The sequence below is a fragment of the Rhodovulum tesquicola genome (genome assembly GCF_024128855.1).
Classification (GTDB): domain Bacteria; phylum Pseudomonadota; class Alphaproteobacteria; order Rhodobacterales; family Rhodobacteraceae; genus Rhodovulum; species Rhodovulum tesquicola.
Genome location: NZ_JAMYDV010000015.1, coordinates 1 through 56,964, shown reverse-complemented (window position 1 = coordinate 56,964; position 56,964 = coordinate 1). Strand labels below are relative to the sequence as shown.

The following is a 56,964-nucleotide window of genomic DNA, read 5'->3' as shown; positions in this document are numbered from 1 at the left end:
ACCCGGAACCATACGCGAAAAGGCCCCGGCATCGCTGCCGGGGCCTGTCATCCGTGGCCATTGATCGCGGCTCAAGGCCGCGGGATCACTCGACCTTGCCGATGGACCAGAACAGCGTCTCGCCCGAGGCGTCCTGCACCCCGTCATTGTCGGTCACGGCCCAGCCGATCCCGGCGGCGTCGATGGCGAAACCCTCGACCTTGTCCTGCACATAGCCGTTCAGCACCAGAAGGTCGGGGATCAGGTCGCGCACCAGTTCCTTGCTCACCACCGGCAGCGTGCCGCCCAGCTCGGCGGGTTCAAGCTGCGCGACGGGCACGCGGTACAGCCGCTTGACCGCCTCGTCCGTGCCGATGCGGTTGTCGCGTTCGATGACATAGGCCCAGTCGCCATGGATGGTGATCTCGCTCAGCCCCATCCAGGCCCCGTCCGCCGGGCTGTCCAGCGGGTAATGCACCGCGCCCCAGGTCTTCTCCTGGGTGTCATAGGCCACGAGCTTGGCAAAGCCCTTGGGGTCGTCCTTCCACTCGCGCTGCACGGCAAGCCAGAGCGTATCGCCCAGAACCGACACGCCCTCGAAGCCGAACCGGATCTCGTGGTTCAGAAGCTCGGGGGGCAGCCCGATTTCCTGCCGGATCTCGCCACGGCCATCCACGCGCAGGATCGCATGCGGCGTCAGCCGGTCGGTCCGGCCCTCGCTGGCCAGCCAGAACCCGCCATCCCCCGTCAGCGCGATCCCCTCAAGGTCAAGCTTCTGCGCCGGGAAGCCATTGCGCGTCACCACCGTCTTGGCGGTGATGCGGGCGGGGGTCTGGCTGGCGTCGATGGTGTAGATGCCCGCCTGGTTCGCATAGACGCTGTCCGACACCGCATAAAGGATGCCCGGCCGTTCGGCATCCGCGACAAGACCCGACAGCGCGCCCCAGCCGATCAGCGTCTCCGCGCCGGCCGCGGTGATCGTCGGATAGGCCGCCGGCGCTTCCTGCCATTCATAGATCATCACATGGCTGCCCGCGCTGCCATCCTCGCGCCCGTCGAACTCGTTCGCGGTGACCAGCAGGTTGCGCTGCGGGATGGCCACGATCCCCTCCGGGCTGATCCCCGAGGGCAGGAGTTGATGCAGCCGCGGCGCGGCGGGGTCGGTGATGTCGTAGACGCCCACGACCGAGGACCGCTCGGACGCCACGAACACCATCGGGATGCCGCCGAAACTGCCGGTCTCCATCCCCTCGGGCTCCACGCCCTTGGAATGGCTGCGATGCTCGGGATAATGGCCGATCTCGATGATCGCATGTTCGAAGGACGCGCCCGCATCCCAGACCGGCGTCCCGTCGCGGCGGAAGATCGACCAGCCGCGCGTGCCACCGTTCCAGTCGCCCTCGTTGGCAAAGGCGACGTGATCGGCATCGATCCACTTCACCGCGTCGGGTTCGCGCGGGATCGGGCCCTTGGTGCCGGTGAACTCCAGCGCGCCGTTGCGGCGGGTGTCGATCCCCTCGACGGTCACCTCGCCCGCGCTGAAATGCGCGCTCACCGTGCCGTCAACGCCGATGATGACGATGTGATTGTTCTCCTGCAACGTCACGACGATTTCGCCCGCCGCGTTCACATCCACGAATTCGGGTTCGGGATCCTCGGGCGCGATGTCGGCAAGCCCGGTGACGTCGATCACCTGCTTCGCCGCGCAATCCGCCACCCCGTCCCGCACCGGCAGCTTGACGACAAAGCCCGCGGGCATCTGCGGCAGGCCGCCATCGCCCAGGTCCTCGTCGCGCTCGTTCTCGATGGCGACGGCAAGGAAGCTGCCATCGGGCGCCTTGGCCACCGCGTCGGGCTGGCCGCCAAGGTCGCATTCGGCGGTGATCTCGCGGGTCGCCGGGTCGATGGTGACCAGCTTGCCCGAGGGATTGGCAAAGCTTTCCGACGTGTTGACGCCCGCGAACACGCGGTCGCCGATGAACACGGCCGTCGTCGGCTCGCCGCCCATCTCGATATTGCCCATCGCCCGGGGCGCGCGCGGGTCGGTGATATCGACCAGGCCGATCACGCCCAGCGGGCTGTCGCTATAGACAAGCGTCATCCCGTCCTCCGAGGCCGAGACGATCTCGGCCGAGGACTCGCGCGCCATGTCCTCGCCCGCTTCCATGTTGGCGGTCACGGGAAAGCTGGTGATCCGGTTGAAATTGCTCTCGGCAAGGGCGCCGGAGGCGACGAGGGCGAAGAACGAGGTCAAGAGGACAGGGCGCAGGTGCATGGGATTCCCGACAGCTGTGATTGCGCCTGCGACATGGCAGGCGTCGGTGACAGTTGTGTGACGATCGGGCCGAACCTCCGACCGCCTGGCGATGTCGAAAGCCCCGGCCTGTGACATTCTGTCAGGCCCCGGCCCTTTGTCACATCCCTGTTGGACAGTTGCGTTAGCGCCACCCTGTTGGAACTGGAAAGGTTCCATGAGCCACATTCCCAGCCAGACAGGACATCCCCAAATGACCAAGCTCTCCCTTCTTTGCGGCACCGCCGCGCTGGCGCTGACCGCCGGCGCCGCGCTGGCCGCCGATATCGTCTCGGTCGAGTTCACCGACACGCCCGCGCCGCAGGAAACCGCCGAGATGCTGACGACCCACAGCAAATCCTCGGCCATCGTGCGCTACAGCGACGGCACCACCAGGGAATTCCCGCTGTCCTATGTGTCGATGTTCAAGACCACGGACAAGCTGGGCGATCACGCCGCCGCGCAACTGTTCGACGCCAAGGGCGAGCCGCTGATGGACATGAATGGCGATCCGGTCATCGCCGAGACGCCGGATGCCAACAGCCTGCTGAACGTGGACGGCAACCTGTTCATGGTGACCCATTACGAATACGACTGGATCCTCGCCAATGGCGGCGAGGCGCGCCGCGCCGAGGGCTGGTATTCGCGCATGCCGATGTCGATGTCGGTGACGTCGGTCGAACAGGGCGAAGACGGCATGCTGAAGGCGAGTTCGGTCAAGCCGATCGACTTCTCGGGCGTCGATGGCCTGTGGATCCCCTGCGCCGGCGGCCCGACGCCGTGGAACACCCATCTCGGCTCGGAAGAGGATTACGACCTCTACTTCCAGGCCGTCTCGGGCGAGAAGAACCTGAAAAAGACCACCGAGGGTCTGCGCGCGCTCAGCGAGATGTATCTGGGCGGCGCCGAGGCCAACCCCTATCACTACGGCTACATCCCCGAGGTGACCGTCAAGGCCGATGGCTCGACCGAGGTGGTCAAGCACTACTCGATGGGCCGCGCCACCTGGGAACTCGCCCGCGTGATGCCCGACAGCCGCACCGCCTATTTCGGCGATGACGGCGACCATGTCGCGCTGTTCATGTATGTCGCCGACACCGCCGAGGACCTGTCCGCCGGTGCCCTCTACGCCGCGCGCTGGAACCAGGTTTCGGGCGAGGGTGGCGGCTCCGCCACGCTGGACTGGGTCAAGCTGGGCCACGCCACCGATGCCGAGGTCAAGGCGATCATCGACAGCGGCGTGACCTTCGACGACATCTTCGAGTCGACCACCGCCGAGGCGACCCCGGACTGGACCGCGCAGGGCTACAGGATGATCCGCGCCGGCCATTCGGGCGACGAGATCCTGCGCCTGAAGGACGGCATGGAGAAGGCCGCGGCCTTCCTCGAATCCCGCCGTTACGCGGGCTATCTGGGCGCCACGACCGAGTTCAACAAGATGGAAGGCGTCGACGCCGACCCGAAGAAGAAGAACCTCTACGTCGCCATGTCCTATAGCGAAAAGGGCATGCAGACCGAAGAGGGCGCCCCCCAGGACCACATCCAGGTCGAGAAGATCGTGGCCGGTGCGACCTACGAGGTCGCGATGGATGGCGGCCGCGTCGATACCGATGGCGAGGCGATCAATTCGGACTGGGTCGGCACCGCGATGCGGGTTCCCTCCGCGCTGCTGGGCGAGGATATCCCGGTTGACGCGCTGGGCAACGTGGCCCATCCCGACAAGGTCGCCAACCCCGACAACCTGTTCTTCTCGCCCGCGATGCGCACGCTCTTCATCGGCGAGGACTCGGGGACGCATGTCAACAACTTCGTCTGGGCCTACAATGTCGATACCGGCAAGCTGACCCGCATCCTCAGCCAGGCGTCCGGCGCCGAGGCCACCGGCCTGCAGGTCGTCGACAACCTGAATGGCCACGCCTATGTCATGGCCAACAACCAGCACCAGGGCGAGTGGATCTCCTCGATGCCCGAGGATGTCGTCGCCCGGCTCGAGGCCGCCGCGATCGAGATGTACGGCACCAACGCCCACGGCACGCCGAACTACAAGCTCGAAGCCCATGTCGGCTATCTGGGCGGCATGCCCGGTCTCTGATCCGACCCGTTGATATCGGGGCCGGGCCTGTTCATCGGGCCCGGCCCCTGCCGTTCGCACGACCTTTCCCGACTGGCACAAGGGGCTGATCCATGCACCGCTTCCCGCTTCGCACCGCTTCGCTGGCCGGGGCCAGCCTGATCGCGCTGACCGGCGCCGCCGCCGCGGAAGACTATGCCGCGCCGCTGATCGGCAGCTACATCTCGCGCGCGCAGATGCCGAACCCCTATGCCCACATTCCCGCCCAGTGCTATATCGAGACTGCGGGCGGCACCCAGAACCCCTGCCAGGTCTGCCATACCGACGGGCTGGCCAATCGCCGCTTCGGCAACAACGCGCCGCAGGGCGGGGCCTCGCCCTTCATCGGCGATCTGACGGCCGAATACGCCTTTGCCGCGCTGCGCCATCCGTTCCAGCCCAATGGCTCGATCAATCCCTGGGAAAACACGCTGTTCCCCGAGAAACTGCGCGCCGCAGTGGCCGCGGCGGGCCATGACCCCGCCGCCTGGGACATGGAAACCTGGATCCGCCAGGACAACTGGTCCGCCGCCGTCGCCCGCCGCCCCGGCGATGCGCGGGCCTGGGACAGCGGCGCCCGCGACGACCCGTTCCGCCTGTTCCCCGCGCTCGCGCCCGCCGACCTGCCCGCCGATGAGGACGGGTTCGTGCGCAGCGACCGCGAAGAGGGCGCCTTCTTCAATGACGGGCGCGGCTGGATCACCGGTTGGCGGTCTGTCAATTTCGTGCCCCACGGCATCTTCACGCCGCTGACCGGGTCGGTCTCGGGCATCTATATCCGCCTGCCCGAACGGTTCATGAAGGATGACGCGGGCAATTTCGACCTCGCCACCTATGCCGCCAATCTGGACCTTGTCGCCGCGGCGGTGTCCGACCACCTGCCCGCCGACGCGCCCGCCACCTATCGCGGCGCCGCCACCGACATCCCCGTCCAGCCCGGCCTTTATCCGCAGGGGACCGAGTTCGCCCACCCGCTGCACTATGTCGACACCGCCGCCGATGGCAGCGATGGCGCGCCGGGCCGCTTCCCCGGGGCCCGCGCCGACCGGGTCAAGGAAATCCGCTACATGTACAAGGTCCGGCGCTTCGACCCCGAATATGCCGGGCCCGAGATCAAGGAGGAAAGCGCCCCCGCCTATGCCAACCGCAAGGAGGGCTGGATCGACAATGGCGCGGGCTGGATCCTCGCAGGCTGGATCGAGGATGCCGACGGCAGCCTGCGCGTCCAGACGGCCTCGGAACTGGTGCAATGCGTGGGCTGCCATTCCGGCCATGAACCGCAGCGCGAAACCGGCGGGCATGCGACCTTTCAATCCGGCGTGGGCGTGACCATCGACAGCACCTGGGCGCTGCCCCGCCGCCTGCCCGGCGCTTCGGGTTGGGGCGAGAATACCGCGATGGGCTATCGCGCGCCCGAGGCCGAGGGCAGCATCGGCCGGTCCTCCTGGCCCGACCCGATCAACCGGGCGATGCAGACCGGCGAATTCGCCCATTTCCTGGAACATGTCGTGGGGGTCAGCCTCTATGGCGACATGCCCGCCAGCGTCGAGGCGTTCCTTGCCGCGACGATCCGCACCGATAACGGCTATTCCGCCGACTGGCCGGCCTTGGTGACGGACACGGCTGAAAGCTATGTCGGCGCGCAGCGCCTGCGCGCCGCGCTGCTGAAGGAACTGACCGCCAAGGGCGATCATCTGGACGCGGACGGCAATCTGGCGGGGGAACTGCTCTACCCGCCGCACTCCGCCGCGCTGGCGGCCGCGCGCGGCTACCGCATGGTCGTGGCCACCCAGCGCTACGATTTCGGCAAGGACGTGTTTCCCGAAACCCCCGTGACCTTCCGCTACTTCCGCGAGGATGCGACCGCTTTCGCGCATCAGGACGGCACGCCCTACACCGTGGGGGAAATCGTCATCGACCGCCCCATCGACGAGGACCGCACCAGCCTGACCTGGGGCGTGGGCATCGCCCCGACCGAGATCACGGACTCGCCCGATTACCAGCCCATCCTGGACTACCTTTCCGCCAACGAGTGACCCGCCGCGGCGCCGATGCCGAAGGTCCGCGGCAAACGGAAGGCGCCCGAAACCCCGTCATCAGGCTGGCCACCGACCCGGATTCGCGGCAACAAGACGACAATTCCCGTTTGCCCCGGAGCACGCTTTGGGGTCATGTCCCGCCATGCGCTGCCCGGCGAAACCGTCCGCAGGCACATGGCAAAAGGAACAGGACGCGGTGTTCGAAGTCATCACCATCAGCTTCGCCTTTTTCTTCGGACTGCTCGTGCGGCAGGTCGGCCTGCCGCCGCTGGTGGGCTTCCTTGCCGCGGGCTTTGCCATCAACATCTTCGGACCGACGCTCGGCCTGCCCGAATATACCGGCGAAACCCTGCATCATGTCGCGCATCTCGGCGTGCTGATGCTGCTCTTTACCGTCGGGCTCAAGCTCAAGCTCGAACAGATCGCCCAGCCGCAGGTGGTGGGCGGCGCGCTGCTGCATTTCGCCATCTCCGTCGCCGTCTTCGTGCCGGGGATCATGCTGTTCACGCCGCTCGACTGGAACACCGCGCTGCTGCTGGCGATCGCGCTGTCGTTCTCCTCGACCGTGCTGGCCGCCAAGCTTCTGGAAACCAAGCGTGAACTGGGCGCCTTTCACGGCCGCACCGCCATCGGCATCCTGATCGTGCAGGACATCATCGCGCTGGCTGTGCTGGCCATCTGGTCGGGCCAGACGCCCAATATCTGGGCGCTGCTGGTCTTTGCCGTGCCGCTGCTGCGTCCGGTGCTGCACTGGCTGCTGGATTTCGCGGGGCATGACGAACTGCTGGTGCTGATGGGGATGCTTCTGTCGCTGGTGATCGGCGGCATGGGGTTCGAGGCGATGGGCCTGTCCTCCGAGATCGGCGCGCTGGTGATGGGGGTGCTTCTGTCCACCCATTCCCGCGCCAAGGAACTGGGCGAGGCGCTCTGGTCGCTCAAGGAGATCTTCCTTGTCGGCTTCTTCCTCCAGATCGGCCTGACCGGCCTGCCGGACTGGGGCGCGATGATGTTCGCGCTGGTGGCGGGCGTCGCGCTCGCGCTCAAGGGGGTGCTGTTCTTCGCGCTCATGATCGCGTTCAAGCTTACACCACGCAGCGCCTTCCTGACCGCGCTCAGCCTGACCGCCTATTCCGAATTCGGGCTGATCGTGGCGGCGGGCGTGCTGCCCGAATATCTGGTGCCGCTGGCCATCGCGGTGTCGATCTCCTTCGTGATCGCGGCCCCGCTCAACCGTTTCGCGCATCCGCTCTACGAGCGGTGCGAACATCGGCTGCGCATCTATCAGCGAAACACCATCCACCCCGACGAACAGCCCAAGAAGATGGGCGATGCCGATGTGCTGATCTTCGGCATGGGCCGCACCGGCAGCGCCGCCTACCGCGTCATGGCCGACCAGGGCTTCCGGCCGCTGGGTCTCGATTCCGACACCTACAAGGCCAAGGCCCACCAGGAGGCCGGGCGCAACGTGTTATTCGCCGATGCCGAGGACAGCAATTTCTGGCGCAGTTGCGACCTGGGACAGATCCGGGCCGCCATCCTCGCGATGGACGATCTCGAGGCCAAGCTGATCGCCGCCCGCTCGCTGCGCGCGCGCGGCTTCACCGGGCCGATCGTGTCGCACGCCCTGCATGAATCGCACCAGGAACAGATCCGCGATGCCGGCGCGGATTATACCCATCTGACCATGAACCAGGCCGGGATCAGCCTTGCCGAACAGACCCTGAACGCGATGAACAGGGGCTGAGGGCACAAGGACCCGTGCCGCCCGTGCCCGGGATGACCGGCAGCGCCTTCGCGGAAGCCGGGCACCACATCACATAATGTCTGTTATCGGTCCTTCTGTTCCGGGCCGGAAGGAGCAAGGGCGGGATGGACAAGCGGACCCGGCACGGGTGCGGATCCGGCGCGTGGAGGGGCAGAACCTCCCCCCCGGGCGCGCGGCGGAAACTCATGCGGCATAATAGTCGCGATACCACGCGATGAACCGCGCGACGCCCTCGCGAAAGCCGGTTTCGGGGCGGTAGCCGGTCAGCCGCTGCAAAAGCCCCGCATCCGCCCAGGTCGCCGGGACATCGCCGGTCTGCATGCCCATGTAGTTGCGGATCGCCCTTGCGCCCAGTTCCTGCTCGATCGCCTCGATGAAATCCAGCAGGCGCACGCTTGTCGAATTGCCGATATTGACCACGCGGAACGGCGCCACGGGGCTGAGGCTGTCGCCCTCGACCGCCGTTTCGGGCCCGCCGGGCACCGCGTCGATCAACAGCCGGATCGCCCGCACAAGGTCGCTGACATAGGTGAAGTCGCGCCACATCTCGCCATTGTTGTAGATGTCGATGGGCTTGCCCTCGGCGATGCCCTTCGCGAACCTGATCGGCGCCATGTCGGGCCGCCCCCATGGCCCGTAGACGGTGAAGAAGCGGAACATCGTGATGGGGATGCCGTGGATATGCGCCCAGGAATGGCCCATCGCCTCGGTCGCCTTCTTGGTGGCGGCATAGATCGTCAGCGGGGTGTCGGCCTTCTGGCTCTCGGCAAAGGGCATCTCGGTGTTGGCGCCATAGACCGACGAGGTCGAGGCCATCAGCAGATGGGCGACCCCGGCCCGCCTTGCGGCTTCCATCACGTTGAAGGTGCCGACGATATTGGCGTCGATATAGGCCCGCGGGTTTTCGAGGCTGTAGCGCACGCCCGCCTGCGCGGCCAGATGCACGATGACATCCGGCGCGGCGCTCTCCACCGCGGCTGCCAGCGCCGCCTCGTCCTCCAGCATCGCCTCGGTCGCCCGGAACCCCGCGTGCTGGCAAAGGATGGCATGGCGCCGTTCCTTGAGCCGGAGGTCGTAATAGGAGGTCATGCCGTCATAGCCCGCGACCTGCCATCCCTCCTGCAACAGCAGTTCCGCAAGGTGAAACCCGATGAACCCCGCCGTGCCGGTGATGAAGGCGCGTCTGGTCACGATGCGACTCGTTCGGAACCGGCCCCGAGCGGGGCGCCGGGCCTGATGGATGTCGTGCTCGCCATGGATCTTCCCTTCGCCGCAGGATCAGCGCGACCCTGCCCCAGTGACGCAGCCGAGGCAATTCCGTTTCCGGTGGACGGGCTGCGGCCGGATGCCGAGGACGCCGGGACGCGCCCCGAAGAACGCCCGGCGCGGCAAGCCCGCCATCGTCGCGTTGTCGGCCAAAGCCCGGCATTCCGCCCCTTTGCCGGTTTCGTGGACGGGCAGACCGCAGAGGTCATCGCCTCGATTGACAGAAATCCGATTCGGGTGAAACGTCGGACCCTGTCATGCGGCAACAGCCCGCATGACGGAAACCGGACAATTGATGGGCAGTGCGCTGCTGTCCGCGCAGTTGAGGGTGGCGGATGGGTTCCTGGTGGTTCTGGGTCCTGATCGGGACAGTCTTCATCCTTGGCGGCCTGTTCGCCCTGTTCAACCCGCTTGCCGCGACCCTGACCGCCGAACAGATCGCCGCCTGGCTCTTTGTCCTAGGCGGCATCGCGCAACTGCTTGGGGCCGTGCGGACCGCGGGCTGGACCGCGCGTATCCTGAACGTCGTTCTCGCGCTCGCCTATCTCTGGCTCGGGGTTTCCCTGCTGGCGAACCCGCTGGCGGGCGTTCTGACGCTGACCGTTCTGGTGGCGATCCTGTTCCTGATCAACGGCGCGGCGAAGCTGTTGCTCGGGCTGACGATGCGGGGGACGTCGTTTTTCTGGCCGACCATGATTTCCGGGGCGGTTTCGGTCGTTCTGGCGCTGATGGTGCTTTCGAATTTCCCGCAATCCGCGGCCGTTCTTCTGGGCGTGCTGCTGGCGGTCGAACTGGTGTCGAGCGGCGTGATGATCCTGTCCTTCGCGCTCTTCGTGCGCGGCCGCGGCCCCGGTCGCGGCGGCACATGATCGCGCGGCGGCAAGGCGTTGCGCGGGAAAGCCGCTGCCCGCCCGGCCCGGGGGGAACGCCGTGAATGCGCCCCGCGATGTCGTCGCCGGTTACCGCACCGCGCTGGACCATATCGGGCCGTTCCTGCTGATCCATCTGGCGGTGCGCCTGCTGGCCGCGGCGGTGATCGTGCCCGCCTCAGGCCTGATGCTGGCCGCCGCGCTTGCGACCTCGGGGCAAGGCGCGGTCACCGACCAGGACATCGCGCGCTTCCTGCTCACGCCGGCGGGCCTTGCCGGGGGGCTGGCGCTGGTGGGCCTGTCCATCGTCGCCGGCGACCTCGACATTGCGATGATGACCGAAACCCTGCGCCGGGGCGAGCGGCGGGGCGTGCGGGCGGTGCTGGCGGGGCTGGCGCTGGTGGTCGGCCGCTTTGCCCGGCTGTTCGCCTTCGCCCTGCGGCTGGTGCTGCGCATCCTGCTGATCGCGGCGCCGTTTCTGGCCGTGGGCGGGGTGGTGGCCTGGCTGGCGCTGGGGCGCTACGACATCAATTATTACCTGACCTACCGCCCGCCCGCCTTCATGGCCGCCGTCGGGATCGGGGCCGTGCTGGCCGTGGGTCTGGCCGGGGTGCTGGTGGCGCGGCTGTCGGGCTGGGCGATATCCCTTCATCTGATCCTGTTCGGGGGCCTCGGGCCGCGCCAGAGCTTTGCCGAGAGCGCAGAGCGCCTGCGCGGGCGGCGGCCGGGCGTGGTGGGGCGGATCGTCCTCTGGGCGGCCCTGCGCAGCCTGCTGGCGGCGCTGGTGGCCGGGGCGGTCGGCCTGCTGATCGGGGGGATGCAGGACCTTTTCGGGGCGAACCTGCGGCTGGTGGTGATCGTCACGCTCGTCCTGCTGCTGCTCTGGGGGCTGGCGAATGCCGTGGTCTCGGCGCTTGCCAACGGGGCGCTGGCCGCGCCGCTCGACCGGCTTTACCGCGACGCGACGGGGCATGCGCCCGAACCCGCCGCCCCCGTGGCCGCCCCGGCCCGCCGCATTCTGGCGCTGCCCGTGCTGCTGGGGGGCGCGGCGCTGTTGGTCGTCGTCGGGCTGGCCTTCGGCGGCGCGGTGCTGGAGCGTGTCGGCGCCGAGCGGCAGGTCGAGATCATCGCCCATCGCGGCGCGGCCGGGGCGCGGCCCGAGAACACGCTGGCCTCGGTCGAGAAGGCGCTGGAGGATCGCGCCGACTGGGTCGAGATCGACGTTCAGGAAACCGCCGACGGCGAGGTCGTCATCGCCCATGACAGCGATTTCATGAAGCTTGCGGGCGTCGATCTGAAGGTCTGGAACGCCACGATGGCGGATCTGGCGGAAATCGACATCGGCAGCTGGTTCGACCCCGCCTATGCGGATCAGCGCACGCCGACCCTGCGCGCCGTGCTGGAGGCCGCGAAGGGCCGGGGCAAGGTCCTGATCGAACTGAAATATTACGGCCATGACGTGGCGCTGGAATCCCGCGTGGCCGGGATCGTCGAGGCGACCGGCATGGCCGACCAGGTGGGGGTCATGTCGCTGAAGATCCCGGGCGTGCGCAAGATGCACGCTTTGCGCCCCGACTGGCCCCACGGGATCCTGGCGGCCACCGCGTTGGGCGATCTCTCGACGCTCGACGCGGATTTCCTCGCGGTCAATACCGGGCAGGTGTCGGTCGGGCTGGTCCGGCGCGCCCATGCCCAGGGCCGGAAGGTCTATGTCTGGACGGTCGATGACCCGGTGACGATGGTGCGCATGATTTCGATGGGTGTGGATGGCCTGATCACCAACGAGCCCGCGCTGGCCCGGCAGGTGATGGAGGCGCGCAACCGGCTGTCCACCGCGGAACGGCTGCTGCTCTGGCTGAGCGACCGGGTCCAGCCGGACAGTTTCGACCTGGTGGCCGAGGAAGAGGATGCCTAGGCGCGCGGGGCTGATGCTTGCCCTGGCGGCGGGCCTTGGCCTGCCTTCGGGCGGCTGGGGCGAGCCGGTCCCGGGCGAACCCTTCGCGCTGCGGCTGTCGGTCGAGATGGCCGCGCATCGGCGCCTGATCGCGGTGATGGCGCAGGCCGGCCACCGGCCCGACGCCTTCACGACCGATGGGTGCAGCGGCGGGCTGTCGGCGGCCTGGGACGTGCTTGCCGACCTGCTGCCGTCCTTCGGCCGGACCCATGAGGATCGCCCTCCCTGGGAAGCCTGCTGCATCGCCCATGACCGCGCCTATCACGGAGCAGGCGACGCGCGCACGCCCGAGGACAGCTTTCGTGCGCGGCTGTCGGCGGACGAGGCGCTGCGGGCCTGCGTGCTGGAGACCGGCGCGGACCGGACGGCGCACCTGTCCGCCACCTACGATCTGACCGAGGGGCAGGTCGCCGCGGCCTATGCGCTGATCGCAGGCGCGATGTTCGACGCCGTGCGGCTGGGGGGCGGCCCTTGCAGCGGGCTGCCCTGGCGCTGGGGCTATGGCTATCCGGGCTGCCTGCTGGGCGAGTGAGGCCAGGCCGCCGGGTCAGGCCGCCTTGCGTTTCACCCTTTCGCGCAGCGTCTGGAAGGCAACGTAAAGCGCGGGGATCACGAAGATGCCCACCAGCGCGGCGGCCAGCATGCCGCCCGCGACGCCAGTGCCCACCGCGCGCCGCGACAGCATCGAGGCGCCCTCGGCGGTGACCAGCGGGATGAGCCCCGCGATGAAGGCAAAGCTGGTCATCATCACCGCGCGGAACCGCGCATGGGCGCCCGCGATGGCGGCCTCCACGATGCCCACGCCCGCCTCGCGCCGCGCCTTGGCGAATTCCACGATCAGGATCGCGTTCTTCGCCGCCAGCGCCAGCAGCACCACCAATCCGATCTGCGCATAGATGTTGAAGGGCAGCCCGGTCAGCAACAGCGCCAGCATCGCGCCCGCCACGCCGAAGGTGACCGACAGAAGCACCGGCACCGGGATCGTCCAGCTTTCGTAAAGCGCGACGAGGAACAGATAGGCGAACAGCACGGCGAGTGCGAGGATCGCCGTGGTCTGCCCGGCCGCCTGTTTTTCCTGCAGGGCGGTGCCCGTCCATTCGACATCGAAACCGGGCGGCAGGTTGGCCGCGGCGACCTCTTCCATGGCGGCCAGCGCCTCGCCCGAGGCCACGCCCGGCGCGGGCTCGCCGCTGATCTTGGTGGCGCGCTGGTTGTTGTAGCGTTGCAGCGACATCGGCCCGACCGTGTAATCGGCGCTGGCAAAGGCGCCCACCGGCACCATCTCGCCGCTGGCCGAGCGGACATGGATGCGCGCGATATCGCCCACCTCGTCGCGATCGCCGGGGGCGGCGGTCATCCGCACCTGCCAGGACCGGCCGAACAGGTTGAAGTCGTTGACATAGGCCGAGCCCAGCGTCGGTTGCAGCGCCGCGAAGACATCCGAAACCGGGATGCCAAGCGCGTAAAGCCGTTCCCGGTCGATATCGAGGAAAAGCTGCGGGCTGTCGGCCGAGAAGGTCGTGTAAACGCCCGAAAGCCGCGGATCGCCATTCGCGGCGAAGGCAAGGCCGCGCGCGGTGGCGGCCAGTTCGTCGGCCGGGCGGCCCTGCATGTCCAGCAGTTGCAATTCGAAGCCCGACCCGCTGCCAAGCCCCGCGATGGGCGGCAGGTTGAAGGCGATCACCTGCGCCTCGCGGATCGCCGCCGCCTGGCGCATCGCCTGGGAAATCGCGGTGAAGACCGAGGTTTCCTCGGTGGTCCGTTCCTCGAAATCCTGCATCGAGACCAGCGCGAAAGCCGCGTTCGACTTGGTGATCCCGTCAAGGATGGAAAAGCCGATGACCGAGGTCACGCTTTCCACCCCCGGCAGGCCCAGCAGGATTTCCTCCACCTGCCGCTGCGCGGCTTCGGTGCGGTTGACCGACGCCGCCTCGGGCAGGCGGGTTTCGACGATGAACGAGCCCTGATCCTCGGACGGCAGGAATCCCGTGGGCACCGCGCGGAACAGCCCGCCGGTCAGCACCATGGCCCCCGCCAGCAACACCACCCCCAGCACCGCGCGCCGCGCCAGGGCCCCGGCGACGGCCGTATAGCGGTCGCGGGCAAAGTCGATGCCCGCCGAGATGCGGCCCATTATGCCCTTTTTCGGCCCGTGATGGGGTTTCAGCACGATGGCGCACAGCGCCGGCGCCAGCGTCAGCGCGTTGATCGCGGAAATCACCATCGAGACCGACACCGCCACCGCGAATTGCTGGAACAACTGCCCCGAAATGCCGGGGATGAACGCGACCGGCACGAAGACCGACAGCAGAACCAGCGTGATCGCGACGATGGCCCCGGTGATCTCGCCCATCGCGGCCGAGGCCGCCTCGGCCGGTGTCATCGACGGGTTCTCGGCCATCTTGGCCTCGACCGCCTCGACCACCACGATGGCGTCATCCACCACGATGCCGATGGCCAGCACCAGCGCCAGCAGCGACACCGTGTTCAGCGTGAAGCCCATCGCCAGCATCACCGCGAAGGTGCCGACCAGCGCCACCGGCACCGCGATCAGCGGCACGATGGTCGCGCGCAGCGAGCCGAGAAACAGGAACACGACGATCACGACCAGGATGAACGCCTCGAACAGCGTCTTCTGCACCTCGGCGATGCTTTCCTTGACGAAGGTCGAGCTGTCCGACACCACCGCGTAGGCCACGCCCTCGGGGAACCGCTCTGCGCCACGCGCCATCGCGGCCTTGACCCCGTCGGCGGCGGCAATCGCGTTGCCGCCCGGCGCGAGATAGACGCCGATCAGCGTCGCGGGCTTGCCGTCGAAACTGGTGGTCACGTCCGAGTTGCGCTCGCCAAGCGTCACCTCGGCCACGTCGCCCACCCGCACGACGCCGCCATCGGGGGTCGACCGAAGGATGATGCGGGAAAATTCCTCGGCGCTTTCAAGTCGGCCTGTCGTGGAAATGTTCAGTTGCAGGCCGGGATCTCGCGTCACCGGTTGGCCGCCGACCCGCCCGATCGCCGCCTGCACGTTCTGGCTGCGCAGCGCGGCGATCACATCGGCGGGCGTCAGGTTCAGCGCGGCCAGCCGGGCGACATCCAGATCGACGCGCATGGCGAACTGGTTGGAGCCGAACATCGAGGCATCGCCCACGCCCTCGACCCGTTTCAACTGGTCCAGCAGGTTGATCCGGGCATAGTTCGTCAGGTCCGCCCCGGTGACGCGGTCATCCTCGGCGTAGATCGCCACACCCATCAGCAGCGAGGACGATTTCTTGGCCACCCGCACGCCGGTCTGCTTCACCTCGGCCGGCAAGAGCGGCTCGGCCAGCGCCACGCGGTTCTGCACGTTCACGGCGGCTATGTCGGGATCGGTGCCGACCTCGAAGCTGATATTCAGGATATAGGTGCCATCCGCGCCCGATGTCGACGACATGTAGATCATGCCGTCCACCCCGATCACCTGGTCCTCGATCACCTGGGCGACGGTCTGTTCGGTGACCTCCGCCCCCGCGCCGGGATAGGCGGCGATGACGGACACTTGCGGGGGCACGATGTCGGGGAACTGTTCCACCGGCATCCGCGTCAGCGCGATGAGACCGGCCAGGAACAGCACGATCGAGATCACCCCGGCCAGGCGGGGGCGGCGGATGAAGGTATCGGCCAGCATGGGTCAGCCGCCCCCGGCCGGGGCGGCATCGACAACCGCGCCGGGACGCACCTTGTTGATCCCCTCGGTGATGACCCGTTCGCCTTCCGACAGGCCCTCGGCGATGACCGCATGGCCCTGCGTGCTGCGGGCGATGGTCACGCGGCGCTGCTCGGCCACATTGCCCTCGCCCACGACCAGCACGAAGGCGCCCTGCACGTCGCGCTGCACCGCCTGCTGCGGCACGGCCAGTTCTCCCTTCGGCTTGTTCGCGGTCAGGGTGACGCGCACCAGCTCGCCATCCCGCAGCGAACCCTCGGGATTGTCGAAGCGGGCGCGCGTGATCACGCTGTCGGTGCCCGCGCTGACGGCGCTGTCCACGAAATCGACGTCGCCCGGCAGGGCGTAGGTGCTGCCATTGGCCAGTTGCAGCGTCACGGCCTGGAGCTTGCTGGCCTCGCCCGCGGCGATCCGGTCGTTGTAGTCGCGCAAGACCGCGGTCGGCACCGGGAATTCGGCATGGATCGGGTCAAGCTGCGTCAGCGTCGCAAGCGCCCCCACCTCGGGGCCGATCAGCGCGCCGACATCCACCGCGGACGTGCCGATCCGGCCCGCAAACGGGGCGGTGATCTCGGTATAGGACAGGTTGAGCCGCGCGCGGTCCAGCGCGGCCGACAGGCGCATGATGTCGGCCTCGCGGCTGGCAAGTTCCGCCTCGGCATTGTCCAGAACCGCCTGCGCGGCGGCCTGGCGGGCGACCAGTTCCGCCTGCCGGTCGCGTTCCAGCCGTGCCCGGTCGCGGGCGGCCTCGGCCCCGCGCAGCGCGCCCTCGGCTTCCTTGACGGCGGTGGCGTAAAGCGCCTGCTCGATCCGGAACAGAAGCTGGCCTTCCTCGACCTGATCGCCGGGAGCGAAACCGATCTCCTCCAGCGTGCCGCCGACCCGCGCGACCAGCGCCACCCGACGGTCGGCGTCAAGACGTCCGTTGAAGGTCGCGGTTTCCGCGAGTTCCATGATTTCGGCGGGCACGGCAACCACGGCGGGCACCGGGCCCTGTTGCGCATATGCGCCGCTGCACAGCAGCAGCGCCACCCCGGCAACAAGGCGGACCTGTCTTCCCAGCATGCCCCTCCCCCCATGAGCCCGACAGTTCAAACACTGTGGTGAAATTGTGGGAGATCCCCCACACGATTCGTCAACCTTTTCGAGTTTGTGGACAGATGTCTTGCGATGACAATGCTTCCATCCGGGCGCTTCGGGGTGTTTGGTCCTGACCCGAGCATTCCTTAGCGCGCCACGCCGATATGGCATCGGGCGCGCGTCAGGGAGATTTTCGACGGGCGGCCACGCGCGGGGGCTGACGCGCCCCGGTCGGCTCGCCAGCGGGCACCGCGTCACGCGTGGATGGCCCGGATGGCCGTTTTCAGATCGACCCCGCCGATGATCCGGCCCGACCTGTCCGAAACGGCCACGCGTTGTTGCGGTGCGTCGGACAGGTGCAGAAGCGCGTCTTCAAGCAGGGTGTCATGCGGCAGGACCGGCCCGCCGGGGGCCGTGCCTTCGACCAGCGACCCAAGCCGGATGACCCGTCCGCGATTGATATCCTTGACGAAATCGCGGATGTAATCGTCGGCGGGCCGCAGCACGATCTGTTGCGCGCTCCCCTGTTGCACGACCGCGCCATCGCGCAGGATCGCGATATTGTCGCCAAGCCGCAGCGCCTCGTCCAGATCATGCGTGATGAAGATGATGGTCTTGTGCAGTTCCTGCTGCAATTCCAGCAAGATGCCCTGCATCTCGGTGCGGATCAGCGGATCGAGCGCCGAGAAGGCTTCGTCCATCAACAGGATGTCGGCATCGGTGGCCAGCGCACGCGCCAGCCCCACGCGCTGCTGCATGCCGCCCGAAAGCTGGGCAGGGTAGTGGTTCTCGTAGCCGTCAAGACCCACCCGCGCGATCCAGTGACGCGCGGCCCTGGTGCTTTCCGTTTCGGATTTCCCCTGCACCTGCAACCCGTAGGCCACGTTCTGAAGCACCTTGCGATGCGGCAGCAATCCGAATTTCTGGAACACCATCGACGTCCTGAACCGCCGCAGGTCCCGCAGCCGGCTTTCGGACATGCGCAGCACATCCTCGCCGTCGATCAGGATTTCCCCCGCGGTCGGGTCGATCAGCCGGTTGATATGGCGGATCAGGGTCGATTTTCCCGACCCCGACAGGCCCATGACGACCTGCAACCCGTGCGGCTGGATATCCAGGCTGACATCGTTGATCCCCAGAACGTGGTCGTGCTGCGCAAGCAGGTCTTCCTTCGACACGCCGTCGCGGACCAGCGGCAGCACCTTGTCCGGGGTCCGGCCGAAAATCTTGTACAGGTTCCGGATCGAGATCTTGGCGTCACTCATTGCCCATGCCCCTTGCGATGGGCCTGAAGCCGCTGGCCATAGCGTTGCGACACCCGGTCGAAGATGATCGCCAGCGCCACGATGGCCAGCCCGTTCATCACGCCAAGCGCCAGGTACTGGTTGGAAATCGCGCGCAGGACCGGAACGCCCAGCCCCTGCACCCCGATCATCGAGGCGATCACCACCATCGCCAGCGCCATCATGATCGTCTGGTTGATGCCCGCAAAGATGTTGGGCAGCGCCAGCGGCACCTGCACCCCCCACAGCTTCTGCCAGCCCGAGGCGCCAAAGGCCGTCGATGCCTCGAGCACGTCGCGGTCCACCAGCCGGATGCCGAGATTCGTCAGCCGCACGATGGGCGGCAGGGCGTAGATGCACACCGCGATCAGCCCCGGCACGCGCCCGATGCCCAGAAGCATCACGACCGGGATGAGATAGACGAAGGAGGGGATGGTCTGCATCACGTCCAGAACCGGCGTGATCGTCGATTGCGCGCGGTTGGAGCGCGCCATCAGGATGCCCAGCGGAATGCCGATCGCGATGCACAGGATCGTCGCGACCGAGATGATGGCCAGCGTCGACATCGTGTCCTGCCACATGCCGAAATAGCCGATCAGGAAGAACGCCGCCACGCTGCCGAGCGTCATCACCCAGCTGCGCGACCCGGCCCAGACCAGAACGCCGATGACCCCGAGGATGACGGGCCAGGGCGTGTTCACCAGAAGCTTGTCGAACCAGACCAGGAACATCAGCAAGGGATGGAAGAAGGCTTCGATGGCTTCGCCCCATTCGCGCGAGAAATTGCGGAAACCGGCATCTATGCCGCGGCGCAGGGCGGCCAGATCGGCGCGGCCCATGGACGGAAAGGTTGTCAGGAAATCCACGACACGCACTCCTTGCGGAAAGCAGACGGGGACGGGGCGCGGCAGGGCACCCCGTCCGTCAGGTCAGGCGCCCGGCGTCAAAGCCCGGCGCGGATGCGGTTTGCGACATCCTCGGGCACCCAGGCGGCCCAGATGTCCTCGTGGCTGGCAAGGAACTCGAACGCGGCTTCCTCGCCGGTGGCCTGGTTCTCGTTCATGTAGACGAGCATCGCGTTCATCACGTCGCCCGGAAAGACGCGCGCCGCAAAGTAGTCTCTCGCAACGCCCGCCGTTTCAAGGAAGCGCGTGGTCACCACGGTTTCGACTTCCGATACGGTCCAGGAGGTGGGCTGCGGATCGAGGCAGTCCTGTTCGGACAGCGCGATACACCCGTCCCAGTTGTCGGAACCGGCCCATTCGGCCTCGAAGGGCAGCGCGACCATGTCGTAGCGCCCGATCATCGCCGTGGGCGACCAGTAATAGCCGAACCACGGCTCGCCCCGTTCGACGGCCCGGGCCATCGACCCGTCCAGCCCGGCGGCAGAGCCCGGATCGACCAGGATCCATCCCTTTTCCTCCATGTCGAAGGCGCGGAACAGGTTCGCATTGACCAGCTGGCAGCCCCAACCGGCCGGACAGCCGACAAAGGCGCCGCGCGAGGGGTCCTCGGGATGGGGGAACAGGTCGGGGCGGGCCAGGACCTTTTCCACCGTGTCAAGCTCGGGATGCGCTTCGGCAAAGGCGGGCGTGATCCACCAGCCTTCGCCCAGGCCCGTGATCGGGCCGTCGTTCAGCGCGTGCAGCGCGCCTTCGGCCTTTGCCGCCTCCAGCGCGATGCGCACGGAATTGATCCACAATTCGGGCGCCACATCGGGTTGGCCGCGCGTTTCCATCGACGCGAAGGTGGTTTCGGTCGCGCCCGGCACGAGCGAGACGTCGCAGCCATATCCCAGTTCTAGGATCAGCGCGTCCACATTGGCCATGAACTCGGCCGACGCCCAGTTCATTTCCGCGATCGACACGCTTGCGCATTCATCCGCGGCGGCCGCGGAGCCAAAGGCGATTGCACCGGCAATCGATGCGATTGCCCCGAAGGTTCTGTAATGCACGAGGTTCCCCCTGATCTTTCCATCGTTCGTTTGGCGACAGACCGCGCCCGCACGTCGAGTTTGCGAGGACGCTGCTGCCAGCGAAGCAATGGGCGGCCGCATCACTCCATGCGCCGAAAGGCGCAGGCGACTGCCCATCAGGTAGCGACAGTAGAGGGCAACCCGCCCCGGATTGCAAGCCGGAGGCCCGCCGCAGCGCCCGCGGCCGCCTCGGCCCCCCGAGGCGGGTCTACTTGCCGATCCGCGACAGCACGTCGGCCTTGAGAAACCGCTCGACCGCCAGCATGAAGACCACCGAGGGCACCAGAAGCACCAGCGCGGTGATCGAGGCGATCTGGTAATTCCCGCCCGCCGCCGCGGTGAACAGCGTCAGCGGCAGCATCTGCACATCCGGCGCGCCGACGAAATAGCTGCCGGTGAATTCGTCGAGCGACTCGAGAAAGACGAAGATCGCCGCGGCCAGCAGCCCCGGCATCGCCTGGGGCAGCGTCACGTCGAGAAAGGCGCGTAGCGGCCCCGCCCCCATCGAGCGGGCGGCCTCTTCGCCATCGACCGGCACGGCGGCGAAGGCGGCGGTGGCGATCCAGACCGACAGCACCAGCCCGTGCACCGTATGCACGATCACCACCCCCGCGATCGTGCCGTTCAACCCGATCTGATAGAACACGCGCGCGATGTTGACATAGACGGTCAGGTTCGGGAACGCCTGCGGGATCAGGAACGAGATCAGGATCAGCGCCCGGGCGGGCAAGGGCAGGCGGGCCAGCGCATAGCCCGCCGGGATCGACAGCGCCAGCGACAGCGCCACGGTCAGCAGCGCCACGCTCACGCTGTTGGCCAGCGCCTCCCACGCGCCGCCGCGGGGCGAGAACACCCGCCCCCAATAGCCGAACCCCCAGTCGGTCGGCAGCGCGTGGGGATAGAACCACTTTTCGGCGAAGGCCCAGAGCAGCAGGTTGGAAATCGGCCCGAAGATCAGGAAGGCCAGCACCCCCAGCCCCAGCGCGCGGGGGATCCACAGCAGCCGTTTCATCGCCGCTCCCTCAGGCCGAGGCGCAGGTAGAGGATGGCGAATGCCCCGGTCATCAGCAGGGAGACGACCCCCAGCGCGTTGGCCACGCCGTAATCGCCATAGGCATTGATGCGAAAGGCGATGTCGGCGGTGATCATGGTGGGCGACTGGGCATTGATCATCAGCGGCACCGACAGCACCGACATCATCGTGACGAAGGACAGGATCAGCCCCGTCATCAGCGTGCGCGCGGCCTGGGGCAGCACGATGTCCCACAGCACGCGAAACCGCGAGGCGCCGAGATTGCGCGCCGCCTCGATCGTGCCGCGGTCAAGGGCGGCCATCGCGCCGGCCAGCAGCAGCGTGACGAAGGGCGTCTGCTTCCACACGAAGGCAAGGACGATGCCGCGCCAGTCGAGCCAGCTGCCGAGCGTCGCCGCATCGGCCAGGCCCAGCGTCGAGAGGCTGGCATTCAGCATCCCGCTCTTGGCCAGGAAGGTCCGCATGATCTGCGCGGTCACGACGAAGGGAATGAACAGCGGCCAGCGGTAGAGCCAGCGCAGGATCGCCACGGCGCGCGGGTTCTGGCCCAGCGTCAGGTAGCCCGCGATGGCGGTCGCGATCAGGCCGGTCAGAAGGGTCGACAGACCCACGATCAGCAGCGTGAACAGGATGTCGGCCCGGTAAAGTTCGGCCAGTTTCACGAAATTGGCCAGCCCCCGCCCCTCGGGCGTGCGAAAGGCCCCCTCGACCGAGGCCGCCAGCGGCAGCACGAAGAAGACCAGCACCGACAGCAGCGCCGGGGCGACAAGCGCCAGCCCCGCCAGCGGCAGGGCCGCGCGGCGGCGGAACGGGGGGTGGTGGGGGGCGGTCTGCATGGCGGTCGGGGCCGGTTGGCCCGACCCGAAGGGGCCGGGCCGGGGGCCGTCACTGGGCAAGGTGGCGTTCATAGGCTTCGAGGATCGCGTTGTTGTAGGGCGCGATCGGGAAGGGCTTGCCCCGGGTCGCCAGATCCTCGGGCGTGACATCGGTGAAGAGCTTGGCCCAGGTCTCGGGGGGCAGCGCGGCCTCGACATGCTGGGCGTCGATGCCGGGATACCAGTTGAACCGCTCGACGATGCCCTCGGCCTGCACCTCGGGGCTGGTGGCCAGTTCGACGAAGGCCCGCGCCAGGTCGCCATTGGGCGCCTTGGCGGGGATGACGAAATGCATCGGCTGGCCGGGCATGCCGGGGGCGGGCAGCACCAGGCGGAACTCGGGCGGAAGCTGGCCGTTGGCCTGCCAGGAATAGAACATGTCCACCCAGACCGGGCCGATGGCGATCTCGCCGCGCGCCAGCATGTCCAGCGTCCCGGCATTGCCCGCGGTCAGCGTGGCGTTCTTCGTGAAGGCGGCCAGATCGTCGAAGGCCGCGGTCCAGCCCTGGATCTCGGCCTCGTCGAAGGGGCCGTTCATCAGCTTGTCGGAATCGCCCGCGCCATAGGCATAGACCCAGCCCATGACGAAACTGACGCCGGAGGCGCCGCCCTTGATGCCGTTATAGCCGAACTTGCCCGGGTTCTCGGCGACCCAGAGCTTCAGCTCGTCATAGCTTTGCGGCGGATTGGGCACCATGGCGGGGTTGTAGGCCAGCGCGGTCTGGCTGTTGAACATGGGCATGACATGGCCCTTCACCTCGGTTCCCAGGGCCATGTCGGCATTGGCCCGGGTCACCAGCGCGCCGGTGGCGATCTGGTCGCGATAGGGCGCCAGCCAGCCCGCCTTCACCATGGGGCCTGCGAATTTCTCGTGCACCACGGCCACATCGGTATCCCAGAGCGCGGATCCGGCGGCCGCCTGGGCCTCGAAGCGTTCGGTGATCTTCTGCGATCCGGCATCGCCCGGCCCGGTGCCGACGGCGCGGACCCGGACGCCCGGATGGCGCGATTCGAAGAGCGGGCCGAGATACTCGTTGACATAATCGACCATGTTCTGATCGCCCGCGGTCAGGACGGTCAGGTCCTCGGCCTGGGCCGGGCCGATCGACAGCCCGAGGGACAGGATGGCGGCAAGCGTGGGTCTCATGTGAAGCTCCGTTCGGGGCGGGCCTGTGCGGCCGGGAGGATGGGACCGGTCCGGTCGCCCCGCGAACCGGGACCGATGGCGGCGCCGCGCCCGTCGGCGGAGGCGGCAAAGAGGAAGACCCTGTCCGGCGGCAGATCCAGCCGGACGCGGCTGCCCGCAGGATGGGCGCGCGGGGCCAGCGCCTCGACGCTGGCCGGGCCGATCTGCACCCGGTGCAGCCAGCCATCGCCCGGATAGCTGCAGGACGCGACCGTGCCGAACAGCGACAGCGTGCCCGCTGCGGGCGGCGGCGCGTCGATGGGGCAAAGCGCGCCCCCGGCGGGGCGAAAGCGCAGCTCGACCGGGCCCGGCGCCAGGTTCGGGACAAGGAGCGGCGCGTTCCAGTCCGACCCGGCCAGGATCACCTGCCCGCCCTCGGCCACCGCCTCGAGCGGCAACAGGTTCTCGGCGCCCATGAATGCCGCGACGAAGGCCGATCCGGGGCGTGTATAGATGTCCTGCGGACTGCCCTGTTGCAGGATGCGGCCCCGGTCCAGGATCGCGATGCGGTCGGCCATCACCATGGCCTCTTCGCGGTCATGGGTGACAAGGATCGTTGTGATGCCAAGGCGTTGCTGAAGCGCGCGGATCTCGGTGCGCAATTGCAGCCGGATGCGCGCGTCGAGATTGGACAGCGGCTCGTCCAGCAGCAGGATCTCGGGCTCGACCGCCAGCGCGCGCCCCAGAGCGACCCGCTGGCGCTGACCGCCGGACAGGGCGCCCGGCTTGCGCCCTTCCAGCCCGTCAAGCCCCAGCATCGCCAGCACGTCGGCCACCCTTGCCGCGATGGCGGCGCGCGGCAGGCGGCGCAGCGCCAGCCCATAGGCCAGGTGCTGGGCCACCGTCTTGTGCGGCCAGAGCGCGTAGGACTGGAACACCATGGACATGCCCCGCCGGTCGGGGGGCAGGGCCGTGATCTCGACCCCGTCGCGCAGGATGCGCCCCGCCTGCGGCATCTCGAACCCGGCGATGGCGCGCAGCAGCGTGCTCTTGCCGCAGCCCGACGCGCCCAGGAGCGCCACGAACGCGCCGCGCGGCACCGAAAGGTCGATGGCCTCCAGCACCGCGGTCGCGCCATAGCCCGCCCGAAGCCCCTCGATCTCGAGATGTCTGTGCCCTTGCACGGCCACGCCTTCCGCCCGTCGCGCCCATCGGAGGGGCTAGGGGTTTTGCATGACGGCCCTGTTGCAGTCCGGCGACGGTTTCATGTCGCCGGACGCAGGCCGGGCCCGCCTAGCGACGGCGCGCGGCGAGGCCGAGGCCCGCAAGGCCCCCGAGCAGCAGCAGCGCGCTGGCCGGAAGCGGGACCGGCTGCACATCCGCAAGGCTGGCAACCGTGACCGCGACGTCGGCGAACTGCCCGTCCTCGGCCGCATCGGCGAAATGGACGAAGGGATCAAGCCCGAGGCCGAAGCCCGAAAGCGTCACCAGCGCGCCGCCCTCATGGCCGGGGACGGCGTCCAGCAGGAACTCCATCGCATCGACGGAAGACCCCGCCTGAAGGACCACCGCCAGGGTCTGGTCGAAGTCGAAGACCGCCGCCAGCGGATCGCCAGGGCTGACGAAGATCTGCGCGCTCAGCCCGGCCAGTGGCCCGGAGGCGAAGGTCGTGTCCAGGCTGAACAGGTCGCCGAAGTCGGCGATATAGTCGAAGCTGCCGCTGGCGGTGCTGACCGGCGCGCCGGTCGCCACGCCCAGCGTTCCCGCCTGCGCCGCGTCACCGAAGGCCAGCGCCGCGACCAGGGCGGCCGATTTCAGAAGGTCGTTCATTGGTCTTCCCCATCGAAAGGGGGCGGCCCTCGCGGACCGCCCGGTTTTCACATTCACCCTCAGGCCACCAGCATCTCGGGCGTGCCGAAGCGCAGCCCCAGATCGTCCTCGATCAGCCCCGTGCCCGTCACATAGATCAGGTCGCCATCCGGCCCGACCTGAAGCACCAGCGCGCTGGCGGTGGACTGGACCGCGACCGAAATCCCCTCGGGCAGAAGGATCGAGTCGAGTCCGGCCTCGAAATCGCTGATGATGTTGCGCTCGCGGATCCCGTTGGACAGCTCATCCGCGAACCAGAACACATCCGCCCCGGCCCCGCCTGCCATCCGGTCATAGGCCCCTGCCCCCGGCAGGATCAGGTCATCCGCGGCGGTGCCGGTCAGCATGTCGTTGCCCGCGGTGCCGTGGATGTGGTTGAGGAACGGCCCCGACAGGTCGATGATGGCCACGTCGTCGAAGCTTGCCCCCGCCGCACCCCAGGCATAGAGCCCCGCGGCGCCGCCATCGAGGTCGCGATCCTCCAGCGGACGGGCGAACATCTCGTGCCCGTCGATCCAGACCTGCATCTTGCCATCGACATTCTGGGCGCGCAGGTGGAAGGTTTCCTCCGGGGTATAGGTGGCGGCGACCCGGCCGATATAGCTTTCATAGCCCTCGACCACCTTGACCAGCGTGGTCAGACCGACCCGCGCGTCGATCTCGAGCTTGTAGTAGTTGTCCGGGTCCTGCCAGTTCAGCATGAAGCCGACGCCGCCCTTGCCGGGCACGCTGACCAGCGCCTCGATGGCGTAGTCGGACAGCGCCATGTCGCCTTCCCACAGGGCATAGCTGCCCTTGTGCAGCGCATAGACCCCGTCGCCCAGCGGCGACCAGCCGGTCTTCCAGACATCGGGATTGGAGGCCCCCGCCCAGGTCAGTTCGCGCGAGGCCGCGCCCGAAAGCTCGACAAGCGCGCCGTTCACCACCTGCCAGTCGGCCGGACCGCCGGTTTCGGTCGTGTCGACGAAGCGCCAGCCCGCGGCGTCGCCATCCTCGAACCGGTCGGCCGCGATCAACCGGTCGCCGCTGATGACATCGACGATCTGCACCGCGCTCTGCTCGCCCGCGGTCAGGGTGAAGCGGTTGCGCCCGGCCACGGCCTCGAACTCGGCCACCGGGGCGGTGCCGCCGTTCCAGCCCAGCGGATCGACCGACATCGCCGCATCCAGCCGCACGGTCTCGCGCCCGTCGCCATCGAAATCGACCAGCATGAGGCGCGGCCCCGCCACCGCCTCGGGCGCGGGGGCGCGCACCAGGATGTCGTCGAAGATCGTGCTGCGCTGGCCCGAGGAGTAGAGCCCGATGGTGCCCGCACCCAGCGGGTCGGCATCCTGGACGGTGCCGCCGAACAGCACGACGCCGTCAAGGCTGGCCGCGATATCGCCGCCCTCCACGCGCAGCCGCAGGTCGACCGCGTCATAGAAGGTGTACCCGCCCGCCTGGCTGGCCAGGAGCGTCTCGACCCCGTCCGCGACCTTGACGAGCTGGCGCAGGTTGGTTTCGTTGTCGAGCGTCAGCCGGTAGAAGTTCTGCGCGTCCTGATAGCGGAACACCACGCCCATCGTGTCGTTGTCGAGCGAGGTCAGGGTGAGGTCCATCACGATGTCCTGCCAATCGCCCGCCGCCCAGAGCAGCAGGTTGTCGGCCCGGTTCGACTGGTCGAACAGCGCCCCCTGCGGCGCGGCCAGCCCGTCATCGCCTGCGCGCGAGAAGGCGGTGCCCTTGACGAAGAAAGGCGTGCCGGTATCGGCGCCGAACGTCACCTCGCGCAGGTCGGCGCTGCCGAAATCGGTCGCACCCAGCGCGCCGTCAAAGCGGAACTGCGCCGCCAGCGGATCGGGGGCGGTGTCGAACGGCCCGTCGGCATCCACGCCGCCAAGCGCCGCGATCTCGGCCGCGTCGAGCGCCCGGCCCGCAAAGGCGAAGGCGGCGGCGTGGATCTGGGCGGTCTCGCCGTCATTGTCCGAGAACAGCAGGAAGCCCCGGTCGCCGTCGATCGTCCAGCGCGAGCCGTTGGTGATGTCGCCATCCACGACCTGGGTGCCGACCAGCGCCCCGTCCAGATACTTGCGCAGCACATGCGCGTTGTCCTCGACGCTGACGGTGACGGCGACGCGGGTCCAGGCGTCATAGGTGAAGGCGCCATCATAGGCGTTGGAAATGCCGATCCCGCCGGTGCCGTTGCCCACATTGCGCAGGAACAGTTCCGCATCATTGGCATTGCCCGGGTCGGTCTGGAACAGCGAAGCCCAGGTGCCCTGGCCATCGGCGACATACAGGTCGTAGACCAGCGTGTAGTCGGTGATCGGACCCGCCGCATCGGGCGCGACCAGCAGACCGCGGGTCGGGGCCAGCGCGGGAACCTGCACCACGCCCACGCCCTGCGCGCCGGTTCCGTCCAGCATCACGACGGGCGCGGCCAGCGTGGTCTCGAAATCGGTGCCGGTTTCCGAGCCGCCGTTGAAATCGTCCCATTCATCGGGATCGGCAATGGCGATGATGCCGGTGCCGCGGGTGAATTCGGCGCGGCCCTGGCCATCGGCCGAGGTCCAGAATTCGGGCGTGGCAAAGCTCCAGCCGCGCCATTCGGTCGTGCCCTGGGGCACGCTGTCGGGGGTGTCGACCTGCCAGCCGGGGGGCGGTTCATGGGTCCAGCCGAGGACCGGAATGGCCTCGTCCACCGCGGGCAGCAGCCGGTCGGCAAGGCTGTCGAAATCCTCGGCGATCAGGACGGTGCCATCGGCATCGGTCAGTTCGACATTGTCGATCGCCCAGAACCAGTCATTGCCCGCCTCGCTCATCTTCCAGAACAGTTCCACCGTGGCCGCGGTGGCGGGCACGAGGAAGTCGAGCGTGATCCGTTCGTTCCGGTTCGAGCCGTCATCCTGCGTCGTGTCGCTGTCGAAGCGCATCAGCGCGGCGGGTGCGGCGCCGTCGATCGAGACCAGCACCTCGGCCGTCTGGCTGTCCTCGGGGCGCCAGTGGCTGTCGAAGGCCAGCGTCAGGCTGCGCTGTTCGATGCCCTCGATCGAGGGCAGCGAAAGGCCCAGATCGGTGCCAAGCCGCGTCAGCGCGGCAAGCCCGGCCTCGGGCGCGACCCAGCCTGCCGCGTCGCCGTTGTTGAAGGTCTCGACCAGCAGGGTATTCGCATCGGTCGCGATCACCCGCACGCTATCGCTGCTTTGCACGCCGCCCGGGGCCGTGACGGTCAGCGTCAGGTCGTTGACGCCCGCGGGCAGGCTGACGGTGGCGGTCGCGCCCGTCGCGATCACCTTCCCGGCCGCGTCGGTCCAGGTATAGACGAGGTCCTCGCCATTGGGGTTGGTGCTGCGCGAGGCGTCGATCGTCACCGCGCCCGCCACCACCATGTCATCGCCCGCATTCGCGATCGCCTCGGCCCGGCGCGCCCCCAGATCGAGCCCGGTATAGGTCTCTTCATGGCCGACATAGGGGCCCTGCAACCCGTCGCGGGACATCTCGGGCGCGCCGCGATAGCCGGTGAAATAGGTGTCGAACCCGGCAAACCAGGTCGAGGTGTAGAAGGTGCCGTTTTCCGGGTCGATGGTGACCAGGCGGATCGCGCCATTGCCGCCATTGCCGCCGCGCAGGGGATCGCCCGCGCCATTGGCCTCGTTCGCGACGCCGTTCTGGTAGTTGACGAGGAACTGGAACACCGGGTTGCCGAAATCGTTGTAGGAAACCAGCGTCTCGGCCCCGTCGCCGAAGATGTGCCCGCCCGCGGTGAACAGAACGTTCGGATGCCGGGCAAGCACCTCCTGCCACAGCGTCATGCCGTCCCAGGCCCCCTGCGGATCGTTGCCGATCCCGTAATCATAGCCCGCGCCCTCGCCCTGAAGCGGGCCGCCCAGGCTGTCATGCAGGCCGTCCCAGTTCATCATCGAATGGGTGGTGACCATCGCCTTGCGGTCGCCATGCTGCGTCAGCACGTCATCGGCCCAGCGAAGCACGTCGTCGCGCGGTCCGAATTCGAGGTTGAGGAAGATCCAGCCGGTGCCGTCCGGCGCGGTCCAGAGGTGATAGTTGTTGTCGTAGCGGTCGGGTTCCTGGTCATAGACCCCGCGAAAGGTGGGATCCTCCGACATGTAGGCGGTCGAGAAGGCGGCGTTGTAGGTCGCGGTCTCGCGGATATTCGCGGACCCGCCGGTGCCGATGTCGTGGTTGCCCGGCAGGACGGAATAGGGAATGCCCGCATCGCGAAGGATGTCCATGGCGCTGCGCGCGATGGCGAACTGGCCCGCGGTGGCGGTCTGGGTGACATCGCCGACATGGGTGACGAAGCCAAGGTTCAGCCCCTCGGCATTGTCGGCCAGCCACTGGGTCATCAGCGCGAAGGTCGGCGTGATCGTGGCGTTCGAGGTATAGTCCTGGGTGTCGGGCAGGATCGCGATGGTATAGGCGCCCTCGCCCGCGACGCGGACGCGCACGGTATCGGTCAGCAGATTGCCGGCGGCATCGGTGGCGGTCACGACCAGATCGGAATGGCCAAGCGCGCCGAAGCTGAGGGCAAGCGTGCCGTCCACGATCCGGGCGTCGACGGCGGCGCCGTTCGAGGTGGTGACGGCAAAGCCCGTTGCGCCCGCGCCGAACACCTCGGCCAGATCGAAGCTTATCGGGGCGGTCGTGGGCGTGACCAGCATGTCCTTGATCGGATTGGCGATCACGGGCTTTTCGACCGGAACCGTATCGCTGAGCGTCACGCCGGCAAAGCCGAACTCGACCGCAGGCGCGTAGCCGTCAAAGCCGATCTGCGCCGACAGCCCGTCATCTCCGAACGGTCCCGCGCCATCGGCCCCGCCAAGCGCGGCCAGTTCGGCCGGGGCAAGAACCCGGGCGGTCACGCCGAAATGCGCCAGAAAGCCCGGCGCCGTCTCGCCGTCATTGTCGGTCAGGATCAGGAACCCGGTCCCGGCATCGAGGGTGAAGCGGGCGGTCGAGACCGATTGCTGGTCGATCAGCACGCCGTCGATATATTTCGACAGGCGCGAGGTGCCGTCGCCCAGGTCCTCGACGGTGATCGCCACCCGCGCCCATTCCTCGAACGGAAGCGCGCCGTCATAATCCCCGCCGATGCCGATGCCCCGGTCGGAACCGCGGGCGAAGAACTCGCCATCGCCCGACTGGGTGACATCGGTCTGAAGGAAGGCGAACCACCCCGATTGCATGTCGCCCACGCGCACATCCCAGACCATCGTGTAGCTGGCGATGTCGGCCAGCCCCTCGGGCAGGGCAAGCCGCAGCCCCTCGTCCCGGGCGAAGGCGGAAAAGGACAGCACGGGAATGTCGGCCCCGCCCGGCCCGGCGATCCCGAATTGCGAGGCCTGCGCCACGATGCTGTCGCCAAAGGCAACCGGCGTGCGGAAATCGGCGCCGTCCAGGATCACCGCCGCCTCGCCGAAGCGCGGGGTCAGGTCCGCGCCCGCAAAGTCGATCTGCACCGCCCCGGCCGAGGGCTGCACCGGGAAGAGGCCCGCCGCATCGGCGGTGGGGAAACTGGCAAGGATCGCGGCCACTTCGGGCGCCGAGGGCAGGTCGGACGTGTAGAAGACCGACGAGACGACCAGCGGCGCGGTCTCGCCGTCATTGTCGGTGAAAAGCCGCAGGCCAGCCTCGCCCACCGTCCAGCGGCTGGTGACGCCCAGGATCTGGGTGCCGACCAGCGTGCCGTCGACATATTTGCGCAGGACCGTCGCGCCGTCCTCGACGGTGAAGGTCGCGACGATGCGCACCCAGCTGTCATAGGGCACCGCGCCCTCGTAGACGCCCGCAATGCCCAGCCCGGCCGTGCCATCGCCATTGTCGCGCAGGAACAGGTCGGCATCGCCGCCGCCGGTCTGCACCAGCGCCACATAGGCGCCCGGGGCGGGCTGCGGAAGATAGAGGTCGAGCCCGAGGGCCCATTCTGCCGCGCCCGTCTGCGGCACCAGCACCAGCGCCCGGTCGGGTCCGAAGGCGGGCAGCGCCAGCACATCGGGGTCGATTCCGGCGATGCCGGGAATGCCGAACTCGCTGGCCTTGCCGAAAGAGATGTCTCCAAGATCGCGCGTCATGTCGTCCCCCGCCTGCATCGGTCCGTTCTGGACCTGACCCGGATTGCCTGCGCCGCGACTCACACGGCCGGGCGCTGCGCGATCCATCGCGCATTGCTGTATCGGCACGGTGACAATAGGCGCGCAGGATCATCACCTGCGGGACGGTGACGGCGCGACCGGCTGCCCAGGCGCCGGGCTGCGTCATTCTTCGGCGTTGTTTCCGGGCTGCGTGGTTGCTAGATCCCCGGCGCGAGCGGCCCCAGCCTGGGCCGCTCGGTCAATGGGGACTGGATGTCAGAGCTTGTGTGACAGGGCTCTCTGAATCTCAGAGAGCCGCGTGAAATCAGGACCGCCGGGCGCATGCGCGCCCGGGCTTTTGTCACGTCCATCACACGAGACCTCCATGAATATCTCACGACACGAACAGCGTGCCTTGCACGTTCTGGCCCTTGGCGGCTGCATCCGGCACGAACGCGATGACGGCCCCAAGGTCACCGCGGTCACCTGCATCACGCGCGAGGGGATGATCCTTGCCGATTTCGACCTGGCCACCTTCGGACGATTGCGGCGCAAGCGGCTGATCGAATCCCGGTCGGGCGGCCCTTATCGCATCTCGAAACGCGGCCGGATGTCGGTCCGCGCGCAACTCGACAATCAGGGGGCATGACATGCTGATCCGCAATGAAACAGCCCGCGACATTCCGGCGATCGGCCGGGTCGTCACCCGGGCCCTGTCGATGCTCGCGCACGCCACGGGAACCGAGGCAGGCATCGTCGAGGCGCTGCGCGCGGCGGGCGGGCTGAGCCTCTCGCTCGTGGCCGAGGAGGAGGGCGAGGTGGTCGGGTATCTGGCCGCCTCGCCCGCACGGATCGGGATCCGGGACGGGTGGCACCTGATCGGCCCGCTTGCCGTCCTGCCGTCGCGCCATGGCCAGGGTATCGGCACGGCCCTGATGGAACACGCCCTTTGCAGGCTGCGGGCGACAAGTCGGGGCGCGGCGCTGGTGGGCGACCCCGCCTATTATGGCCGCTTCGGCTTTCGGGCCTTTCCCGGCCTGGGCGTCGCCGGATGTCCGCCCGAGCTGGTTCAGGCCCTGCCCTTCGACGACATCGCGCCTGAAGGCGAACTGATCCATCACCCGGCATTCGGCCTGGACCAGCAGGCGTGACAGAAGGTCGGGCTGCATACCCAAGGGGTGCCGCCCGACCGCGTGCAGGGGCCGGCGCTTGATGCGGAGCATCGCGCGGATCGTCCGCCACCTTGCCCATGCAGGTCTGCCGATCGCCCCGGACAGGCGCCATTCCCGGACAGGCACCGTGCAGACGGGACGCGGCACCCTATATCCCTAGGGTCCCATGTCAGGAGCGCAAAGGCGGCAATGTTCATTCGCATCGGCTACGAGATCGTCATCGACAGCAAGGAAGAGAGCGTCCTGGTCCTTGCCCTCTGCCCGCATTCCAGCTTTGACGGCCGGATCATCGGCTCGGCCGCGGTGCGGGCCGACCCCGCGCGGCCGCTGGAGACGTTTCCCGATTCCTTCGGGAACCGGTTGACCCGGCTGCGGGCGCCCGCCGGGCAGTTGCGGCTGTGGTCCGATTGCATCGTCGAGGTCGACGGCAGGCCCGACATCATCGACTGGACCGCACAGCAGCACGATGTGGGCGACCTGCCGCCCGAGACCCTGCAATTCCTGACCGCGAGCCGATATTGCGATTCCGACGCGCTGGCCCCCGAGGCGCTGCGCCTGTTCGGATCGACCCCGCCGGGGTGGGCGCGGGTTCAGGCGATCTGCAATCATGTCCACACCCACCTGACCTTCGGCTACGGCTTCGGCCGGTCCACCAAGACCGCCAGCGACGCGCAGCGCGAAAGGACCGGCGTCTGCCGCGACTTCGCCCATCTCGCCATCGCGTTCTGCCGGGCCATGAACATTCCCGCCCGCTATGCCAGCGGATATCTGGGCGATATCGACATGCCCCATTCCGGCCCCGGCGATTTCTGCGCCTGGTTCGAGGCCTATCTGGGCGGCCGCTGGTATACCTTCGATGCGCGCTACAACACGCCCCGGATCGGCCGGGTGCTGATGGTGCGCGGCCGCGACGCCGCCGACGGCGCGATGATCACCTCCTTCGGGGCCCATGACCTGAACCTGTTCCGGGTCTGGACCGACGAGGTGCCCGGCACGCCCGGCGATGCCGTCCTGCACGACATGCTGGCGACCCGCCCGGCGGCCGAGGCGCTGACGCTCGCCCCCCCGGGCTGAGGGCCGCGCCGCGCCGCGACCCGACCGACGCCCATTGCCCAAGGTTTCCGGGCGGATGCGTGCGGGCACGGCGCCCGCCGATCCGGCGCAACCGAATGCGGCAAGGGCCACAAACCCGGGCGCCGGGCGCGCGACATGTGAAATTTCACATTAGCGTCACATTTGCTTGGTCGGGCTGTCACGAACCGCTGTGAAACGGGCGCTGCGAATTGGGGATGGCAGATGCTCGACGTTCAGAACGTAACCCGGGTCTTCGGCGACAAGCGCGCGGTCGATCGTGTCAGCTTTACCCTGCATCAGCCCGGGTTCATCGGCATCATCGGCAGTTCCGGCGCGGGCAAGTCGACCTTCCTGCGCATGATGAACCGGCTCACCGACGCCACCGAGGGCCGCATCCTCTACGAGGGGCAGGACATCCTGCCGCTCCGCGGGGCGGCGGCGCGCAGCTGGCAAAGCCGCTGCGCGATGATCTTCCAGCAGTTCAACCTGGTGCCGCGGCTGGACGTGGTGGCCAATGTCCTGCACGGCAAGCTCAACCGGCAGTCCACGCTCGCCACGATGTTCAACATGTGGTCGCGCGCCGACATCCTGCGCGCCATCGACATCCTGGACCGTCTGGGCATCGCCGAACAGGCCACCAAGCGCGCCGAGGCGCTGTCGGGCGGCCAGCAGCAGCGCGTCGCCATCGCGCGCGCGCTGATGCAGGATCCGGCGATCATCCTGGCCGACGAACCCATCGCCAGCCTCGACCCGATGAACGCGCAGATCGTGATGGACACGCTCAAGCGCATCAATGTCGAGGACGGGCGCATGGTCATCGCCAACCTGCACACGCTGGATACCGCCCGGCGCTATTGCGACCGGGTGATCGGCATGCGCGACGGGCGCATCGTCTTCGACGGCACGCCCGAGCAACTGACCACCGGCGTCGCGCGCGACATCTACGGCGCCGACGAGACCTTCAACGAACATGCCACCTCGACCGCGATCCGGCCCGACCAGGCCGTCCCGGTCCCGAGCATGGCCGCCCAATGATCCCCAGACCGCCCTGCACCCGCAGGGTCTTTCATCGCAACGGAGAGAGCGAATGAAGAAGATTGCTGCCACCCTTCTGCTGTCCACCGCGCTGGCCGCCCCGGTCGCGGCCGAGGGCATCACCCAGTTCAACATCGGCCTTCTGGGCGGCGAGAACGCCCAGGACCGGCTTGCCTCGAACGAATGCTTCCGTGCCTATGCCGAAGAAGCGCTGGGCGTGCCGGTGCGTCTGTTCACGCCCGCCGACTACAACGGCGTCATCCAGGGCCTGATCGGCGGATCGCTGGACATGGCCTGGCTCGGCGCCTCGGGCTATGCCGCGGTCTGGCTGAACGACCCCGAGGCGGTGCGGCCGGTTCTGGTCAAGACCAATCTCGATGGCAGCTACATGTATTACTCGATCGCGATCGCGCGCACCGACAGCGGCATCACCTCGCTCGACGACATGAAGGGCAAGAGCTTTGCCTTCGCCGATCCGAACTCGACCTCGGGCTATCTGGTGCCGCTGATCGAGATCCCCGAGGCGGGCTATCCGATGGCCGAGGGCGAGTATTTCAGCCGCGTCGGCTTTTCCGGCGGGCATGAACAGACCGTCATCGCGGTGGTCAACGGCGATTACGACGCCGGCGTGGTCTGGGCCGACGGCCAGGGCGAGTGGGAAGACGGCTACAACTCGGGCGCGCTGCGCAAGGCGGCCGATTCGGGCCTTGTCGACATGAACGACATCGTCGAGATCTGGCGCTCCAAGCCCATCCCCGAAGGCCCCATCGTGCTGCGCAGCGCGCTGCCGCAGGACGTGCAGGACAAGATCTACGAGCTGACGGCCAACCTGCATGTGACCGACCCGGACTGCGCCTATGGCGTTGCCGCGGGCGAGACGGCGGGCTTCACCCCGATCGGGCATGACGCCTACGAGACGATCATCGCGGTGCGCCGCTCGCAGATGAACTGACGCACCCGCAAGGGGTCAGGCCGGATGCCGCGTCCGCGCGGCGTCCGGCTCTTTTTTGATGGATCGCCCATGCCCACCGTCCTGCCCGCCTCGGCCCGAACGGTCGACATCCGCGAGGAATACCTGTCGCTGAACCGCCGCAAGCGGATGTATGGCGGCATCCTTCTGATCGTCTTCCTGGCGATGTTCGTCTCGGGCTTCCGCATTGCCGAGCACCGCAATGCCGCCAGCCTGTCCGAGGGCTTCTCGCGCATCCTCGACTTCCCGCGCGACCTGGTCACCGAGGCATGGGGGAACGCCGCCAACCTGCCCGCCCATGCCGCCCGCGCCTTTCCCGCGCTGGTCGAGACGGTGAACATCGCGCTGGTCTCGACCATCCTGGGCTGCATCCTGGGCACGCTTCTGGCGCTGGCCGGAACGCGGGGGCTGGCGCGCTGGCCGCGGCTGATCCCGCTGGCCCGGCGCAGCGCGGATGTGTGCCGCGCGGTGCCCGAGATCGTGATCGCGCTGGTCCTGATCTTCATCCTGGGCGGCGGCCCGGTCCCGGCGATGATCGCCATCGCCATCCATACCGCCGGGGCGCAGGGCAAGCTGTTCTCCGAGGTCAACGAGAACGTGGACATGAAACCGGTCGAGGGGCTGGCCTCGGTCGGCGCGAACTGGTGGCAGCGCACCTGGCTGGGCGTCTTCCCGCAGGTGATGCCCAACTATCTCAGCTATTCGCTGCTGCGACTCGAGATCAACATCCGCGCCTCGGCCATCCTCGGCTTCGTCGGCGCGGGCGGCATCGGCTACGAGCTGCGCAACGCCATGACCTTCGGCCAGGGCAAGTTCGACCAGGCGGCCGCGATCTTCCTGATGCTGTTCGCCACCATCGTCCTGGTCGACCAGCTGTCCAGCTGGATGCGCAACAGCCTGACCCGGGGGAGGGGCGCGCAATGACCGCAATCGCCGAAGATGCGCGCAAGCTGGCACTCGGCGCGATGCGCCGCAAGCGCGCCATGGCGCTGGCCGCACCGGTGCTGCTCATGGCCTATTTCGCCTATGTCTTCGTCGCCTTCGACGTCTCGGGGCTGGTGCAGCGCGCCAAGATGGACAATGCCGTGATCCTGTTGTCGGACGCGGTCAGCTACAAGATCCACGCCACCCGCGACAACCGCAGCGATGCGCTGGCGGTCTCGGTCGAGGGCAGCCGCCGCGCCACCTATCCCGAGGATCGCATCCCCGACTGGATCCGGCAGGACGGGGACCGGACCCTGATCGAGCTGACCGACGGGCACAGCGTCACCTATGACGGCCCGCGGATCAGCTATGACCACCCCGATTACGGCCCGATCCGCATCACCATCGGCAATCCGATCCTGCTGGATCTGCCCCAACCCGGCCCGGTGCCGGATTTCATCAACGCCTCGGACGCGCGCGTGGTGGTCACCACCGACGCCGGGCGGCTCACCGTCACCCGCACCCGCACCGACACCTTCCGCTATTTCTGGGGGTGGGAGCTGTTCTTCTTCGACCTGCAAAGCCCCTTCCACGGCATGTCCGCGGGCACGCTGGCCGCGACCGTGGCGGGGGGCGAGCGTCTCCATGCCGACCGGCCGAACTGGCAGGCGGTGCTGCACGATTTCCTGAACAATTCGATCTGGCGCCATGGCGATGTCTTCTTCGCGATCGGCGAGACGGCGCTGATGGCCTTCCTCGGCACCTTCGGCGCGGCGGCCATCGCGCTGCCGCTGGCCTTCCTTGCCGCGCAGAACTTCACGCCCTCGCGCTGGCTGCGCTTCGCGGTGCGCCGGGTCTTCGACTTCGTGCGCGGGGTGGATGCGCTGATCTTCACCATCATCCTCAGCCGCGCCTTCGGGCCCGGGCCGATGACCGGGGCGCTGGCGATCCTGATCACCGACTCTGGCAGCTTCGGCAAGCTGTTCTCCGAGGCGCTGGAAAACACCGACCAGAAGCAGATCGAGGGCGTGCAATCGACCGGCGCCAATGCGCTGCAACGCTATCGCTTCGGGGTGATCCCGCAGGTGATGCCGCTGCTGCTGAGCCAACTGCTCTATTTCCTCGAATCCAACACCCGCTCGGCCACCATCATCGGCGCCATCGTCGGCGGCGGCATCGGGCTGATGCTGACCCAGGCGATCCAGACCACTGCCGACTGGGAAAAAGTCACCTATTACATGGTCCTGATCGTGCTGCTGGTGATCGCGATGGACGCGCTGTCGGGCTGGCTGCGGCGCAGGCTGATAAAGGGCGACTAGACCGACACATGCCCCGCCTGTCCCCCGACACGCCCCTGATCCACCCCGATTGCGACATCGCCGCCAGCCGCTTCGGCGCCTATTGCGAGATCGGGCGGGGCAGCCGCGTGCTGAACTCGGATTTCGGCGATTACGCCTATTGCGACCGCTATGCCGACATCGCCAATTGCAGCGTCGGCAAGTTCGCCAATATCGCCGCCTTCACCCGCATCGGGCCGACCGACCACCCCTTTCGCAATGCCGCGCAGCATCATTTCCACTATCGCTCGGCCAGCTACTGGGAGGATGAGGCGGACGATGCCGAGTTCTTCGCCCATCGCGCCAGCCGCCGCTGCACGCTGGGGCATGATTGCTGGATCGGCCATGGCGCCATCATCCGGCCCGAGGTGAGCGTGGGCATCGGCGCCGTGGTCGCGGCCGGGGCGGTGGTCACCGCCGATGTGCCCCCCTTCCTGATCGTCGCGGGCGTTCCCGCCCGCCCCCTGCGCGCGCGCTTTCCCGACAATGTGGCCGAGCGGTTGATGGCGCTCGCCTGGTGGGACTGGCCGCATGAGCAGCTGCGCGCCGCGCTCGACGATTTCCGCCGCCTGCCCGCCGAGGCGTTCCTGGACCGTCACGGCGCCTAGTCGGGCGCCACGGTCAGGGTGACGCGGGCGCCCGCGAAATGGGTGATGCCGTATTCCAGCGGCTGGCCGCGCGGATCGTGGTTCAGCGCCACCGCCCGCATCACCGGCTCGCCCCGGCGCAATTGCAGATGCCCCGCCAGCAGCGCATCGGCAGGCACCGCCGTCAGCCGGGTCCAGGCGCGGGTGTAGTCGCTGACACCGCAGGCCGCCAGCGCGCGCGTCACCCCCTCGCCCCGCGCCAGTTCCGCCGCAAGCCCCGGCAGCACCGGAAAGACCGAGCGGAAATGCCCGATCACCTGCCCGTCGCTCAGCGTCAGCCCCTCGGCCCGGACCAGCGGGCTGCCCCCGGGCAGGGCCAGCATCGCGCATTCCTCGGCCAGCCCCGGCTGGGTCTCGACGCTCAGCACCCGCCGCCCCGGCACCCGCCCGGTGGCCTCAAGCGCGGCGTGGAACCGGGTGCGGCGGCCGATCGGGTAATCGGTGGGCAGCGCGGTCACCTGCACCCCCGCCCCCCGCCGCGCATGAACCAGCCCCGCCTCGGCCAGCGCCGCCAGGGCCCGGCGCACGGTATGGCGGTTGACGCCGAAGCGCGCGGCCAGACGTGCCTCGCTGGGCAGACGGTCGCCGGGGCTGGCATTGGCCAGTTCGGCGGTCAGCGTCTCGGCGATCTGGCGCCAGAGGGGGGTGTCGGCTGTCATGGAAATTTCACTCGTATCGGCCAGAGGGCCATGCTAGGACTTGTCTAGTTGTATAGGACTTGAACCGGATCGACAAGATGTCCGCCCCCCTCCCCACCCGCGCCGAGGCCATGGGCCTTCTGGCCCGCGCCCGCCCCGAAACGCTGGCCGAGCTTGCCCCGGACCTGCCCGGCCACACAATGCTGCGCGCGCCCGAGACGGGGGCGGTGATGGTGCAGGGCCGGCAGGGCGGGACCGGCGCGCCCTTCAACCTGGGCGAGATGACGGTCACCCGCTGCGCCGTCCGGCTGGAGTGCGGCGCCATCGGCCATGCCTGGGTGCAGGGCCGCGACAAGGGCCATGCCCGCCGCGCCGCGGTGCTGGACGCATTGTTGCAGACCGACCGCGCGGCCGAGCTTGCCGCCGCGATCCTCGCCCCGCTGGCCGCCGCCGAAGCCGCAAGCCACGAGGCACAGTCGCGCAGGGCCGGGGCAACGCGGGTCGAGTTCTTCACCATGGTCCGCGGAGAGGATGAATGACGCCCCACGCCCTGACCGGCGGCTTCGCCGACACGCCCCTTCAGGCCGCGCGCGGCTTTCGCGCAATCCTGACCGCGCTTTCGCGCCCCGGCACCATCGTTGCGCTGACCGGCGCCACGCCACCCGCGCCGCTGTCGCCCGCCGCCGGGGTGGCCGCGCTGGTGCTGCTGGATGCGACAACCCCGCTGCATCTGGCAGGCGCACATGACAGCCCCGCGCTGCGCGACTGGATCGCCTTTCACACCGGTGCGCCGCTGGTGGGCGCCGAAGCCGCGATGTTCGCCATCGGCACATGGGACGCGCTGCACCCGCTGGACCGCTTTGCCATCGGCACCCCCGACTATCCAGACCGCGCCGCCACCCTGATCGTCGAGACCGACCGGCTTGAGCCTTCCGGCGCCCGGCTGACCGGCCCCGGCATCAAAGGGGCCGCGCATCTGTCGCTTCCAGAAACAGCGCCGTTCCGGACCAACCATGCCCGCTTCCCGCTGGGCTTCGACACGTTTCTGACCTGCGGCGACCGGCTGGCCGGGCTGCCGCGCAGCACCTGTGTGGAGGCCGCCTGATGTATGTCGCGGTCAAGGGCGGCGAACAGGCCATCGACAACGCTCATGCGTGGCTCGCCGAATCGCGGCGCGGCGATGTCGCGATCCCCGAACTGTCGGTGGCCCAGATCCGCGAGCAGATGGCGCTGGCGGTCGGCCGGGTGATGGCCGAGGGCTCGCTTTACGATGCGGATCTTGCGGCGCTGGCGATCAAGCAGGCGCGCGGCGACCTGATCGAGGCGATCTTCCTGATCCGCGCCTATCGCACCACCCTGCCCCGCTTCGGCGCCTCGCGGCCGGTCGATACCGGGGCGATGGCCGCGATCCGCCGGATCTCGGCCACCTACAAGGACCTGCCGGGCGGGCAGGTGCTGGGGCCGACCTTCGACTATACCCACCGGCTGCTGGATTTCGCACTGGCCGCCGAGGGCGCCGCCGAAAGCCCCGCGCCGCAGGCCGCGGCCCTGGGTCCGGTGCCCCGCGTCACCGGGTTCCTGGACCGCGAGGGCCTGATCGAGCCCGAACCCGCCAGCGACGCCCCGCCCCCCGACCTGACCCGCGAACCGCTGGAACTGCCCGCCAGCCGCGCCTTGCGGCTGCAATCGCTGGCCCGCGGCGACGAGGGGTTCCTGCTGAGCCTTGCCTATTCCAGTCAGCGCGGCTTCGGGCGCACGCATCCCTTCGTGGGCGAACTCAGGATCGGCGAGGTGATGGTCGAGGTCGAGATCCCCGAACTGGGCCTGTCCGTCGCCATCGGCGCGATCACCCTGACCGAATGCGAAACCGTGAACCAGTTCACCGGCTCGAAGACGCAGCCCGCACAATTCACCCGCGGCTACGGCCTTGTCATGGGCCAGTCCGAGCGCAAGGCCATCGCCATGAGTCTTGTCGACCGCGCGCTGCGCTGGCAGGAACTGGGCGAGGAAGACACCGGCGCCCCGGTTCAGGACCAGGAATTCGTCCTGATGCATGCTGACAACATCCAGGCAACCGGCTTTCTGGAACATATCAAGCTGCCCCATTACGTCGATTTCCAGTCCGAACTGGAACTGGTGCGGCGCTTGCGCGCCGGTGCGGCGCAGGAGGCGGCGGAATGACCGCGCGCGTCAAGGCCATCGTCTTCGATATCGGCAATGTGCTGGTGCGCTGGGATCCGCGGCTAGCCTTTTGCCCGCCGCTGACGCCGGACGCGGCCGAGGCGTTCCTTGCCCGCACCGATTTCGCGGAACGCAACCTGCGCGCCGATGCCGGGGCGCGCTTTGCCGACCTGGCCGCCGAGATCGCCGACCCGCAGGACCGCGACCTGTTTTCCAGCTATGTCGCGCGCTACGCCCTGACCGTGCCCGCCGCGATCGAGGGGACATGGCAGGTGCTGGACCGGCTGCGCGCCCGCGGTCTGGCGATCCACGCCATCACCAACTGGTCGGCCGAGACATGGCCCACCGGCCTTGCGACGCATCCGCGGCTGGGCACGGCCTTCGGCGTCACCGTGGTCTCGGGGCAAGAGGGCGTCATCAAGCCCGATCCGCGCATCTTCGCGCTGCTCTGCGAGCGGGCGGGCGTGGCGCCCGGCGACTGCCTGTTCATCGACGACAGCCCCGCGAACGTCGCCGGGGCCGAGGCATTCGGCATCGCGGCGGAACTCTTCACCACGCCCGAGGCATTGGAAACGGCACTGGCCGCACGGGGGCTTCTGTGAAGGACTACAATTTCGCCTATCTCGACGAGGCCACCAAGCGCATGATCCGCCGCGCGATCCTCAAGGCGGTCGCGGTGCCGGGCTACCAGGTGCCCTTTGCCAGCCGCGAGATGCCCATGCCCTATGGCTGGGGCACCGGCGGGGTGCAGGTGACGGCGGCCTGCCTGACGCCCGAGGACCGGCTGAAGGTGATCGACCAGGGCGCCGACGACACCACCAACGCCGTCAGCATCCGCAAGTTCTTTCAACGCACCGCGGGCATTGACGTGACCGAACGCACCCATGAGGCCACGATCATCCAGACCCGCCACCGCATCCCCGAAGCGCCGCTGACCGAAGGGCAGATCCTCGTCTATCAGGTTCCGATCCCCGAACCCCTGCGCTTTCTCGAACCGCGCGAGACCGAAACCCGGCGGATGCACGCGCTGGAGGAATACGGGCTGATGCATGTCAAGCTTTACGAGGACATCGCCCGGAACGGCGAGATCGCGACCGCCTATGCCTATCCGGTCAAGGTGCAGGGGCGCTATGTGATGGATCCCTCGCCGATCCCGAAATTCGACAATCCCAAGCTTTCGGATTGCGCCGCGCTTCAGCTTTTCGGGGCCGGGCGCGAACAGCGGATCTATGCGCTGCCGCCCCATACGCAGGTGGTCAGCCTCGATTTCGACGATCACCCCTTCGTCGCCGCCAAGGCGCCCCATGCCTGCGACCTGTGCGGCGACGCGGCCAGCTATCTGGACGAGGTCATCACCGACGATGCGGGCGGGCGGATGTTCGTCTGTTCCGACACCGACCATTGCGCCACCCGCCGCGCGTCCGGTCATGCCGGGCGGCTGGGCGGCAGCGAAGGGGCGGCAGCATGACCGGCGCGCATCCGCTTCTGTCGGTTCGCGACCTGACCAGGAGCTATGGCACGCGGCGCGGCTGCGCCGATATCGCCTTCGACCTCTGGCCGGGCGAGGTGATGGGCATCGTGGGCGAGTCGGGGTCGGGCAAGTCCACGCTTCTGGGCTGTCTGGCCGGGCATCTTGTGCCCGATGCCGGTCGCGTCGTCTTCGACACCCGCGCCGAGGGGCCGCGCGACGTGCTGGCCATGGCCGAGCCGGAACGGCGGATGCTGGCCCGCACCGACTGGGCCTTCGTCCACCAGAACCCGCGCGACGGGCTGCGCATGGGGGTCAGCGCCGGGGGCAATGTCGGCGAGCGGCTGATGGCGGTCGGCGCGCGCCATTACGGCCAGATCCGGTCGCAGGCGCTGGACTGGCTGGGCCGGGTCGAGATCGCCGCCGACCGCATCGACGACAAGCCGCGGCAATTCTCGGGCGGCATGCAGCAGCGCCTCCAGATCGCGCGCAACCTTGTCACCGGCCCGCGGCTGGTCTTCATGGACGAGCCGACCGGCGGGCTGGATGTCAGCGTGCAGGCCCGGCTTCTGGACCTGTTGCGCGGGCTGGTCCGCCAGATGGGGCTCAGCGCGGTGATCGTGACCCATGACCTGGCCGTGGTCCGCCTTCTGGCCGACCGGCTGATGGTGATGAAGGACGGGCTGGTGGTCGAACAGGGGCTGACCGATCAGGTTCTGGACGATCCGCAGCATCCCTATACCCAGCTGCTGGTCAGCTCGGTGCTTCAGGCGTGACGGGGGAAGGGCGATGATCGTGGTTCGGGACGTGGCCAAGCGTTTCACCCTGCACAACCAGGGCGGCGCGGTGCTTGAGGTGATGGCGGGCGCCTCGCTGCGGGTGGGGCCGGGCGAATGCGTGGGGCTGGTCGGCGCATCGGGCGCGGGCAAGTCGACGCTGATGCGGATGATCTGGGGCAATTACCGGATCGACGCGGGCTCGATCCGCGTGGCGGGGGTGGAACTGGCGGGCGCCGAGCCGCGGCAGGTGATCGCGCTGCGCCGGGCGACGCTGGGCCATGTCAGCCAGTTCCTGCGCGTGGTGCCCCGGGTTCCGGCGCTGGACGTGGTGGCCGAGCCGCTTCTGGCGCTCGGCATCGACGAGGACAGCGCGCGCGCGCAGGCCGCGGCGCTGTTGTCGCGGCTGAACATCCCCGAACGGCTCTGGCCGCTGTCGCCCACGACCTTTTCCGGCGGCGAGCAACAGCGCGTCAACATCGCCCGCGGCTTCGTCCACCCCTGGCCGGTGCTGCTGCTGGACGAGCCGACCGCCAGCCTCGACGCCGCCAATCGCGAGGTGGTTCTGTCCCTGATCGAGGAGGCGCGCGGCCGCGGCGCGGCGATCCTCGGCATCTTCCATGACGAGGGGGCGCGGGCGCGCGTCTGCACAAGGCTGGTCGATGTCAGCGGCTTCGCGGTGGCGGCATGACGGGCCGGGTCTTTGCCGTCGTCGGCCCCTCGGGCGCGGGCAAGGACACGCTTCTGGGCGGGCTTGCCGCCGCCGGTCTGGCGCATCGCGTGCGCCGCGTCATCACCCGCCCGCCGCGCCCCGGCGACGAACCGTTCGACGGCGTCAGCGAGGGCGAGTTCGCCCGCCATCTGGCCGCGGGCGCGTTCGTGCTGCACTGGCGCGCGCATGGGCTGGCCTATGGGCTGCCGCGCGCGGGGTTCCAGCCCGCGGGGCGCGGCCGCGACGTGGTCTTCAACGGCTCGCGCGCCCTGCTGGCCGATGCCGCGCGGGTCTTCCCGGGCCTGCGCGTGATCCTGGTCGAGGCCCCGCCCGAGCTGCGCGCCGCCCGCATCGCCACCCGCGGCCGCGAGGCGGGGGGCGACATCGCCGCCCGGCTGGCGCGCGAGACGGGCGAGTTGCCCCCCGGCCTGCCGGTGATCCGCGTGCTGAACGACGGAACGCCCGAACAGGGCATCGCGCGGCTGATCGCGGCGCTGCGCCCCGACGACATGCGGGCGGCCCGATGACCGCCCCCGCCCGAACGCCCCCTGTCACCGGCCCGTCGCGATCCGGCGGCGCAGGAACGAAACCCAGCAAGACGATGGAACACGCAAGATGACCGAAACGGTTCTGGCCAATGCCCGACTGGTGCTGCCCGACGGGCTGCACCATGGCGCGCTCGTGATGCGGGACGGGCAGATCGCCCGGATCGACAGCGGCACGGCCGTTCCCGCCGGGGCGACCGATTGCGAGGGCGATCTGGTGATGCCCGGCCTGATCGAACTCCACACCGACAACCTGGAACGCCATATCCAGCCCCGCCCCGGCGTGGACTGGCCGCATGGCGACGCGATCCTCGCCCATGACGCCGAACTGGCCGCGCTTGGCATCACCACGGTCTTCGATGCGCTGCGGGTCGGCTCGCTGGTCTCCAGCGGCACGGGATATGGCGAATATGCCCGCGGCCTGGCCGACGAGATCATGGCCGCCCGCGCCGCCGGGCTGTTGCGGATCAGCCATTACCTGCACCTGCGCGCCGAGGTCTGTTCCGAGACCCTGATCGCGGAACTGGCGAAATTCGGCCCCGGCGACCGGGTCGGCATCGTCAGCCTGATGGACCACACCCCCGGCCAGCGCCAGTTCGCCAATCTCGACAGCCTGCGCGCCTATACCCGCGGCAAGTACGGGCTGACCGAGGACGAGTTCCAGGCCCATGTCGAGGCGCAGACCGCCATGGGCAACCGCGTCCGCGCCGTCCACGAGGCCGCGACGGTCGCCGCCGCCCGGGCCATGGGCGCGGTGCTGGCCAGCCATGACGACACGACAGCGGCCCATGTCGCCGCCTCGGCCGGGCATGGCGCGGGACTGGCCGAGTTTCCCACCACGCAGGAGGCGGCGTCCGCCTGCCATGCCCATGGCATCGCGGTGATGATGGGCGCGCCGAACCTGATCCGGGGCGGGTCGCATTCGGGCAATGTCGCGGCCCGCGATCTGGCCGAGGCCGGGCTTCTGGACATCCTGTCCTCGGATTACGTCCCCGCCTCGCTGCTCGGCGGCGCGCTGATGCTGGGCGATCTGTGGGGCGACACCGCGCGCGGCATCGCCACCGTCACCGCCGCCCCGGCCCGGGCCGCCGGGCTGGCCGACCGGGGGGCGCTGACCGAAGGGCTGCGCGCCGACGTGATCCGGGTGCACCGCGCGGGCACGATGGCCGCGGTGCGCGGCAGTTGGTCCGCCGGACGCCGCGTCGCCTGAGCCTGCCTCACCCGTGCCGCCATGTCGCGGAGCGACGGATTCCGGTCAGGCGCGCGAAAAATGCGCCTGACCGTTCGTCCCGTCGTCACGGCACGATCCGGACGTCGCTGAGGCCGGGATCGACCCGTCTCAGCGCCGAGAGCAGCTTTTCCTTCAGGTTCGTGGCGACGTAATTCGCGTGAAACCGCGAGGGCGCGGCAAGCGTCAGGATGCCGGCCTCGACGCCCGCCTCGGCAAGGGTGTGGAACCAAGCGCCATAGGTTGCGGGATCGTCCGCATGCAGCCTTTCCTGCGCGGCCCCCCAGACCGAGCCATCGGCCATCGGTGCGGGCACGGCGCGCAGCGGCACCACGTTCGACCCGCCCTGCCCTGCCCCCGCCGCGGGATCGACGCGCGCGATGAAATCCTCGCCGATCCGCGGCCAGGCCGGGCGGGTATCCTCCAGCATCCGGTTCAGGTCCAGCCCATAGGTGCTGACCCGCCCGCGCGCCCCCTGCCGCTTGAGCACAAGCCAGCCCTGCGCGCGCAGCCGGGCCATCTCGCGCTTGACCGTGCGCTCGTCCACCGACCAGAGCCGCGCGATCTCGGCCTGCCCCATGCTCAGCTCGTCACGCTGCCAGTTGTAGCGCGTGGTGATCAGCGCCATGACCCGCAGGACCTGCCGCTGCGCATGCTTGTCCCGCGACAGTCCGAACGCCATAAGCGCCGACAGGATATCGTATTTGCGCGATGCGGCCTCACGCCCGACGGGCCGGGGAAGCTGCATGTCTGTCTCCTGTCCATGTCCCCGGCCGCGCTGCGGCCCGGATCTGCCTCGTTCAATACGGCCCTGCTCGGGCTCTTGGCGACGGCGTCGCAGGAACGCAACGCTCTTCACCGCTTGCAGGCTATTAGCGTCCGGCTTTCCGATTCTGTCAAGCGCCGTGGCTGTCAGGCCGGTTCCCGACCCAATTCCGTTTCAAGGAAACCGGGTATCATCGGTGAAGGGTGTCAGCCAGAATGTCCCTTATTCTGTGCGAAATGTCCCCCAATATGCGGTGGGAACCTGCGCTCTGTCCCCCAATATGTCGGCGAAGGCCCACAGGGACTCCCCTGCCCCGCCGCGCGGCCGATTCGGGCCGATCCCCTTGGCCCGACGGCAGGATCTTCCCCGCGGGGAAGATCCGCGGCAATGATAACTTCGTTTTTGCATTCCTGGCAAATTCCGCGTATTTGAGGGGCAGGCAAGAATTTACGTTCCAGCGAGGCGCGCATGTACACGCATGAAGATCTCTCCCGGCTGCAGGCCCAGTCGCTGAAGATGCAGAGCTGGATCCGCCAGCAGACCTTCAGCCCCGAAAGCCGGAAGACCCTTCGCCGCTTCTCGTCATGGGAGGTGGCGGAGCTGATCTTCCGCATCAACCAGTCCACCTTCCGCGGCCGCCTTGCCGCCGAGCCCGACCTTCCCGGCGGCGAGGTCGAGCCCGATGGCCGCCAGCGCTGGTTCTCGCTCGACGAGATCAACGTGCTGCGCCGCCGGATGAAGATCAACCGCAAGACCCTGATGCCCCCCCGCCCGGCGGGCAAGCGGGCGTTCCGGGCGGCCATCGCGAACTTCAAGGGCGGGGCGGGCAAGTCGACTGTGGCGCTGCATTTCGCCCATGCCGCGGCGCTGGACGGATATCGGGTGCTGCTGGTCGATTTCGATCCCCAGGCCACGCTCAGCCATTCCATGGGGCTGACCGATGTGGCCGAGGATTACACCGTCTGGGGCATCATGGCCCGCGACCTGATCCGCGAGACCGACCGGATTAACGCGGCGTCCACCGGCGCGGCCAGCGGGACCGCCCTGCCCCGCCGCCAGATCCCGGCCTCGATCCGCGACCTGGGGCTTGGCGAGTTGCGGCATGGCGACTTCATCAAGACCACGGCCTGGTCCACCATCGACATCGTGCCCTCCTGCGCCAATGCGGCATTCGTCGAGTTCGCCAGCGCCCAGTACCGGCACCTGAACCCGGAATGGTCGTTCTTCGCGGCGGTGTCGCGCTATCTGGACGGGTTGGGTGACGACGATTACGACCTTGTGCTGTTCGATTGCCCGCCGGCCATCGGCTACCAGTCGATGAACGCGGTCTTTGCCGCCGACATGCTCTATATCCCCTCCGGCCCCGGCTATTGGGAATACGACTCGACCACCAGCTTCATCGGGCAGTTGGCCGAGGCGCTGGAGGATCTGGCGGGCTTCGGGCCGACCTTCCCCGCGGGGAAGGTCGGGTTGCCCAAGTCCTTTGCCGAGATCCGTTTCCTGATGACGCGCTACGAGCCCGGCAATGACCTGCACCGCGCGATGTTCGATGCCTTCCGCAAGGTCTTTGGCCCGCATGTCGCCGAGCACCCGATCGAGATGACGCGCGCGGTCGAGCAGTCGGGCCGCTTCCTGTCATCGGTCTACGAGATCGACTATCGCGAGATGACGCGCGAGACCTGGCGCCGCGCGCGCGCCAGTTTCGACCGCGCCTATGAGGAATTCAGGGGCAGCATGCTGGCTGCCTGGACCCGGATCTGAGGGAGGGCGGGATGAGCAAGAAGCGCCGCATGTTCGACATAGACCTGCCCGAGGACGGCATCGCGCCTGCCGCCGAAACCTTCCCCGCGGGGAAGGTGGCCGACCCCCCTGCCCGCCGCGGCCCGATGGCCGCCGCCATCGCCGAGACCGTCAGTTCGAACCGCAAGCGGCAGGAGATCGAGGCGCAGATCCGCGCCGAGAACGACGCGCTGGCCCATGAGCATGTCCGGCTCAAGCGGCTTGGGCTGGTCATCGAGCTGGTGCCGCTTGATCTGATCGAGATGTCCAAGCTGGTGCGCGACCGCAAGACCGGGCCGGATGCCGAGCTTGCCGAGCTGAAATCCTCGATCGCCGAGCTGGGGCTGTCCAACCCGATCCGGCTGGAGCGTCGCGACGATGGCCGGTTCGAACTGATCCAGGGCTATCGCCGGCTGTCGGCCTATCGCGAGCTTCTGGAGGAGACGGGCGAGGCCGAACGCTATGCCACGATCCCCGCCGCGGTCAGCCATCCCGGCGACGATCTGGAGGCGCTTTATCGCAAGATGGTCGATGAGAACCTGGTACGAAAGGATATCTCGTTCGCCGAGATGGCCATGCTGGCGCTGGACTATGCCAGCGACCCCGGAACGGCGGTCAGCGACCCGGAAAAGGCCGTCGCGGTCCTGTTCAGGTCGGCGGGCTACCAGAAGCGCAGCTATATCCGCACCTTCATGGCGGTGGTCGAGCAGCTTGGCGAGGACCTGCTGTTCCCGCAGGGCATCCCCCGTGCGCTTGGGCTGGCGCTGGCCCGCAAGCTTGACGAGGTCGAGGGGCTGGCCGGTGCGATCCGGGCCGAGCTGAAGGATTGGGACAACCGCTCGCTGGCGGATGAACTGGGCGTCTTGCGCCGCTTTGCGGGCGAGGGCATGCCCGAGCAGCAGGAATGGGACGAGCCCGAGCCAAGGCGGCCGGTGTCCCCCATGGGCAAGCCCGCGAAGGCCCGGACCAGCTTTCAGTTCGACCGCCGCGAGGGGCGCGGGAAATGCGTGGCCGGGGTCGGCAAGCTGGAGATCCGGCTTGACCGGGACTTTACCACCATCGACCGCCGGCGGCTGGAACAGGCCGTGCGCCAGATGCTGGACCAGCTGGACGGGTAGGGCAGGGACCTTCCCCGCGGGGAAGGTTTCCCGCGGCAAGGATCCGCGGTCGGGCCTTCGCGGCGTTCAGCCGATGAGGCCCAGCCTTCTGGCCCGGTCCAGCAGCATCTTCACCGATGAAGGCTGCCAGCTTGTGCGCCCGCGCGGCGTGCGCTCGCGCATCGCTTCCAGCCGGTCGCAGATGGCTTGCAGGGTGATGTCGGGGTCGGCGCCCTTGATGGCGGCGACGATGGCGGGCAGGCGGTCGTCGGTCTGGCGGCGTCCGGCACGGCCAAGCACGGTCTCAGGCAGGAAGCCGTCGCGGACATAGGCCTTCACGGCGCGCAGCAGGCGGCTTTGCGTCCAGCGGCGGTCCGGGGGCAGGGGGGCGTTGACGATGCGCAGCACATCCTCCCAGGCCATGTCCGGGCGCAGGCGGCGGACATGCGGCACCCAGTCCTGCGCGCTCTCGCCCAGCCGCTCCATATAGCCGTCCAGCCGGGCCAGCCGCAGCTTGCGCAGCGCCGCCGGGTCGCGTGCGCGCAGGCCCGGATTGCCGCCGATCCGCCCCTTGGTTCGCGCGCTGGCCAGCCCCGCCCTGGTCCGTTCGCGAATCAGGGCACGCTCGAACTCGGCCGCGGCGCCCAGCACCTGCAGCGTGAACTTGCCCTGTGGCGAGGCCGTGTCGATCGGGTCCTGGAGCGAGCGGAAGAAGGCACCCCTGTCCTCCAGCCGCTCGATCACCTCGAGCAGATGCGACAGCGACCGCGCCAGCCGGTCGATGCGCACGACCACCAGCGTGTCGCCCTTGCCGATCCTCTCCAGCACGCGGGCCAGCACGGGACGGGCACGGTTGCCGCCCGAGGCCTGTTCCTCGTGGATCTCGGCGCAGCCCGCGGCTTTCAGGGCCTGGGTCTGGGGCAGGGGGGTCTGGTCCTCGGTCGAGACGCGGGCATAGCCGATCAGGGGCATGGGACGGGTCCGGTTTGCAGTTTCATATACAGCTAGTAAACGGTCGTTTGTCATCGGATGCAATGGCGTTTCCGGGGGTGTCGGGTGGCCCGTTTCGGGCGTTTCGGGCCGGAACAGAGACGTTTTCCGGCGTGACAGGCACCGCGTTGGCGGCCGGGCCGGGGGAGTGGAAATGCCGCGATCGAAAATCCCCCATGTCATCCGCGTAACTATGCTATTCTGCGGGTATGGCACGAAAACCCCTTGATCCCGGCGCCGCCCATGACGACCCGCCGAGCCTGCCCTCGCTCTATGATCCGGCCCCGCGCCCCGAGGCCGAGCTGTGGTTCCTGCCCGAAGGCGATGCGCCGGGGCACGGGGCAGGGGAGGCGGTCGCGCTGGAGCTTTCCCCCCGCCCGCGTCCGCGCCGGGCGGGCCTGACCGCGCAGGCCTTCCTGGACGCCGAGGCCGCGCAGGCCGCCACATTGGCCCGGGCCGCCGCGGCGCTGGCGGCGCTGGACGAGGCCGTGCGGCGCAGCGGGCGGGGCATGGCCGAGCGGCTCGCGCTGATCGAGGCCGAGGCGATGCTGCGCGCCGAAGGCGGACGGGCCGGGCGCGAGGAGATCGCGCGCCACCTGGCCCAGGCGCTGCCCGCCGACCGCCACCGCCCCGACATCGCGCGCGCCGCCTGGGCGGTGCGCCGGTTGCTGGCCGCGCCTGGCCCGCCCGGGGAACTCAGGGCCTTTCTGGGCCTGCACAGGGTCGATTCTGCCGCCCTGCCCGAGGATCTCCAGCCCCGTCCGGTGGGGTCGGATTTCGACCTGGCGGCGGCCGCGTTCGGGCATGGCATGGGCGCGCTTGCCCCGGCCCATCCGCTGACACGGGCGGCCTGGGCGTTCGAGCTGTGGCACCGGGCCGGGCTGTCGGCCGAGGGCGCGGTGGCCGAGCCCGCCACGGCGGCCGCGCGGATCGCGGCGCAGGAAAACCGCGCGCTCGGCTTCGCGCCGCTGTCCCCCGCCCGCGGCACATGGGAACGGCGCGGCACCGCCGAGGTCCGGCTGGCGCTCTGGCTGCGGGCGGTCGATGACGGCGCGCGGGCGGCCATGCTGGAAATCGCCCGGGTCGAGACCTGGACCACCCGCGCCCGCGAGGCCACGGCGGCGATGAAGGGCCGCGGCCCCGCCGCGCTGGTCGAGGCGCTGGCCGCCCGGCCGATGCTGACCACCGACACCGCCGCAACGCTCGCGGGTCTCTCGCGCGACACCGCCGAACGCGGCCTTGCCCGGCTGCACCGCATGGGCCTTGTGCGCGAGCTGACCGGGCAGGGGCGGTTCCGGCTCTGGGCGGTGTGACGGGGCAGGGCGGGCGCGGCAACCTAGCCGGAAAGGCGCATCTCGGCCCTGAAGTGATTCCTTAACCGGATTCATGTTGTCGTCCTCCGGACATGCGAGGCAGGCGTCGCCGCCGGATTTGCCGCCCAAGGGGCATCCAGGCGGCGCGGTTTCGCCCGATTTCAATGGGAGTGTCGGCCCCGCGGGACAAGTGAGCGGCGTCGGCGGAGTTGCGGAAAGGGCGATGACTTTCACCTATCGACATTTCGACGGCGCGCCCGGCATGGACCCGGCCGGACCGACCGGACCGGCCGCCGCGGCACGCCCGCGTCCGCTGAAACTCATCGTCCAGATCCCCTGCCTGAACGAGGAGCGCACGCTGCCGGCGGTCCTGGCCGGCATCCCGCGCGAGATCGAGGGGATCGGCACGGTCGAAATCCAGGTCGTGGATGACGGCTCGACCGATGACACCGTCGAGGTCGCCCGACGGCTCGGCGTGGACCACATCCTGCGCCAGAAGGGCAACAAGGGGCTGGCGCGCAGCTTTCAGGCCGGGATCGAGAACGCCATCGCCGCAGGGGCCGATATCATCGTCAATACCGATGGCGACAACCAGTATTGCGGCAGTTCCATCCCCGATCTCGTGCGCCCCATCGTCGAGGGCCGCGCGGATATCGTGCTGGGGGACCGCAAGCCCGGCGCCAACCCGGCCTTTGCCCCGTCCAAGCGGCTGCTGCAACGCCTGGGAAGCCGGGTCGTGCGCGGGCTGGCCGGGCTTGACGTGCAGGACGCAGTGACGGGCTTTCGCGCCTATTCGCGCGAGGCCGCCCTCACGATCAACGTGATGACCCGCTTTTCCTACACGATCGAGACGCTGATCCATGCCGGTCAGCACGGGCTGACGGTGCTTTCGGTGCCGGTGCGCACCAATCCCGCGACGCGCCCCTCGCGCCTGTTCCGCTCGACATTTCAGTTCATGGCCAGGCAGGTGGTGACGATGCTGCGAAGTTGCGTCATGTATCGTCCGCTGCACAGCTTTCTGGCCGCGGGGCTGGTCATGCTGCTGATCGGGATGCTGCCCGTGGTGCGGTTCCTGTATTTCTATGCGATGGGGCAGGGCGACGGGCATGTCCAGTCGCTGGTGCTGGGCGGGGTGTTCCTGCTTGCGGGCTATTTCACCGTGGTCATCGCCTTTCTCAGCGACACCATCGCCACGAATCGCCGATTGACCGAGGCGCTGCTGGTGCGGATGCGTCGGCTGGAACCGACGCTGGCCCGTTCTCCCGGCTCCGCGCCGTGGCAAGATGCACGCGACTGACGCCCCTGCCGCGCAGGTCGGCACCGCTCCCGTGGCGGGCCTGGTCCTGGCGGTCTCGCTTGCCGGCGGGATTCTGGGGGCCGTGCTTTACGGCTGGATCGTCCTCGGCATCCTCGCCGGGGCCGAGCCCGCGCATTTCGGCACCGACATCTATGACCAGGCATGGCTCGCATTGCGCGAGGGCCGTCTCGATCTGCCTGTACGGGTGATCGGGTTCGAAGGCCATTACACCGCCGATGGCACGGCGCATTTCTACCACGGCCTCGGGCCGTTGATCACGCGCCTGGCGCTGGCGCCCTTCGTCGAGATCGGGGGGCGATCGCTGGCGCCGGTCTCGATCTGGTTCTGGTCGGTTGCCGGTACCGCACTTTACCACCTGACATTCCTTCAGGTCGCCCGCCGGAGCTGGCCGGGCGGCGGGCGGCGCGCGGTCGCCTGGTCCGGGCTTCTGGCGGCGGCGGTCTGGCTGGGCGCGCCGGGGCTTGTGCTGGCCTCCAATATCGCGCTCTATCACGAGCCCATCGCCATGGCCTATGCGCTGGCGGCCGGGGTCGTCGCGCTCTGGATGCTGGGCATGCCGCGCGGTCGGCCGACCGCGGGCATGGTCGTCGGGGTCGCGCTTCTGGCCGCGCTCTGCCTGCATGCCCGTCCCAACCTGGCGATCGGCCTTTACGCGGTCGCGGTCGCGGCACTTGGCCTGGCGCTGCTGCGGGAGGGATGGCGGGCGCTTGGGCCGGTTCTGGCGGGCTGCGCATTGCTGGGTCTGGGCGGCGTCGGCTATCTGGGGCTGAACGCGGCGCGCTTCGGCGAGGCGACCGAAACCCATGGGGGTTTCGACGGGGCCGGCGTGCAATACGGGTCGGTCTTCTGGGGCCATGAATCGCAGGACGGGCCGCGGGCGCAGGGTTTCATCGAACATGGACGGTTCAATGCCGCCCGGATCGTGCCGAACGCGTTGCTCTACACGCTGGCGCCGGCCGAGACGCTTTCGCCCGGGGCGCATATGGTCGCCCGCAGGATGCATGGCGCGGCCACGCGGGACAGGGTGGGTGCCGTCCGGATCGAGGGGCCCGGAGGGGGGATCCTGGCGCTTTGGACCTTCTGGGGGATTGCAGCCGGGGCTGGGCTGGTGGCGGGGGCGGCCGCACTGCGCCGATACCGGGCGTTGATCCTCGGCACCGCGCTGGCCGCCGGGGTGACGCTGGCCTATGCGACCGTCACGCTGCGCTATCACGTCGATCTCTGGCCGCTGGTCGCGGTGCTGGCGCTGCCCGGGCTGGGCCGACTTGTCCCGCGGCTGGCCGCCCGGCCGTTGGGCGCGCCCATGTCGCTTGCCCTTGTCGCGGCGGGCATGATCGGGCTGACCGGCAACCTGACCACGGCCAATGCCTATCGCGGCGCCTTCATCGGCGTCGAGGGCAGTTTCTTCGCGCCCTGGACCGAGGAGGACTGCCGCCGCCGCGCGGCTGGACGGGGCTTTGACCCGGCCCGGATCGATGAAATCTGCCGCGCCCCGCGCGCATCCCGCGGCCAACGCACCGAAAGGACCGAAGGAGCATGAGCGTCACAGCCATTGCCAAGACGGGATATGTGGGCCTTGCGCGGGGCCTGGAACGGGTCTCGGCACGGGCCGGGCTGCTGGACTGGCTGGATTGCAGGCGCGAGGGCTCGCGCCTGGCGCATTGGGCGCGCAGTCTTTTCGCGATCCATGACCTCGACGGTCTGGTCGCTCTTGACGTGCCATGGTGGAGCTATGCCGCCATCGCCGAGGTCGAGCGCGCGCTGGCCGCACGGCCCGGGGCGCGGGTCTTCGAATATGGCTCGGGCGCCAGCACGATCTGGCTTGCCCGGCGCGCGGCTGCGGTCACCAGCGTCGAACATCATGCGGGCTGGCACGCGCAGGTCGCCCGCAGGATCGCGGCGATGCCGGGGCTGGCACCGGTCGATCTGCGCCTTGTCCCGCCCGATCCGGCCGGGGCGGCCGAGCCGCTTTATCGTTCGGAAAAGGCGGGCGAGGCCGGACAGGGCTTTGCCGCCTATGCCCGGGCGATCGAGACGGGGGACAATGCACCCTACGACCTGATCGTGATCGACGGGCGCGCGCGGGCGGCCTGCCTTGCTCATGCGCTGGACAGGCTCGCCCCCGGCGGGCTGATCGTGTTCGACAATTCCGGCCGGAGCCGCTATCGCGCGGCCATCGCGGGCTCCGGGCTGCGCGCGCGCCGCCTGCGCGGTCTGACCCCGGCGCTGCCCTATCCCGACGAAACGACGCTGCTTGACGGCGTCCGCACGGCGCCATGAACACGAGGCGCCTTCTGTCACGGGGCGCGCGGCTTGCAGGGTTCGCGATCCTTGCCGCCGCGCTCTGGTTCCTGGGCCGCGAGCTGGTCCGCCACTGGCCGTCTCTGGCCGCATGGCGTCCCGACCCTGCGTCGCTGGCGGCGATCGGGCTGCTGGCGCTGGCCTATGGCGGCCTTCTGTTCCTGCTGGCCGAGGCCTGGCACCGGATCGTCGCCGGCTTCGGGGCCGAGCCGCGGCGCCGCACCTACCTGTCCTTCACGGCAACGCAGATCGCCCGCTACCTGCCGGGCAATGTCGCCCATCTGCTGGGGCGGGCGCTGTGGCTGCGGGGCGGTCCGCTGGGCGACGGCGCGCTTGCCCGGGCCACCGCCATCGAGGTCGCGGTGACCCCGGCGGGCGCGGTTCTTGTGCTGGCGCTGGCACTGCCCTTGCTGCCAATGGAAAGGTTGCAGCTTCCCGGCTGGGCATCCGGACTTGCTCCGCCCGGCGGCGCGCTTGCGCTGGGGGCTTTCGCGGTCATCGGGCTCGGTGCCGCGCTCGCCGCGCGTCGCACCCGGGGTATCGCCGGGCCGCTGCTTCTGGCCATGTCCTTCATGGTCGGGCTCGGTGCGGTATTCGCCGGGGTTGCCGTGCTTCTCGGGTTTGCCGATCCGCTACTGGCTGGATTTGTTGCCGTTATCGCCTGGCTCGTGGGATATCTGACACCCGGCGCACCCGGCGGGCTCGGAATGCGCGAGGCGGTTCTGGTCGCTGTGCTGGGTGCAAATGGCGGGGGCGACGGTGCGCTTCTGGCTGCTCTCGTTTTCCGGATCGTCACCATTCTCGGGGATCTGGCCTGTTTTCTGGTCGGATGGCAGGTCCTCTGGACGCCGCGCGCCAGCACCGAATGACGCCCGCCGGAACCCTGTCCTTGCCCCGCGCGGCCGGAGGCGGGCAGGCGGCTCCGGCCGGGCGGTGGGCTGACGCCGGGCCGCGGTCAGTTCGCGGGCCGGCAGATCGGTGACACGTCGGGAATGGTGACATTGTGGGTCGCGGCGTAGTCGTCCCAGTGCCGCAGCATTTCGTCCCGGATCTCGGGGCGCTCGGCGGCGAGGTCGCGGGTTTCGCCAGGGTCGGCCTTCAGGTCGTACAACTGCCAGTCCCCGGTGCCGTAGGGGGCGCAGAGCGACACCAGTTTCCAGTCGCCATGCGGACCGCCCGGTTGCCGAACATCTCCCATCCGATCCAGTCGGTGGGGCCGCGCACCGCGTCGCTTTCGCCGCTCAGGATCGGGGTCAGAGACTTGCCCAGCAGAGGCGGCACGGGTTTGCCGTCACGGCTGTCGGGGTAGGGCACGCCCGCAACTTCAAGGATGGTTGCCGGGACGTCCATGACATGCGTCAGACTGTCGGCGATGCGGGCGCCGCCCTGCACGCCATGGCCTGCAA

General features: G+C 68.8%; 47 protein-coding genes and 1 pseudogene. 30 read left to right on the top strand and 18 right to left on the bottom strand.

Going from position 1 to position 56,964, the window contains the following annotated elements:
- Positions 1-85 precede the first annotated feature (85 nt).
- Positions 86-2,254, bottom strand: a complete 2,169-nt coding sequence (locus NHN26_RS12860) for an esterase-like activity of phytase family protein (RefSeq protein WP_253089806.1) — start codon at positions 2,252-2,254, stop codon at positions 86-88.
- 232 nt (positions 2,255-2,486) lie between these two features.
- Here NHN26_RS12860 and NHN26_RS12855 point away from each other — a divergent pair, with 232 nt between their 5' ends.
- The 3 genes from NHN26_RS12855 (at position 2,487) to NHN26_RS12845 (ending at position 8,165) form a co-directional block, all read left to right on the top strand.
- Positions 2,487-4,364 carry a PhoX family protein gene (locus NHN26_RS12855; RefSeq protein ID WP_253089805.1) on the top strand — a complete coding sequence of 626 codons (1,878 nt, stop codon included), beginning with the start codon at positions 2,487-2,489 and terminating at the stop codon, positions 4,362-4,364.
- 92 nt (positions 4,365-4,456) lie between these two features.
- Entirely contained in the window at positions 4,457-6,418 is a 1,962-nt protein-coding gene (locus tag NHN26_RS12850) for an Aq_1262 family (lipo)protein (RefSeq protein ID WP_253089804.1), read from the top strand.
- Positions 6,419-6,563: 145 nt separating this feature from the next.
- Positions 6,564-8,165 carry a cation:proton antiporter family protein gene (locus NHN26_RS12845; RefSeq protein ID WP_253089803.1) on the top strand — a complete coding sequence of 534 codons (1,602 nt, stop codon included), beginning with the start codon at positions 6,564-6,566 and terminating at the stop codon, positions 8,163-8,165.
- A gap of 204 nt (positions 8,166-8,369) precedes the next feature.
- Here NHN26_RS12845 and NHN26_RS12840 read toward each other — a convergent pair whose 3' ends face one another.
- Positions 8,370-9,377: an NAD-dependent epimerase/dehydratase family protein gene (locus NHN26_RS12840; protein ID WP_435594208.1), complete on the bottom strand. Its 1,008-nt coding sequence runs from the start codon at positions 9,375-9,377 to the stop codon at positions 8,370-8,372.
- A gap of 410 nt (positions 9,378-9,787) precedes the next feature.
- Between NHN26_RS12840 and NHN26_RS12835 the strand changes: the two genes are divergently transcribed.
- The 3 genes from NHN26_RS12835 to NHN26_RS12825 all read left to right on the top strand — a co-directional run bounded on the left by NHN26_RS12835 (position 9,788) and on the right by NHN26_RS12825 (position 12,807).
- Positions 9,788-10,321, top strand: coding sequence for an HdeD family acid-resistance protein (locus NHN26_RS12835; RefSeq protein ID WP_253089802.1), 534 nt, complete (start codon positions 9,788-9,790; stop codon positions 10,319-10,321).
- 61 nt (positions 10,322-10,382) lie between these two features.
- Entirely contained in the window at positions 10,383-12,236 is a 1,854-nt protein-coding gene (locus NHN26_RS12830) for a glycerophosphodiester phosphodiesterase (protein ID WP_253089801.1), read from the top strand.
- A complete protein-coding gene (locus NHN26_RS12825) occupies positions 12,229-12,807 on the top strand; it encodes a hypothetical protein (protein ID WP_253089800.1) in 579 nt (192 codons plus the stop codon). The genes NHN26_RS12830 and NHN26_RS12825 overlap by 8 nt, the downstream gene beginning before the upstream one ends.
- A gap of 15 nt (positions 12,808-12,822) precedes the next feature.
- Here the strand turns inward: NHN26_RS12825 and NHN26_RS12820 are convergent, their stop codons facing one another.
- From NHN26_RS12820 to NHN26_RS12770, 11 genes are all read right to left on the bottom strand, one after another.
- Complete coding sequence (locus NHN26_RS12820) at positions 12,823-15,939, bottom strand: efflux RND transporter permease subunit (RefSeq protein WP_253089799.1); 3,117 nt, start codon at positions 15,937-15,939, stop codon at positions 12,823-12,825.
- 3 nt (positions 15,940-15,942) lie between these two features.
- Positions 15,943-17,043, bottom strand: a complete 1,101-nt coding sequence (locus tag NHN26_RS12815; RefSeq protein WP_253089798.1) for an efflux RND transporter periplasmic adaptor subunit — start codon at positions 17,041-17,043, stop codon at positions 15,943-15,945.
- 269 nt (positions 17,044-17,312) lie between these two features.
- A complete protein-coding gene (locus NHN26_RS12810; protein ID WP_253089797.1) occupies positions 17,313-18,323 on the bottom strand; it encodes a quaternary amine ABC transporter ATP-binding protein in 1,011 nt (336 codons plus the stop codon).
- Positions 18,320-19,207 (bottom strand): ABC transporter permease, encoded by an 888-nt coding sequence (locus NHN26_RS12805; RefSeq protein ID WP_253089796.1) that lies wholly within the window; start codon positions 19,205-19,207, stop codon positions 18,320-18,322. The genes NHN26_RS12810 and NHN26_RS12805 overlap by 4 nt, the downstream gene beginning before the upstream one ends.
- Positions 19,208-19,284: 77 nt before the next feature.
- Positions 19,285-20,295 carry a glycine betaine ABC transporter substrate-binding protein gene (locus NHN26_RS12800; protein WP_435594207.1) on the bottom strand — a complete coding sequence of 337 codons (1,011 nt, stop codon included), beginning with the start codon at positions 20,293-20,295 and terminating at the stop codon, positions 19,285-19,287.
- Positions 20,296-20,524: 229 nt separating this feature from the next.
- Positions 20,525-21,328, bottom strand: coding sequence for an ABC transporter permease (locus NHN26_RS12795; protein WP_253089795.1), 804 nt, complete (start codon positions 21,326-21,328; stop codon positions 20,525-20,527).
- A complete protein-coding gene (locus tag NHN26_RS12790; protein ID WP_253089794.1) occupies positions 21,325-22,185 on the bottom strand; it encodes an ABC transporter permease in 861 nt (286 codons plus the stop codon). Before NHN26_RS12790 ends, NHN26_RS12795 begins: the two co-directional genes overlap by 4 nt.
- A gap of 49 nt (positions 22,186-22,234) precedes the next feature.
- Positions 22,235-23,371 carry an ABC transporter substrate-binding protein gene (locus NHN26_RS12785; RefSeq protein WP_253089793.1) on the bottom strand — a complete coding sequence of 379 codons (1,137 nt, stop codon included), beginning with the start codon at positions 23,369-23,371 and terminating at the stop codon, positions 22,235-22,237.
- The gene (locus NHN26_RS12780) at positions 23,368-24,534 is read right to left on the bottom strand and encodes an ABC transporter ATP-binding protein (protein ID WP_253089792.1); all 1,167 of its coding nucleotides are present in this window, start codon (positions 24,532-24,534) and stop codon (positions 23,368-23,370) included. Before NHN26_RS12780 ends, NHN26_RS12785 begins: the two co-directional genes overlap by 4 nt.
- Before the next feature lie 109 nt (positions 24,535-24,643).
- Positions 24,644-25,180 carry a VPLPA-CTERM sorting domain-containing protein gene (locus NHN26_RS12775; RefSeq protein ID WP_253089791.1) on the bottom strand — a complete coding sequence of 179 codons (537 nt, stop codon included), beginning with the start codon at positions 25,178-25,180 and terminating at the stop codon, positions 24,644-24,646.
- A gap of 59 nt (positions 25,181-25,239) precedes the next feature.
- Positions 25,240-31,287 (bottom strand): hypothetical protein, encoded by a 6,048-nt coding sequence (locus tag NHN26_RS12770; RefSeq protein ID WP_253089790.1) that lies wholly within the window; start codon positions 31,285-31,287, stop codon positions 25,240-25,242.
- A gap of 385 nt (positions 31,288-31,672) precedes the next feature.
- Between NHN26_RS12770 and NHN26_RS12765 the strand changes: the two genes are divergently transcribed.
- From NHN26_RS12765 to NHN26_RS12730, 8 genes are all read left to right on the top strand, one after another.
- On the top strand, positions 31,673-31,936 hold the full coding sequence (locus NHN26_RS12765) for a YjhX family toxin (RefSeq protein ID WP_253089789.1): 264 nt from the start codon (positions 31,673-31,675) through the stop codon (positions 31,934-31,936).
- Between the two features lies 1 nt (position 31,937).
- The gene (locus NHN26_RS12760) at positions 31,938-32,438 is read left to right on the top strand and encodes a GNAT family N-acetyltransferase (protein ID WP_253089788.1); all 501 of its coding nucleotides are present in this window, start codon (positions 31,938-31,940) and stop codon (positions 32,436-32,438) included.
- 210 nt (positions 32,439-32,648) lie between these two features.
- Positions 32,649-33,533, top strand: a complete 885-nt coding sequence (locus NHN26_RS12755) for a transglutaminase-like domain-containing protein (RefSeq protein WP_253089787.1) — start codon at positions 32,649-32,651, stop codon at positions 33,531-33,533.
- A 222-nt stretch (positions 33,534-33,755) separates the two neighbouring features.
- Positions 33,756-34,568, top strand: a complete 813-nt coding sequence (gene phnC / locus NHN26_RS12750; RefSeq protein ID WP_253089786.1) for a phosphonate ABC transporter ATP-binding protein — start codon at positions 33,756-33,758, stop codon at positions 34,566-34,568.
- Positions 34,569-34,620: 52 nt separating this feature from the next.
- Complete coding sequence (phnD, locus tag NHN26_RS12745; protein ID WP_253089785.1) at positions 34,621-35,520, top strand: phosphonate ABC transporter substrate-binding protein; 900 nt, start codon at positions 34,621-34,623, stop codon at positions 35,518-35,520.
- A 69-nt stretch (positions 35,521-35,589) separates the two neighbouring features.
- A complete protein-coding gene (gene phnE, locus NHN26_RS12740) occupies positions 35,590-36,462 on the top strand; it encodes a phosphonate ABC transporter, permease protein PhnE (RefSeq protein ID WP_253089784.1) in 873 nt (290 codons plus the stop codon).
- A complete protein-coding gene (gene phnE, locus NHN26_RS12735; RefSeq protein WP_253089783.1) occupies positions 36,459-37,781 on the top strand; it encodes a phosphonate ABC transporter, permease protein PhnE in 1,323 nt (440 codons plus the stop codon). Before phnE (NHN26_RS12740) ends, phnE (NHN26_RS12735) begins: the two co-directional genes overlap by 4 nt.
- Positions 37,782-37,789: 8 nt before the next feature.
- On the top strand, positions 37,790-38,407 hold the full coding sequence (locus NHN26_RS12730; RefSeq protein ID WP_253089782.1) for an LbetaH domain-containing protein: 618 nt from the start codon (positions 37,790-37,792) through the stop codon (positions 38,405-38,407).
- Here NHN26_RS12730 and phnF read toward each other — a convergent pair.
- Positions 38,404-39,105: a phosphonate metabolism transcriptional regulator PhnF gene (phnF, locus tag NHN26_RS12725; protein WP_253089781.1), complete on the bottom strand. Its 702-nt coding sequence runs from the start codon at positions 39,103-39,105 to the stop codon at positions 38,404-38,406. The two genes, NHN26_RS12730 and phnF, sit on opposite strands and share 4 nt — an antisense overlap.
- A gap of 77 nt (positions 39,106-39,182) precedes the next feature.
- On the opposite strand from phnF, the gene phnG reads away from it, so the two are divergent.
- The 9 genes from phnG (at position 39,183) to NHN26_RS12680 (ending at position 45,976) form a co-directional block, all read left to right on the top strand.
- Positions 39,183-39,623 (top strand): phosphonate C-P lyase system protein PhnG, encoded by a 441-nt coding sequence (gene phnG, locus NHN26_RS12720; protein WP_253089780.1) that lies wholly within the window; start codon positions 39,183-39,185, stop codon positions 39,621-39,623.
- On the top strand, positions 39,620-40,189 hold the full coding sequence (phnH, locus tag NHN26_RS12715) for a phosphonate C-P lyase system protein PhnH (RefSeq protein WP_253089779.1): 570 nt from the start codon (positions 39,620-39,622) through the stop codon (positions 40,187-40,189). The genes phnG and phnH overlap by 4 nt, the downstream gene beginning before the upstream one ends.
- The gene (locus NHN26_RS12710) at positions 40,189-41,265 is read left to right on the top strand and encodes a carbon-phosphorus lyase complex subunit (RefSeq protein ID WP_253089778.1); all 1,077 of its coding nucleotides are present in this window, start codon (positions 40,189-40,191) and stop codon (positions 41,263-41,265) included. Before phnH ends, NHN26_RS12710 begins: the two co-directional genes overlap by 1 nt.
- On the top strand, positions 41,262-41,867 hold the full coding sequence (locus NHN26_RS12705; protein WP_253089777.1) for an HAD family hydrolase: 606 nt from the start codon (positions 41,262-41,264) through the stop codon (positions 41,865-41,867). The genes NHN26_RS12710 and NHN26_RS12705 overlap by 4 nt, the downstream gene beginning before the upstream one ends.
- Complete coding sequence (locus tag NHN26_RS12700; RefSeq protein WP_354595934.1) at positions 41,864-42,733, top strand: alpha-D-ribose 1-methylphosphonate 5-phosphate C-P-lyase PhnJ; 870 nt, start codon at positions 41,864-41,866, stop codon at positions 42,731-42,733. The genes NHN26_RS12705 and NHN26_RS12700 overlap by 4 nt, the downstream gene beginning before the upstream one ends.
- Entirely contained in the window at positions 42,730-43,509 is a 780-nt protein-coding gene (gene phnK, locus NHN26_RS12695; RefSeq protein WP_253089776.1) for a phosphonate C-P lyase system protein PhnK, read from the top strand. Before NHN26_RS12700 ends, phnK begins: the two co-directional genes overlap by 4 nt.
- Positions 43,510-43,522: 13 nt before the next feature.
- Entirely contained in the window at positions 43,523-44,200 is a 678-nt protein-coding gene (gene phnL / locus NHN26_RS12690; RefSeq protein WP_253089775.1) for a phosphonate C-P lyase system protein PhnL, read from the top strand.
- Positions 44,197-44,748: a ribose 1,5-bisphosphate phosphokinase PhnN gene (locus tag NHN26_RS12685; RefSeq protein ID WP_253089774.1), complete on the top strand. Its 552-nt coding sequence runs from the start codon at positions 44,197-44,199 to the stop codon at positions 44,746-44,748. The genes phnL and NHN26_RS12685 overlap by 4 nt, the downstream gene beginning before the upstream one ends.
- A gap of 88 nt (positions 44,749-44,836) precedes the next feature.
- Entirely contained in the window at positions 44,837-45,976 is a 1,140-nt protein-coding gene (locus NHN26_RS12680; RefSeq protein WP_253089773.1) for an alpha-D-ribose 1-methylphosphonate 5-triphosphate diphosphatase, read from the top strand.
- 85 nt (positions 45,977-46,061) lie between these two features.
- Here NHN26_RS12680 and NHN26_RS12675 read toward each other — a convergent pair whose 3' ends face one another.
- Entirely contained in the window at positions 46,062-46,742 is a 681-nt protein-coding gene (locus NHN26_RS12675) for a DnaA N-terminal domain-containing protein (protein WP_253089772.1), read from the bottom strand.
- 486 nt (positions 46,743-47,228) lie between these two features.
- Between NHN26_RS12675 and NHN26_RS12670 the strand changes: the two genes are divergently transcribed.
- Together NHN26_RS12670 and NHN26_RS12665 are read left to right on the top strand one after the other, a co-directional pair.
- Complete coding sequence (locus NHN26_RS12670) at positions 47,229-48,521, top strand: AAA family ATPase (protein ID WP_253089771.1); 1,293 nt, start codon at positions 47,229-47,231, stop codon at positions 48,519-48,521.
- Between the two features lie 11 nt (positions 48,522-48,532).
- On the top strand, positions 48,533-49,657 hold the full coding sequence (locus NHN26_RS12665) for a ParB/RepB/Spo0J family partition protein (protein WP_253089770.1): 1,125 nt from the start codon (positions 48,533-48,535) through the stop codon (positions 49,655-49,657).
- 66 nt (positions 49,658-49,723) lie between these two features.
- On the opposite strand, the gene NHN26_RS12660 is transcribed toward NHN26_RS12665, so the two are convergent.
- Positions 49,724-50,608, bottom strand: coding sequence for a recombinase family protein (locus tag NHN26_RS12660; RefSeq protein WP_253089769.1), 885 nt, complete (start codon positions 50,606-50,608; stop codon positions 49,724-49,726).
- A 227-nt stretch (positions 50,609-50,835) separates the two neighbouring features.
- Here NHN26_RS12660 and NHN26_RS12655 point away from each other — a divergent pair, with 227 nt between their 5' ends.
- The 5 genes from NHN26_RS12655 (at position 50,836) to NHN26_RS12635 (ending at position 56,427) form a co-directional block, all read left to right on the top strand.
- On the top strand, positions 50,836-51,939 hold the full coding sequence (locus tag NHN26_RS12655; protein ID WP_253089768.1) for a hypothetical protein: 1,104 nt from the start codon (positions 50,836-50,838) through the stop codon (positions 51,937-51,939).
- Between the two features lie 223 nt (positions 51,940-52,162).
- Positions 52,163-53,236: a glycosyltransferase family 2 protein gene (locus NHN26_RS12650; protein WP_253089767.1), complete on the top strand. Its 1,074-nt coding sequence runs from the start codon at positions 52,163-52,165 to the stop codon at positions 53,234-53,236.
- 31 nt (positions 53,237-53,267) lie between these two features.
- The gene (locus NHN26_RS12645; protein ID WP_253089766.1) at positions 53,268-54,797 is read left to right on the top strand and encodes a hypothetical protein; all 1,530 of its coding nucleotides are present in this window, start codon (positions 53,268-53,270) and stop codon (positions 54,795-54,797) included.
- Positions 54,794-55,537: a class I SAM-dependent methyltransferase gene (locus NHN26_RS12640; protein WP_253089765.1), complete on the top strand. Its 744-nt coding sequence runs from the start codon at positions 54,794-54,796 to the stop codon at positions 55,535-55,537. Before NHN26_RS12645 ends, NHN26_RS12640 begins: the two co-directional genes overlap by 4 nt.
- Positions 55,534-56,427, top strand: coding sequence for a hypothetical protein (locus NHN26_RS12635; protein ID WP_253089764.1), 894 nt, complete (start codon positions 55,534-55,536; stop codon positions 56,425-56,427). The genes NHN26_RS12640 and NHN26_RS12635 overlap by 4 nt, the downstream gene beginning before the upstream one ends.
- 86 nt (positions 56,428-56,513) lie before the next feature.
- Here the strand turns inward: NHN26_RS12635 and NHN26_RS12630 are convergent, their stop codons facing one another.
- Together NHN26_RS12630 and NHN26_RS12625 are read right to left on the bottom strand one after the other, a co-directional pair.
- On the bottom strand, positions 56,514-56,669 hold the full coding sequence (locus NHN26_RS12630) for a hypothetical protein (RefSeq protein WP_253089763.1): 156 nt from the start codon (positions 56,667-56,669) through the stop codon (positions 56,514-56,516).
- A pseudogene (locus tag NHN26_RS12625) lies at positions 56,657-56,964 on the bottom strand (hypothetical protein); the annotation flags it as partial. The pseudogene NHN26_RS12625 and the gene NHN26_RS12630, both read right to left, overlap by 13 nt.

What these genes read in the sequence shown, in the direction of transcription:
- NHN26_RS12860 (WP_253089806.1), bottom strand. Translation starts at nt 2,254, where the DNA reads ATGCACCTGCGCCCTGTCCTCTTGACCTCGTTCTTCGCCCTCGTCGCC.
- NHN26_RS12855 (WP_253089805.1), top strand. Translation starts at nt 2,487, where the DNA reads ATGACCAAGCTCTCCCTTCTTTGCGGCACCGCCGCGCTGGCGCTGACC.
- NHN26_RS12850 (WP_253089804.1), top strand. Translation starts at nt 4,457, where the DNA reads ATGCACCGCTTCCCGCTTCGCACCGCTTCGCTGGCCGGGGCCAGCCTG.
- NHN26_RS12845 (WP_253089803.1), top strand. Translation starts at nt 6,564, where the DNA reads ATGCGCTGCCCGGCGAAACCGTCCGCAGGCACATGGCAAAAGGAACAG.
- NHN26_RS12835 (WP_253089802.1), top strand. Translation starts at nt 9,788, where the DNA reads ATGGGTTCCTGGTGGTTCTGGGTCCTGATCGGGACAGTCTTCATCCTT.
- NHN26_RS12825 (WP_253089800.1), top strand. Translation starts at nt 12,229, where the DNA reads ATGCCTAGGCGCGCGGGGCTGATGCTTGCCCTGGCGGCGGGCCTTGGC.
- NHN26_RS12820 (WP_253089799.1), bottom strand. Translation starts at nt 15,939, where the DNA reads ATGCTGGCCGATACCTTCATCCGCCGCCCCCGCCTGGCCGGGGTGATC.
- NHN26_RS12815 (WP_253089798.1), bottom strand. Translation starts at nt 17,043, where the DNA reads ATGCTGGGAAGACAGGTCCGCCTTGTTGCCGGGGTGGCGCTGCTGCTG.
- NHN26_RS12810 (WP_253089797.1), bottom strand. Translation starts at nt 18,323, where the DNA reads ATGAGTGACGCCAAGATCTCGATCCGGAACCTGTACAAGATTTTCGGC.
- NHN26_RS12795 (WP_253089795.1), bottom strand. Translation starts at nt 21,328, where the DNA reads ATGAAACGGCTGCTGTGGATCCCCCGCGCGCTGGGGCTGGGGGTGCTG.
- NHN26_RS12790 (WP_253089794.1), bottom strand. Translation starts at nt 22,185, where the DNA reads ATGCAGACCGCCCCCCACCACCCCCCGTTCCGCCGCCGCGCGGCCCTG.
- NHN26_RS12785 (WP_253089793.1), bottom strand. Translation starts at nt 23,371, where the DNA reads ATGAGACCCACGCTTGCCGCCATCCTGTCCCTCGGGCTGTCGATCGGC.
- NHN26_RS12775 (WP_253089791.1), bottom strand. Translation starts at nt 25,180, where the DNA reads ATGAACGACCTTCTGAAATCGGCCGCCCTGGTCGCGGCGCTGGCCTTC.
- NHN26_RS12770 (WP_253089790.1), bottom strand. Translation starts at nt 31,287, where the DNA reads ATGACGCGCGATCTTGGAGACATCTCTTTCGGCAAGGCCAGCGAGTTC.
- NHN26_RS12765 (WP_253089789.1), top strand. Translation starts at nt 31,673, where the DNA reads ATGAATATCTCACGACACGAACAGCGTGCCTTGCACGTTCTGGCCCTT.
- NHN26_RS12760 (WP_253089788.1), top strand. Translation starts at nt 31,938, where the DNA reads ATGCTGATCCGCAATGAAACAGCCCGCGACATTCCGGCGATCGGCCGG.
- NHN26_RS12755 (WP_253089787.1), top strand. Translation starts at nt 32,649, where the DNA reads ATGTTCATTCGCATCGGCTACGAGATCGTCATCGACAGCAAGGAAGAG.
- phnC (WP_253089786.1), top strand. Translation starts at nt 33,756, where the DNA reads ATGCTCGACGTTCAGAACGTAACCCGGGTCTTCGGCGACAAGCGCGCG.
- phnD (WP_253089785.1), top strand. Translation starts at nt 34,621, where the DNA reads ATGAAGAAGATTGCTGCCACCCTTCTGCTGTCCACCGCGCTGGCCGCC.
- phnE (WP_253089784.1), top strand. Translation starts at nt 35,590, where the DNA reads ATGCCCACCGTCCTGCCCGCCTCGGCCCGAACGGTCGACATCCGCGAG.
- phnE (WP_253089783.1), top strand. Translation starts at nt 36,459, where the DNA reads ATGACCGCAATCGCCGAAGATGCGCGCAAGCTGGCACTCGGCGCGATG.
- NHN26_RS12730 (WP_253089782.1), top strand. Translation starts at nt 37,790, where the DNA reads ATGCCCCGCCTGTCCCCCGACACGCCCCTGATCCACCCCGATTGCGAC.
- phnF (WP_253089781.1), bottom strand. Translation starts at nt 39,105, where the DNA reads ATGACAGCCGACACCCCCCTCTGGCGCCAGATCGCCGAGACGCTGACC.
- phnG (WP_253089780.1), top strand. Translation starts at nt 39,183, where the DNA reads ATGTCCGCCCCCCTCCCCACCCGCGCCGAGGCCATGGGCCTTCTGGCC.
- phnH (WP_253089779.1), top strand. Translation starts at nt 39,620, where the DNA reads ATGACGCCCCACGCCCTGACCGGCGGCTTCGCCGACACGCCCCTTCAG.
- NHN26_RS12710 (WP_253089778.1), top strand. Translation starts at nt 40,189, where the DNA reads ATGTATGTCGCGGTCAAGGGCGGCGAACAGGCCATCGACAACGCTCAT.
- NHN26_RS12705 (WP_253089777.1), top strand. Translation starts at nt 41,262, where the DNA reads ATGACCGCGCGCGTCAAGGCCATCGTCTTCGATATCGGCAATGTGCTG.
- phnK (WP_253089776.1), top strand. Translation starts at nt 42,730, where the DNA reads ATGACCGGCGCGCATCCGCTTCTGTCGGTTCGCGACCTGACCAGGAGC.
- phnL (WP_253089775.1), top strand. Translation starts at nt 43,523, where the DNA reads ATGATCGTGGTTCGGGACGTGGCCAAGCGTTTCACCCTGCACAACCAG.
- NHN26_RS12685 (WP_253089774.1), top strand. Translation starts at nt 44,197, where the DNA reads ATGACGGGCCGGGTCTTTGCCGTCGTCGGCCCCTCGGGCGCGGGCAAG.
- NHN26_RS12680 (WP_253089773.1), top strand. Translation starts at nt 44,837, where the DNA reads ATGACCGAAACGGTTCTGGCCAATGCCCGACTGGTGCTGCCCGACGGG.
- NHN26_RS12675 (WP_253089772.1), bottom strand. Translation starts at nt 46,742, where the DNA reads ATGCAGCTTCCCCGGCCCGTCGGGCGTGAGGCCGCATCGCGCAAATAC.
- NHN26_RS12670 (WP_253089771.1), top strand. Translation starts at nt 47,229, where the DNA reads ATGTACACGCATGAAGATCTCTCCCGGCTGCAGGCCCAGTCGCTGAAG.
- NHN26_RS12665 (WP_253089770.1), top strand. Translation starts at nt 48,533, where the DNA reads ATGAGCAAGAAGCGCCGCATGTTCGACATAGACCTGCCCGAGGACGGC.
- NHN26_RS12660 (WP_253089769.1), bottom strand. Translation starts at nt 50,608, where the DNA reads ATGCCCCTGATCGGCTATGCCCGCGTCTCGACCGAGGACCAGACCCCC.
- NHN26_RS12655 (WP_253089768.1), top strand. Translation starts at nt 50,836, where the DNA reads ATGGCACGAAAACCCCTTGATCCCGGCGCCGCCCATGACGACCCGCCG.
- NHN26_RS12650 (WP_253089767.1), top strand. Translation starts at nt 52,163, where the DNA reads ATGACTTTCACCTATCGACATTTCGACGGCGCGCCCGGCATGGACCCG.
- NHN26_RS12640 (WP_253089765.1), top strand. Translation starts at nt 54,794, where the DNA reads ATGAGCGTCACAGCCATTGCCAAGACGGGATATGTGGGCCTTGCGCGG.
- NHN26_RS12635 (WP_253089764.1), top strand. Translation starts at nt 55,534, where the DNA reads ATGAACACGAGGCGCCTTCTGTCACGGGGCGCGCGGCTTGCAGGGTTC.